Annotated in this window: 45 protein-coding genes and 1 tRNA gene (2 of these 46 running past the window's edge); 26 read left to right on the forward strand and 20 right to left on the reverse strand. The window is 51.0% G+C overall.

Annotated features, from left to right (window positions below):
• Both AC286M_RS34855 and hisC read right to left on the reverse strand, forming a co-directional pair.
• Positions 1-735, reverse strand: the 5' portion of a protein-coding gene (locus tag AC286M_RS34855; protein ID WP_488208768.1) for an amidohydrolase family protein. The gene continues 501 nt to the left of window position 1, outside the view; only the first 735 of its 1236 coding nucleotides appear in the window; it begins with the start codon at positions 733-735; its stop codon lies off the left edge, out of view.
• Positions 736-918: 183 nt separating this feature from the next.
• Positions 919-1989: a histidinol-phosphate transaminase gene (gene hisC, locus AC286M_RS34860; RefSeq protein ID WP_488208769.1), complete on the reverse strand. Its 1071-nt coding sequence runs from the start codon at positions 1987-1989 to the stop codon at positions 919-921.
• Positions 1990-2147: 158 nt separating this feature from the next.
• On the opposite strand from hisC, the gene mutL reads away from it, so the two are divergent.
• Positions 2148-4046, forward strand: coding sequence for a DNA mismatch repair endonuclease MutL (gene mutL, locus AC286M_RS34865; protein WP_488208770.1), 1899 nt, complete (start codon positions 2148-2150; stop codon positions 4044-4046).
• Between the two features lie 9 nt (positions 4047-4055).
• On the opposite strand, the gene AC286M_RS34870 is transcribed toward mutL, so the two are convergent.
• The gene (locus AC286M_RS34870) at positions 4056-4421 is read right to left on the reverse strand and encodes a YcbK family protein (RefSeq protein WP_488208771.1); all 366 of its coding nucleotides are present in this window, start codon (positions 4419-4421) and stop codon (positions 4056-4058) included.
• Between the two features lie 54 nt (positions 4422-4475).
• Between AC286M_RS34870 and AC286M_RS34875 the strand changes: the two genes are divergently transcribed.
• Entirely contained in the window at positions 4476-6206 is a 1731-nt protein-coding gene (locus AC286M_RS34875) for a glycoside hydrolase family 13 protein (protein WP_488208772.1), read from the forward strand.
• Between the two features lie 410 nt (positions 6207-6616).
• Here AC286M_RS34875 and AC286M_RS34880 read toward each other — a convergent pair whose 3' ends face one another.
• On the reverse strand, positions 6617-7387 hold the full coding sequence (locus AC286M_RS34880; RefSeq protein ID WP_488208773.1) for a 4'-phosphopantetheinyl transferase family protein: 771 nt from the start codon (positions 7385-7387) through the stop codon (positions 6617-6619).
• 285 nt (positions 7388-7672) lie between these two features.
• On the opposite strand from AC286M_RS34880, the gene pruA reads away from it, so the two are divergent.
• Positions 7673-10660: an L-glutamate gamma-semialdehyde dehydrogenase gene (gene pruA / locus AC286M_RS34885; protein ID WP_488208774.1), complete on the forward strand. Its 2988-nt coding sequence runs from the start codon at positions 7673-7675 to the stop codon at positions 10658-10660.
• A gap of 355 nt (positions 10661-11015) precedes the next feature.
• Complete coding sequence (locus AC286M_RS34890) at positions 11016-12689, forward strand: GMC oxidoreductase (RefSeq protein ID WP_488208775.1); 1674 nt, start codon at positions 11016-11018, stop codon at positions 12687-12689.
• A 97-nt stretch (positions 12690-12786) separates the two neighbouring features.
• On the opposite strand, the gene AC286M_RS34895 is transcribed toward AC286M_RS34890, so the two are convergent.
• Positions 12787-13998 carry a hypothetical protein gene (locus AC286M_RS34895; protein WP_488208776.1) on the reverse strand — a complete coding sequence of 404 codons (1212 nt, stop codon included), beginning with the start codon at positions 13996-13998 and terminating at the stop codon, positions 12787-12789.
• Between the two features lie 246 nt (positions 13999-14244).
• Between AC286M_RS34895 and AC286M_RS34900 the strand changes: the two genes are divergently transcribed.
• The 9 genes from AC286M_RS34900 (at position 14245) to AC286M_RS34940 (ending at position 25589) form a co-directional block, all read left to right on the forward strand.
• Entirely contained in the window at positions 14245-14799 is a 555-nt protein-coding gene (locus tag AC286M_RS34900; RefSeq protein WP_488208777.1) for a cyclic nucleotide-binding domain-containing protein, read from the forward strand.
• Between the two features lie 610 nt (positions 14800-15409).
• On the forward strand, positions 15410-16732 hold the full coding sequence (locus AC286M_RS34905) for an ABC transporter substrate-binding protein (protein ID WP_488208778.1): 1323 nt from the start codon (positions 15410-15412) through the stop codon (positions 16730-16732).
• A gap of 35 nt (positions 16733-16767) precedes the next feature.
• Positions 16768-17676, forward strand: a complete 909-nt coding sequence (locus AC286M_RS34910) for a carbohydrate ABC transporter permease (protein ID WP_488208779.1) — start codon at positions 16768-16770, stop codon at positions 17674-17676.
• Positions 17677-17678: 2 nt separating this feature from the next.
• Positions 17679-18566: a carbohydrate ABC transporter permease gene (locus AC286M_RS34915; protein ID WP_488208780.1), complete on the forward strand. Its 888-nt coding sequence runs from the start codon at positions 17679-17681 to the stop codon at positions 18564-18566.
• A gap of 136 nt (positions 18567-18702) precedes the next feature.
• Positions 18703-19797, forward strand: coding sequence for an ABC transporter ATP-binding protein (locus AC286M_RS34920; RefSeq protein ID WP_488208781.1), 1095 nt, complete (start codon positions 18703-18705; stop codon positions 19795-19797).
• 355 nt (positions 19798-20152) lie between these two features.
• On the forward strand, positions 20153-21280 hold the full coding sequence (gene hetZ, locus AC286M_RS34925; RefSeq protein ID WP_488208782.1) for a heterocyst differentiation protein HetZ: 1128 nt from the start codon (positions 20153-20155) through the stop codon (positions 21278-21280).
• A gap of 166 nt (positions 21281-21446) precedes the next feature.
• Positions 21447-22346 carry a hypothetical protein gene (locus AC286M_RS34930; RefSeq protein ID WP_488208783.1) on the forward strand — a complete coding sequence of 300 codons (900 nt, stop codon included), beginning with the start codon at positions 21447-21449 and terminating at the stop codon, positions 22344-22346.
• 178 nt (positions 22347-22524) lie between these two features.
• Complete coding sequence (locus AC286M_RS34935) at positions 22525-24825, forward strand: transglutaminase TgpA family protein (RefSeq protein ID WP_488208784.1); 2301 nt, start codon at positions 22525-22527, stop codon at positions 24823-24825.
• A 167-nt stretch (positions 24826-24992) separates the two neighbouring features.
• Positions 24993-25589, forward strand: a complete 597-nt coding sequence (locus AC286M_RS34940; protein WP_488208785.1) for a sulfite oxidase-like oxidoreductase — start codon at positions 24993-24995, stop codon at positions 25587-25589.
• Between the two features lie 117 nt (positions 25590-25706).
• On the opposite strand, the gene AC286M_RS34945 is transcribed toward AC286M_RS34940, so the two are convergent.
• Positions 25707-26891 (reverse strand): septal ring lytic transglycosylase RlpA family protein, encoded by a 1185-nt coding sequence (locus AC286M_RS34945; protein WP_488208786.1) that lies wholly within the window; start codon positions 26889-26891, stop codon positions 25707-25709.
• A 545-nt stretch (positions 26892-27436) separates the two neighbouring features.
• Here AC286M_RS34945 and AC286M_RS34950 point away from each other — a divergent pair.
• Complete coding sequence (locus AC286M_RS34950; protein WP_488208787.1) at positions 27437-28372, forward strand: M28 family peptidase; 936 nt, start codon at positions 27437-27439, stop codon at positions 28370-28372.
• Between the two features lie 61 nt (positions 28373-28433).
• On the opposite strand, the gene AC286M_RS34955 is transcribed toward AC286M_RS34950, so the two are convergent.
• A tRNA-Ser gene (locus tag AC286M_RS34955) sits at positions 28434-28520 on the reverse strand.
• A gap of 201 nt (positions 28521-28721) precedes the next feature.
• Here AC286M_RS34955 and AC286M_RS34960 point away from each other — a divergent pair.
• The 3 genes from AC286M_RS34960 (at position 28722) to AC286M_RS34970 (ending at position 31108) form a co-directional block, all read left to right on the forward strand.
• Positions 28722-29108: a 2Fe-2S iron-sulfur cluster-binding protein gene (locus tag AC286M_RS34960; RefSeq protein ID WP_488208788.1), complete on the forward strand. Its 387-nt coding sequence runs from the start codon at positions 28722-28724 to the stop codon at positions 29106-29108.
• Between the two features lie 130 nt (positions 29109-29238).
• A complete protein-coding gene (locus AC286M_RS34965; protein ID WP_488208789.1) occupies positions 29239-30063 on the forward strand; it encodes an inositol monophosphatase family protein in 825 nt (274 codons plus the stop codon).
• Positions 30064-30211: 148 nt separating this feature from the next.
• Entirely contained in the window at positions 30212-31108 is an 897-nt protein-coding gene (locus AC286M_RS34970) for an alpha/beta fold hydrolase (protein ID WP_488208790.1), read from the forward strand.
• Here the strand turns inward: AC286M_RS34970 and AC286M_RS34975 are convergent.
• From AC286M_RS34975 to AC286M_RS35010, 8 genes are all read right to left on the reverse strand, one after another.
• The gene (locus tag AC286M_RS34975) at positions 31105-32367 is read right to left on the reverse strand and encodes an aromatic ring-hydroxylating oxygenase subunit alpha (protein WP_488208882.1); all 1263 of its coding nucleotides are present in this window, start codon (positions 32365-32367) and stop codon (positions 31105-31107) included. The two genes, AC286M_RS34970 and AC286M_RS34975, sit on opposite strands and share 4 nt — an antisense overlap.
• A gap of 29 nt (positions 32368-32396) precedes the next feature.
• On the reverse strand, positions 32397-33614 hold the full coding sequence (locus tag AC286M_RS34980) for an IS256 family transposase (protein WP_488202914.1): 1218 nt from the start codon (positions 33612-33614) through the stop codon (positions 32397-32399).
• Positions 33615-33958: 344 nt separating this feature from the next.
• Positions 33959-34732: an ABC transporter ATP-binding protein gene (locus AC286M_RS34985; protein WP_488208791.1), complete on the reverse strand. Its 774-nt coding sequence runs from the start codon at positions 34730-34732 to the stop codon at positions 33959-33961.
• A 151-nt stretch (positions 34733-34883) separates the two neighbouring features.
• Positions 34884-35723, reverse strand: a complete 840-nt coding sequence (locus tag AC286M_RS34990) for an ABC transporter permease (protein ID WP_488208792.1) — start codon at positions 35721-35723, stop codon at positions 34884-34886.
• A 177-nt stretch (positions 35724-35900) separates the two neighbouring features.
• On the reverse strand, positions 35901-36947 hold the full coding sequence (locus AC286M_RS34995; protein ID WP_488208793.1) for an ABC transporter substrate-binding protein: 1047 nt from the start codon (positions 36945-36947) through the stop codon (positions 35901-35903).
• A 111-nt stretch (positions 36948-37058) separates the two neighbouring features.
• On the reverse strand, positions 37059-37751 hold the full coding sequence (gene hypB, locus AC286M_RS35000; RefSeq protein WP_488208794.1) for a hydrogenase nickel incorporation protein HypB: 693 nt from the start codon (positions 37749-37751) through the stop codon (positions 37059-37061).
• Between the two features lie 83 nt (positions 37752-37834).
• A complete protein-coding gene (gene hypA, locus AC286M_RS35005; RefSeq protein ID WP_488208795.1) occupies positions 37835-38203 on the reverse strand; it encodes a hydrogenase maturation nickel metallochaperone HypA in 369 nt (122 codons plus the stop codon).
• A 10-nt stretch (positions 38204-38213) separates the two neighbouring features.
• Complete coding sequence (locus AC286M_RS35010) at positions 38214-39389, reverse strand: agmatinase family protein (RefSeq protein ID WP_488208796.1); 1176 nt, start codon at positions 39387-39389, stop codon at positions 38214-38216.
• Positions 39390-40274: 885 nt separating this feature from the next.
• Between AC286M_RS35010 and AC286M_RS35015 the strand changes: the two genes are divergently transcribed.
• Both AC286M_RS35015 and AC286M_RS35020 read left to right on the forward strand, forming a co-directional pair.
• A complete protein-coding gene (locus tag AC286M_RS35015; RefSeq protein ID WP_488208797.1) occupies positions 40275-40682 on the forward strand; it encodes an Npun_F0494 family protein in 408 nt (135 codons plus the stop codon).
• A gap of 27 nt (positions 40683-40709) precedes the next feature.
• Positions 40710-41468 carry a sterol desaturase family protein gene (locus tag AC286M_RS35020; RefSeq protein ID WP_488208798.1) on the forward strand — a complete coding sequence of 253 codons (759 nt, stop codon included), beginning with the start codon at positions 40710-40712 and terminating at the stop codon, positions 41466-41468.
• A gap of 18 nt (positions 41469-41486) precedes the next feature.
• Here AC286M_RS35020 and AC286M_RS35025 read toward each other — a convergent pair whose 3' ends face one another.
• Positions 41487-43160, reverse strand: coding sequence for a hypothetical protein (locus tag AC286M_RS35025; RefSeq protein ID WP_488208799.1), 1674 nt, complete (start codon positions 43158-43160; stop codon positions 41487-41489).
• Positions 43161-43459: 299 nt separating this feature from the next.
• Positions 43460-45352, reverse strand: a complete 1893-nt coding sequence (locus AC286M_RS35030; protein WP_488208800.1) for a mechanosensitive ion channel family protein — start codon at positions 45350-45352, stop codon at positions 43460-43462.
• A 326-nt stretch (positions 45353-45678) separates the two neighbouring features.
• On the opposite strand from AC286M_RS35030, the gene AC286M_RS35035 reads away from it, so the two are divergent.
• The 3 genes from AC286M_RS35035 (at position 45679) to AC286M_RS35045 (ending at position 47858) form a co-directional block, all read left to right on the forward strand.
• Positions 45679-46488, forward strand: a complete 810-nt coding sequence (locus AC286M_RS35035; RefSeq protein ID WP_488208801.1) for an NYN domain-containing protein — start codon at positions 45679-45681, stop codon at positions 46486-46488.
• Positions 46489-46578: 90 nt separating this feature from the next.
• Entirely contained in the window at positions 46579-47052 is a 474-nt protein-coding gene (locus AC286M_RS35040) for a DUF29 domain-containing protein (protein ID WP_488208802.1), read from the forward strand.
• Positions 47053-47096: 44 nt separating this feature from the next.
• Positions 47097-47858, forward strand: coding sequence for a class I SAM-dependent methyltransferase (locus AC286M_RS35045; RefSeq protein WP_488208803.1), 762 nt, complete (start codon positions 47097-47099; stop codon positions 47856-47858).
• 146 nt (positions 47859-48004) lie between these two features.
• Here AC286M_RS35045 and AC286M_RS35050 read toward each other — a convergent pair whose 3' ends face one another.
• From AC286M_RS35050 to AC286M_RS35060, 3 genes are all read right to left on the reverse strand, one after another.
• A complete protein-coding gene (locus AC286M_RS35050) occupies positions 48005-48382 on the reverse strand; it encodes a hypothetical protein (protein ID WP_488208804.1) in 378 nt (125 codons plus the stop codon).
• 341 nt (positions 48383-48723) lie between these two features.
• The gene (locus AC286M_RS35055) at positions 48724-49239 is read right to left on the reverse strand and encodes an HPF/RaiA family ribosome-associated protein (RefSeq protein ID WP_488208805.1); all 516 of its coding nucleotides are present in this window, start codon (positions 49237-49239) and stop codon (positions 48724-48726) included.
• Positions 49240-49284: 45 nt separating this feature from the next.
• The gene (locus tag AC286M_RS35060; RefSeq protein ID WP_488208806.1) at positions 49285-50406 is read right to left on the reverse strand and encodes a DJ-1/PfpI/YhbO family deglycase/protease; all 1122 of its coding nucleotides are present in this window, start codon (positions 50404-50406) and stop codon (positions 49285-49287) included.
• A gap of 316 nt (positions 50407-50722) precedes the next feature.
• On the opposite strand from AC286M_RS35060, the gene AC286M_RS35065 reads away from it, so the two are divergent.
• From AC286M_RS35065 to AC286M_RS35080, 4 genes are all read left to right on the forward strand, one after another.
• Positions 50723-52615, forward strand: a complete 1893-nt coding sequence (locus AC286M_RS35065) for an eCIS core domain-containing protein (RefSeq protein ID WP_488208807.1) — start codon at positions 50723-50725, stop codon at positions 52613-52615.
• A gap of 146 nt (positions 52616-52761) precedes the next feature.
• Entirely contained in the window at positions 52762-53235 is a 474-nt protein-coding gene (locus tag AC286M_RS35070) for a cupin domain-containing protein (protein WP_488208808.1), read from the forward strand.
• A gap of 908 nt (positions 53236-54143) precedes the next feature.
• Positions 54144-56906, forward strand: a complete 2763-nt coding sequence (locus tag AC286M_RS35075; RefSeq protein ID WP_488208809.1) for a bifunctional acetate--CoA ligase family protein/GNAT family N-acetyltransferase — start codon at positions 54144-54146, stop codon at positions 56904-56906.
• Between the two features lie 25 nt (positions 56907-56931).
• A protein-coding gene (locus tag AC286M_RS35080; protein ID WP_488208810.1) for an ABC transporter permease crosses the window boundary here: on the forward strand, positions 56932-57671 show its 5' portion. Its footprint extends 409 nt past the window's final position; the window shows 740 of its 1149 coding nt (coding positions 1-740); its start codon is at positions 56932-56934; its stop codon lies off the right edge, out of view.

Raw genomic sequence — 57671 nt, forward strand, 5'->3', positions numbered from 1 at the left:
TGCCAATCGCGTCATATGACCGAGACAAACCCGTCCCTGCCAGCCCCGCCGCAGCGTTTCCTCAATGACAACCGACACCAGCATCGGGTCATCGTTATCTAAAAAATCGAGATGGAAATCAACATCACAGTCAACATCCTGCGCAATATCAAAAATCGTTCGAATGTTGCCGACCGGATCCGGATCAACATAGGGCGCTGAGCCAACCAAATCCGCGCCCATTGATAGTGCCTGTCTCAATAAATCTTCCGTTCCTGGTTGATTAGAAATCCCTTCTTGCGCAAAGGCTGCAATCTGGAGCGTGATGCCCCAGTCGTATTTCTGCTGCAGCGGCAGCAGAGTTTCCATTGCCATCAGCCCAATCACCGGGTCAACCTCGACATGGCTCCGCATGGCCGTGACGCCAAATGAGATCGCAGCCTCCAAAATTCGGCAAGCCCGCTGGTGAATATCTGCGGGGGTGAACTGCTGCTTCAGGCGCAGCGTCTGCTCGAGCGCTTCAGCAAACGTTCCTTCCTGAGCGGGATACTGGCTCAGCAGCAGTGCCTTGTCGAGGTGAATATGACTATCAACTAAACCCGGAATCACCAGCTTATTCTGAGCATCAACTAGCTGCGCTGCCGAAGCGCTAATCTGCGGCGCAACGTCAACAATGCGGCCATCCGCGATCGCAATCTCCTGCGGTTCGTCATAGTCAACTGCGATCGCACGGGTGATTTTTAGATCCAGATCCATCGTTTCCTAAATCGTTTCCTAATTGGTACAGGTCACACACATTCTTTGACTCAAGAATACAGCGGCTCTATCAACGGCAGAACTACTTTAGGATACAGAGGAACTGATTCTAACCATGAAAAAAATCAATCGCAACAGTAATCAGGCTCAATACTAAATGCTCTCTGGGATATTCAATGTTCTCTAGGTCAAAAACTGCCGCAGCAGTGCCAACAGCCGCTGGTTTTGTTCGTCCGTGCCAACCGTAATGCGCAATTTATCATCTAAACCCGGCTGTTTGAAGTAGCGCACTAGCAGTCCTTGATCTTTCAAAAACTGCTGAATCTCTGCCGCATTCCCAGCGGGAGGACGGGCCAGCAAAAAGTTGGTTTGAGACGGCAGGACATCAAAGCCCAGTGCTTGCAATGCATCAAACAGCTCAGCCCGCGATACTTTTACCTGCTCCGCACAGGCATTTTTATACTCCTGATCGCGCATAGCTGCCGAACCGACTAGAGTTGCGATCGCATCAATGTTGTAGCTGTCTTTGACTTTGAATAATCCACTCAGCAAGCTGGGCTGGGCCATGCCAAATCCTAATCGCAGGCCTGCGAGCGAGTAGCCCTTTGACAAAGTGCGAATCGCGATCACATTATCGAACTCACGAATCAGCGGCAGCGCCGTCTCATCAGCAAAATCAACATAGGCTTCATCAATGACCAGCACACCAGATAGATTCGCCGCCAATCGCCGCAGTTGCTCATTGGGCACCACGTGTCCTGACGGACTATTCGGCGTCGCAATGAACGTAACGGCGGCATCTTCAGCGATTAGGGCATCAATTGGCAGTTCAAATCCGTCGCCATAGGGAATCTCAACCGCTTGAGCAGGCTGGATTTCGGCCAGTGTGCGATACAGCACATAGGTGGGCATCGGATAGGCTACCGTTCGGTTACCCTCCGCACAGGCGCGAATCACCACATTCAAAATTTCGTCGCTGCCGTTGCCAACAATGACCCAGTCCGAGGGCACACCTAGAGCTTCCTGCACCGCCTGCCGAAACGCATTGGCATAGGGATCGGGATAGCGCCGCAGCCATTCGCTATCCAAATGATGCAGCACGTCCAGCGCTTTAGGCGAGGGCGGATAAGGATTCTCGTTGGTGTTGAGTTTGATGATTGATGTGCCCGGTTTGGGCTGTTCACCGGGCACATAGCCCGTCATGGCAGCCACATTGGGACGAAAGATAGCAGGTTTCGGCTTGGCAGCGGTCATAGATCGTACGTTAGGCGAGTAGGAGCAGCGGTCTTGAAGAAAACCAAGACTACTATTTTAGATCGATGGTAGGGGCAGATTGCGATCGCAGTCCTGAAAACTCACTGGAGAGCCCATTGCCTTACGACAGAATCGGGCCGCTTGCGTAGACTGGGAATATGTCTACCATTCGCCCTTTACCTCAAGATGTCGTTGCGCTGATTGCTGCCGGAGAAGTGATTGATTCGCTGGCGGCAGTGGTGCGGGAATTAGTCGAAAATGCGCTAGATGCCCAGGCAACTCGCTTGACGATTTCGCTGTGGCCAGAACAGTGGCGAATTCAGGTTGCCGATAACGGCAGCGGCATGGATTTAGAGAATTTAAGTCAGGCAGCGGCGGCGCATAGCACCAGCAAAATTCGCGATCGCACCGATCTGAATCGAGTCAGCAGCCTTGGATTTCGGGGAGAAGCACTGCACAGCTTGGCGCAGCTATCGGATTTGGCCATTTGCAGCCGCTGTGGAGAGCAGGAGGGCTGGGCGGTTACGTACAATCAGCAGGGCCAGGTAACAGCAGTAGAAACAGTTGCGATCGCACCTGGAACAGTGGTGACGGTTGCGAATCTATTTGGCTCATGGGCGGCGCGGCGCGATGCCCTGCCATCAATAGCGCAGCAGATGCGGGCGGTGCAGCAAACCATTCAGCAGATGGCGCTGTGTCATCCACATGTAACCTGGCAGGTTCACTTACGCGATCGCAGTTGGCTCAATATTTGGCCGAGCGAGAGTGCATTACAGATTTTGCCGCAGTTGATTCGAGGCGTGCAGCCGAGTGATCTACGCGATGCAGTGGTGAAGGTGCCAGCCCAAAGCCCAGCCCAAAGTCCAGCCCAGAACCCTGTCGAGCATCTTGTTGAGAATTATGTTGAGCATCATGACGCAGACAATGTAACGTTCTCGCCCAAGAGCGAAATCGAAACCGAAACTGAAACTGAAACTGAAATCGACACAACCGCAGCGATCGATGAAATTAATGAAATTAACGAAATTAGTGAAATCTATGCTCTGCTGGGTTTGCCCGACCGCTGCCATCGTCACCGCCCCGACTGGATTCGGATTGCGCTCAACGGTCGGCCAGTGCAGGCTCCGGAACTAGAACAAGCCATTTATCGGGCGTTCCGGCGCACGCTGCCCCGCGATCGCTATCCAGTCTGCTTTCTGCATTTACAGCTGCCGCCGGAGCAAATCGACTGGAATCGGCATCCGGCCAAAACTGAGATTTACCTCCATCAGCTGCCGTTTTGGCAGGAGCAAGTGACCCAGGCAATTGACCACATCCTTCAGCTCAATGCCGACAGTTTGGCGGAAACATACAGTATGCAGCGGGTCAATCAACTGCTAAAAACAGCGGAGCTAGACGGGGTGTATGGAACGCGCCGTACGGTGAGTCAATCCACCAGCGAAATAGCGGATGTGTTGACTCACACGGATGGCACGGATAACACGCACATCGATGAAGACCGCTCTCCAGCTAAATTTTCAGAGCTAACTGCGATCGCACAAGTCCACAACACCTACATTCTGGCAGAGCATCCCAGCGGCATTTGGCTAATTGAACAGCACATTGCCCATGAGCGAGTGCTATATGAACAATTGTGCGATCGCTGGCAGATCGTCCCGCTGGAACCGCCCGTTATTCTGCCGCAGTTAGAGCAAGCACAGGTAGAGCAGCTACAGCGAATTGGGCTGGAGGTAGACCCATTTGGCGAGCAGCTCTGGGCCGTCCGCACCGCTCCTGAACGGCTGGCCCAACGAGAAGACTGTGCCGAAGCGCTAATTGAGCTCAGTTTGGGTGGAGACTTGGACGCAGCACTGGTAGCAACAGCCTGTCGCACAGCGATTCGCAACGGCATGGCACTGAATTCAGCAGAGCTGCAAACGCTGCTCGAGCAGTGGCAGCAGACCCAGAATCCGCGCACATGTCCCCACGGTCGCCCAATCGCGCTTCAGCTAGAAGAGTCGAGCCTATCGCGGTTCTTCCGCCGCCACTGGGTGATTGGCAAAAGCCACGGTATTTAATCTGGCGACTTACCACAAATCAACCACTGGGCCACCGGGATAGCGCCAGCGCACAGGGCCACCAGGCCGTAAATCGAGATGCACAAATCCGTTGCCGACCGCTAAGCCACCCTGCCGATGGTAGTTCTTCAGCTTCATGAATGTATCCACTACAGGCTCACCATCGATGTAAAAATCAATCGCGTCCCCGGCCATATGCCGCGATCGCGATGCACCACCAACAGCACGATTAGTAATCGGATCGCGGTAAGCTGAGTTAACCTTGATGGGCCGATCACCCAGATAGGAGCGAACTTCATCCATATACTTGCAGAGTTTGACGATCCGCTGCGTGATCACTGTTTCGACCGGAATCCGCTGACCATTCTTGGTCATCTCCCCCCAGGTAAGTAGTAAATATTTTTGATCGAAATTAATTCAATCTCCGTTATGACTATTCATCCCGCATCCGCAACATCCGCGTCAGAGACTTACCAATGGTGGCAATCAGGCGTGATTTATCAGATTTATCCGCTGACGTTTGCAGATGGCAACGGCGACGGGATTGGAGATCTACAGGGTATTATTCAGCGCCTGGATTACCTCAATGACGGCAATCCCAATAGTCAGACCGCGCTGGGAGTTGATGCGATTTGGCTGTCGCCGATTAATCAGTCGCCGATGCACGACAACGGCTATGACGTGAGCGGCTATCGAGATATTTGTCCGACATTTGGCACCCTGGATGAATTTGATCAGTTGCTACAGCAGGCGCATCAGCGCGGGATCAAAGTCATCCTGGATCTGGTGGTTAATCACACCTCGAATCAGCATCCCTGGTTCTTGGAGTCCCGCTCCAGCCGCGACAATTCCAAAGCTGACTGGTATCTGTGGCAGGATGCCTACGAAAGCCGCGATTTACCCAACAACTGGCTGTCCTACTTCGGCGGTACGGGCTGGACGCACTGTGAGGAGCGCGATCAGTTCTATTTCCACACCTTCAATCAGAATCAGCCCGATCTCAACTGGCGCAATCCAGATGTCCGAGCTGCCATTTACGATATTGTGCGCTTCTGGCTCGATCGGGGCGTCGATGGCTTTCGGCTTGATGCGTCAAGTGCCTACAGCAAAGATGAATACTTCCGCGACAATCCGCTCAAGTATGGGGCCAGCGATAAGAATAAGTACAATAATTTTCATCATCTGTACGACAAAAACTTGCCCGAGAATCACCAAATCATGCGGGAGTTCCGGGCCGTTATCGATGAATATGAGGATCGGGTTTTAATTGGCGAAACGTTTATTGATAATCGCCTCTACGACTCGGTGATCTTTTACGGAGCCAACAATGATGAGCTGCACCTGCCGCTGACGTTTGAGTTTCCCTTCAGTCCCTGGTATCCCGGCTATTTGCAGCGAGAAATTGAAAAGAAAGAACTGGTGACGCCAGAGGGCGCATGGCCCGCTTACTTCTTAGACAATCACGATATTCCGCGCCATCTCTCGCGCTGGATTGAGTGCAGTTTGTGTGTTGACTCAGTTGCGATCGCAAAGGCAGCGGCAACGCTCTTATTGACGGTACGCGGCACGCCCCTTCTTTACTACGGCCAGGAACTGGGCATGGTGGACAACACCATGATTCCACCGGACAAAATTAAAGATAAAGCCATCGTCCTGAGTGAAACGGAAGAAACGCCGCCACCGCGCGATGGCTCACGAACGCCGATGCAGTGGGATGATTCGGCTCAGGCAGGCTTCAGCTTTGGCCAGGACGTTGAGCCGTGGCTGCCCGTCCATGAAAATTACCCAACGATTAATGTCCAAACCGAGCTGCGCGATGATGCCTCAATTTTGAACTTTTATCGACGGCTGATTCAGATTCGACGCCAGAGCGAAGCTTTGCGCTGGGGAAAATGGCAAGCGCTAATCCATTATCCCCATGAGCACATGGCCTACTTGCGGATTGCCGAAACGGAAATGGTGCTGGTGCTGATCAACTTTTCCTACGAGAAGCCGTTGACGCTGGATATCCCTATCAATCGGGATGATTGGACAGTGTTATTGTCCACTGTCTACGACGCTGAAAAAACAATTAGCCTACCCGATACGCTGCAGTCCTTTGAAATTTCAATTCTGCACCAATCAAGACCCATATCCTCACTTGAAACCGCAAAGAGTTGAGTTTGCCGCCGCGATGCACGGGCAAACCCAACTCTTTGGAGTACTCTTTGAGAGTAATAAGTAGCTGCATATAAATAAACGCACCTACAAGATATGAGACTAAATACCTATTTTTAAGCTTGGCGAGGCGGTAATACCCAGCATAAAATTGGACACAAGACCATTGCGGCAACGGTCACAATTAATGAAATCCATAGGCCATCGACGAGATCGGGAGACATGGCGATTGTCCTCTCTAGGAATGAACGGTTTTTAGTGGAATATTGAATCCCTACAGTAACTTTCATAGGAATAAGTTACCTCTCCTGAAAGAATACCCATGCCGCAAAAAACTGTAATCAATGCAACAAATTTTCAGGAAATTTACGCAGTTTTTGGCTAAGTTTTGTAACGAATTCTTTGCAGCTTCATCAAACCGAATTCAGTTGCCATTGCCAATACTGAATAGATCGGGGTGGTGCGATCGCAACTACAGATGCCGCATAGTCAGCCTGAGGCCGAAAAAGCTGAACATACTGAAAATTCGCTATGTTTGGATTATGAGAAGTCATTAATACAAACGGTTGGGCAGATAAGCGCTGAACTTCAACATCTGAAAGGTCAGCCAGCCCTGTACCGACGGCTTTTAAGTAAGCTTCTTTGCAGACCCACAGTTCAAAAAACGCCGTTTTTTGTTGCTGCACAGGCAATGACTTGAGCCACTGCTGCTCGGCGCGTGAGAAGAAGCGTTCCGCCAGTTTGATCGCCTCAATGTCGCGCACCCCTTCTATATCAATGCCAACCTGCAAATCCGGTGAGATCGCACACAGTAGCCACTGATGGGAGTGCGATACGTTGAAGGAGAAGGTGGCCAATTGAGCGGGTAAACCAGCCGCAGCAATCGACGGCTTGCCTCGATCGCTGTAGGCAAACTGGATGGTTTCGGGCGCTTGAGCCAGATACTGGCTCAGAATGTGGCGCACAATGCCCCGTCCACAGACAAAGCGGTTGCGATCGCGCTCAAACCGAAATCGATTGGCCCGGTCTTTTTCATCAGCGGCTAGCCAGTTCCAAAATGTGGACTGATATAAATTAGCGTCGTCTAAATTAGCTCGCCAAATATGTAGCGTTTGAGTCTGTCGTTCCGACCAAAGATTGATATCTACGGTTTGCCATTGAATCGGCACATCGGGTGCGTACATATTCCTAATGTCAACTAAATGTCAACAACCTGCAACGATTTACAGCAGCTTGATCCCCGAACAGAGGAAAATAGAGAGAGACGAATTTGAATTGCGATCGCAACAGCAACGGTACATCGTTTACCTCAACAATTGCTGCCCTTCCGAATAACCAAAAACGAATAAAACCGCACGGGTAGTTCTGAAACGGCAATGATATTGGCTGGTGTAAGTACCGTCCGAAATCCATTGTCCATGTACCCCTATCAACGCACAAACACGAACGGAACAAGAGGAAGATCAACCGTGGTGCTACAAGTTTCTGATACGGCTTACGAAGCTCAAACCCAAGCTATTGCTAAAGATTTACTCTCCGCCACCCGAGAGAAACGATCGTTTTTGTCCCAGGTGCGCGACCAAATGCGCTGGGATGACAAGCTGTTGGATATTGCAATGGCCCATGACGGGCTGCGGGTACAGCTTTTTCGCTTTATCGACACCCTGCCCTCGCTGCACAGCAACGCCGAGATTGCTCGCCATTTACAGGAATATATGGGCGCGGAAGCCGTTGAGCTGCCCGGCATGCTGAAGGGACTGCTCAACTTTGCTGACCCCAACTCACCTCCGGCTGCGATCGCAGCTACGACGTTTAAAAAAGCGGTTGAAACCCTGGCGCACAAGTATATCGCCGGGGAATCCATCCCACAGGTAATTAAAACGATTGAGCGGCTCCGTAAAGAGAAAATGGCCTTCACCGTTGACCTGCTGGGCGAAGCGGTGATCACGGAAGCAGAGGCGCACTCTTATCGGCAGCGCTACATGGATCTGATGGAGCAGTTGGTATCGGCCTCTAAATCCTGGTCTACCGTGCCTCAAATCGACCAGGCCGACGGTGAGCCAGTGCCGCAGGTACAGGTTTCGGTCAAGCTCACGGCCTTCTATTCCCAATTTGATCCGCTGGATGCCGAAGGCAGTCGTGAAGTCGTCAGCGATCGCATTCGCACCCTACTGCGTCATGCCCAGGAAGTCGGGGCAGCAGTGCATTTCGATATGGAGCAGTATCGCTACAAGACTCTGACGCTGGCAATTTTGAAAGATATCTTGCTGGAGCCGGAATTCCGCGATCGCACCGACATTGGTGTGACGCTGCAAGCCTATCTGCGCGACAGCTACCACGACTTGAAAGACCTGATCGAATGGGCCAAACAGCGCGGCAAACCCGTCACCGTCCGTCTGGTCAAGGGCGCGTACTGGGATCAGGAAACGATTCACGCCTCCCAGGAAGACTGGCCGCTGCCCGTCTACAGCGAAAAATCATCCACCGATGTGAACTATGAGCGGATGACTCGCCTGCTGCTGGAGAATAACGAGTATCTCTATGCCGCCATCGCCAGCCACAATGTGCGATCGCAGGCTTATGCAATTGCGATCGCGCGGGAGCTGAAAATTCCTCCCCGCCGGATTGAGCTACAGGTGCTCTATGGCATGGCCGATAAGCTGGCCAGAGCACTGGTGCAGCAGGGTTTTCGGGTGCGGGTCTACTGCCCCTACGGTGAGCTGATTCCCGGCATGGCCTACCTGATTCGGCGTCTACTGGAGAACACCGCCAACAGCTCCTTCCTGCGCCAAAGTGTGGAAGAACGCTCCGCCGAGGAGCTAATCGCGCCACCCGTCATGGCAGAAATTGATCAGGCCGACACTGCGCCCTATCCAGACGTGCCCGTGCCGTTTGAGAACGCTCGCAATACCGATTTTGCCGTTACCGAGCAGCGAACTAAGTTCTTCCAAGCCTTAAAAACCGTGCGCCAGCAGCTCGGCCAAACCTATCTGCCGCTGGTCAATGGCGAACGAGTCGAAACTGAGAGCCAAATCGATTCCGTCAATCCCGCTCGCCCCAGCGAAGTTGTCGGTCACATTGGCTTATTGAGTGTCGAACAGGCAGAAACTGCGATCGCAGCCGCCAAAGCCGCATTCCCAGCCTGGAAAGCCACGCCAGCAACAGAACGAGCCAATATCCTCCGCAAAGCCGCCGATTTACTGGAACAGCGGCGGGCAGAACTCTGCGCCTGGATGGCATTTGAAGTCGGTAAAACCCTCAGCCAGTCTGATCCGGAAGTCTCCGAAGCGATTGATTTCTGTCGCTACTACGCCGACCAGATGGAGAAGCTTGACAACGGCTACAACCACGATCTGCCCGGTGAAACGAACCAGTATCGCTATCAACCGCGCGGCGTGTCCGTCGTCATTTCGCCCTGGAATTTCCCACTGGCCATTCCGATGGGAATGACCGTTGCATCGCTGGTTACGGGCAACTGCACGCTGCTAAAACCTGCTGAAACCTCGTCGGTGATTGCGGCCAAAATCACGGAAATCCTAGTCGATGCAGGCATTCCCAAGGGCGTCTTCCAGTATGTCCCCGGCAAAGGCTCCACCGTCGGCGCTCACATGGTCAAGCATCCCGACGTGCATATGATCACCTTCACCGGATCGCGGGAAGTTGGTTGCCGCATCTACGCCGATGCCGCGATTGTGCAGCCGGGACAAAAGCACCTGAAGCGGGTCGTCGCCGAAATGGGCGGCAAAAATGCCGTGATTGTGGACGAAAGTGCCGACCTGGATCAGGCCGTGCAGGGCGTGGTCTACTCCGCCTTTGGCTACAGCGGTCAGAAATGCTCGGCTTGCTCCCGCGTAATTGTGCTAGCACCCATTTATGACAACTTTGTTCATCGCCTAGTGGAAGCCGCGCGATCGCTAAATGTCGGTGCGCCGGATGAACCCGCAACCGGGGTCGGCCCCGTAATTGATGCCGCCGCTCAAGCTCGGATAAAGGAATACATCGAGCAGGGCAAAGCAGAAGCGACGCTGGCTCTGTCTGCCGATGCGCCAGATACAGGCTACTTCGTGCCGCCGACCATCTTTACTGACGTGGCCCCGGATGCCGTGATTGCCCAAGAAGAGATTTTTGGCCCAGTCTTAGCAGTCATTAAAGCTCAAACCTTTGACGAAGCAATGGCCATTGCCAACGGCACAGACTACGCGCTCACAGGTGGTTTGTACTCCCGCACCCCGTCGCATATTGACCGCGCCTACGCAGAATTTGAAGTCGGCAACCTCTATATCAACCGAGGCATCACGGGCGCAATCGTCTCGCGGCAAGCCTTCGGTGGTTTCAAGATGTCGGGAGTTGGCTCCAAGGCAGGTGGCCCCGACTATCTGCTCCAGTTCCTCGAACCGCGCAGCGTCACCGAAAACGTCCAGCGTCAAGGCTTTGCCCCGATTGAAGGCTGGAGTTAACTAGGAGCAGGAGCTAAATAGAGTACTCAAGAGTCCCTTGTGTTGCGCTGTTGCAGCACAAGGGATTTTCTCATTTTGCGATCGCAATCAACCCCTAACCTGTCCAACCGCTTCATCCGTACTTAATTCTTTTCCCCAGATTTATCCCGATTAAATATAGATTCTGTAAATCAAAAACACAACCAAGGTACATCTACGGATAGATGCGGTTATCGTGCGATATACAGATGCAGATTGGCCCGCTTTTGGATGAGTGGCTTATGTGAATGTATGCAAAAGCACAACTCACAAGGGGGACTGCTTGATCTCGTCAATTCATGACTTAGATATCTGACGAAATTACTGGGAAATTAACATGAGTGTCAGCGATTTAAGAGACTTTGAACATAATGCAGTCATCGAAACCGATATCTGCATTATTGGTTCTGGGCCAGCCGGATTATCGATTGCCAAAGAGTTTGCTGGCTCGAACATTCAAGTCTGGGTTATCGAAAGCGGTGGCTATACCGAAGAACCAGACACTCAAGCCCTCTACGACATTGAAAGCGTCGGCGTTCCCCGCATGCCCCAGGAGCGAGTCCGCAATCGCATCTTGGGCGGCAGTACCCATACCTGGTTTGGTCGCTGCGCTCCATTTAACGAAATGGACTTCCAGCGACGCGATTGGGTACCTTACTCTGGCTGGCCGATTGAGCTAGAGAGCTTAACGCCATACTTAGAACGAGCAGGCAAAAACTTAGGTTTAGGCCCCAGCTACTACGATCAACGGCTTGAGCAGGCATTAAATGCCTCTGCCTCAGCACCTAAGTTTGATTCCAGCTTATTGAGCAACCAGTTTTGGCAGTACAGCAAAGTTTCTAATACCAACCGAGAGCCTGTGCGCTTTGGGCCAAATTTCTTCCCCAAGCTAAAGGATGTGCCCAATATTCATGTGCTGATGCACGCCAACGTGACGCACATTAACACCAATCAGCAGGGCACCAAAGTTGAGTCCGTCGATGTCAGCACGCTAGAGCATAAGCAGGCTCGGATTCAGGCAAACGTCGTCATCCTCTGCTGCGGTGGCGTAGAAAACGCTCGTCTATTGCTGGCCTCTAATCGGATTGTGCCGCAGGGCGTGGGCAACCAGAACGACACCGTTGGCCGTTTCCTAGCCGACCATCCCGGCACCGTACTGGGCACGTTTGCTCCCAAGCACTTCACCAAAATCAACAACTACTTCGGCAACTACTGGCTGTTTAACCAAACGGGCAAGCACTACTACAACCGAGGTATTGCCCTCAGTCCAGAGATCCAGAAGCGAGAAGGTTTGCTAAACTGCGCCGCTTACCTGAATCCCACCACCGCTGACGATGATCCGTGGGAAGCGATCAAGCGATTGCGCGATCGCATCAAGAAAGTCCGTCAGGTTTCAACCCCTATGCATCGGGACGTATTAGCGCTTTTGGCGCATCCCGATACGGTAGCACAGGGGCTGTATCAGCATCGCGTGGTGAAGCGCCCACCCGTCAGCCGGGCCAAAGAACTGGAAGTGTACTGTCTCACCGAGCAGCTACCCAATCCCGACAGTCGCGTCATGCTGTCTGAGCAGAAAGACGCGCTGGGAATGCCGCTATCTAAGATTGACTGGCGGATTAGCGACTTGGAAAAGCAGTCGGTGCGCCGTTTAGGCCAACTCATTCAGCAGGAATCGCAGCGGCTCAAGCTGCCACCGCTGATTTTAGAAGACTGGCTAGATTCTGACGAACCGTGGCGGCATCGCATGAAAGATCGCTCCCATCCCACCAGCACGACACGGATGTCCATCAATCCGAAGGAAGGCGTAGTTGATCCAAACTGTCAGGTGCATGGCGTCGATGGCTTGTTTGTCGCTGGCAGTTCGACCTTTCCCACCACGGGATATGCCAATCCAACGCTAATGATTATTTCCATGTCGATTCGGATTGCAGACTGGCTGAAGGCAACTCACTTCCGCTCATCACAAATCAGCCAAACGGCCTCTGCGCTTGAGCTAGAGACGGTTGCGTAATATTCCTACTCCATAAACAGCAAAGGGGGCAGTTGTGACTGCCCCCTTTGCTGTTTATGTTTACTGTTTATGTTTATGAGTCGTTTGCGTTTGCGATTTACCAACGCTTATCGTCTTGCTGTTTGCGTTCAATAAATGAATCCCAATCTTCCCAAGGTTCAGCATCTGGATTGGGTTCCGCCGACTGCGGACTCCCAGAATGGTGCTGACTTGCCTCCCCCTGCGGATGGACTGGATCAGGCGGAACTTGATCGCGCCATTGAGGATTTTCAGGGCTGTAGCGATCGCGGTTATCGTCTACATAATCTGGCTCGCTGTAGCCAGGGTCACTGGCATAGCTATCATTTTGGTAATCATCACTGTAGCCACTATCATATGGATCACCATAATCGTCTGGTGTTTCAGCCTCTGGATATTGGGGCGGCGTGAGGACTCGGTAATCGGCGTCATAAACGGTTTGCGGATCAATCGTCTCCGGTTCGTCATCGTCGCTGCGATCGTAGATATTATCGACATGACCACCCGCATCCCCAGCTTTACGATAGCTGTAGGAATAGGCGGAACCGGAACGATAGGTTTCTTCTGGTTCCTGAGCGACCTCGTAGTTTGGTGGCTCATAGGTACGGGGTTCGTAGTCGCGCGGCGGAGGCGTATAGGTTGAGTTGCGATCGCGCTCTAAATCCTCTAATTCATCAAACTCATCTCGCGGTGGCTGAGGCCGATGCAAATTTTCATAGCCTTCCCAGTCTTCCCACTCTTCCAAACCGCGATCGCGTTCGTCCCAGTCCATATACTGGCGGCGCGAAAACTGTCCCCAGTTCGACATCCAATCTGAGATCTTCCGTCCAGCTTGGTTGACGGGATTGGCTGCTTTAGACCGAGTACTGGCCTGGTCTGTCCCGTAATTCGCCCTGTAATCCGGTTCGTAGGCTGACTGATAGTCCGAGCGATAGCCCGAGGCGTAGGCTGAATCGGAACGCGGCGTGGCCGAAGCCGAAAAGCCGTAATTCGTGTCATAAGACTGACGATTAGTGGATCGATCGCGTGGTTCATCCTGGGGCGGCACGCTGAAACCAGCAGGGCGGCGTCGCCAACCCTCACGGGAGGGAGGACGAGTCGTGAGTAGCGCGATCAGGATTGTGACTAAACTGCCCAGTGCGATCGCACATAGCAACCAAAACGCCAGCGGCAGCGCCTGAGTTTGTCCCCCCAAAAAGACGAGCGGTAGGGAGGGCGACAGGTTCTGTATGGTGAGCACGACCAGTGCCACCAAGACGACAACGAGTAGAATGAGACGCTTCCAAGCCATGACGTGATCTTAGCGAATGGGATTGAGAATTATTATGTTGATTTTGGTGTCATTTTCCACGGTGTTGGACAAAATCATCCATTAGCGTATCTTTAGAGGGCATCTATGAAGTTGAGGAATGTTTAAGATCGGTAGTAGTTCAGTAGTGGTGAGGTGGTTTTCAAACTTATTACCTACACATCACTACCGTTAATTACAATCAACAACATCCATTTCGCCCAAAATTCGCCAAAGAGTTGAGCTGACATGCAACAAGTCCTTTATATCCTGGGAGAACTCATCGATGACGACGTGGATTGGATTTTGGAAGTGGGTCAGCGTCAAGAACTGCCGGCTGGAGAAATTTTGATTCAAGAAGGCGTCCCCGCAACCGCCTTGTTTTTAGTCCTAGAAGGGACACTCGGTGTCACGGTCACTGGCGTTAAACACGAATTGGCTCGCTTGGTCACAGGTGACATCGTGGGCGAAATGTCGTTCATTGATTCGCGACCGCCCTCTGCTACCGTTAAAACGCTAACCCCCTGCTTGCTGCTGACGCTGCCCCGTGAAAAGCTAGCCGAGCGACTCAATCTCGATACGGGCTTTGCTTCTCGCTTTTACCGAGCCCTGGCGGTCTTGCTCTCCAACCGCCTACGGGGAACGGTGCGGGTGATGGGCAGGCGGGTCAGTCAGCCCGACGATACAGAATTCCACGATCAAATGCAGGAAGAAGATTTATCGCAGGATATGTCTGAGAATGTTGCGATCGCAAAAGTGCGATTTGACTGGTTGCTCCGTCGCCTCAAAACCGGCCAAATCTAGTTCGCCTAATTTCAAGAACCCAAAGCGATGATTTTGCTTTTCTGCAAGATTCAAGCAAGACCACTAAAATGCCGCTATGTGAACAAACGCAACGCCATGTTACAGCTTTGTTTCAGAGCGATAGGGCGTAAGCTGTTAATCTCTGTCGAAAGGTAGAACTTCATCTTGCGTTGGATGTATTTTGGGGCTGTACTCCATCGTCAAAGAGATAGAATGTGGCTGGAATGGCAGTTGTCACCAATATAATTTTTCGCAATCTTGTTCGTAATTTTTGCTTGTAGTTTTGCGATCTTGTAATTGATGCAATCGACTGCTAATCGTCAACCGATTAACAGCAGATCGACAATAAAATTAACTGAAATTTGCTGCGATCGCAGTGCGATCGCGCATCAATTGCATTGAGCCAAAGCTTAGCCTAAACATTAAGTCAGCCTTAATTTTCATCGCTTTCAGAGCATGAAATGGCTCAATGGCTGGGGGTTAATCCACTTATATTCACGTGATTAATCCACATTCAAACACTACAGCTCGCACGAAACAGATTGCTAAAGGTTGCCAAGCTAAAGCGAGCCATTCGTGCTCTAGCTCCCATTGAACTCAATTGAATAATATGCGCGATACCCCATCGGCTTCTGAACGAAGTCACATCGTTAATCAGTTGGGACAATTTTTCCGTTCCCGGCTGCGATTCATAACATTAGGATTTGTCGTCTTTTTTAGTATCTTATTTTTTGGAATTTCAGTCCTCTCCCAGCAGCCTGTGCGTCTGACCGTGCTGATGCAGGCGCTCGAAGGCGCACAGTGGCAGGGCATCATTGAAGAATTTGAGGCGCAAAATCCAGATATTCAACTAGATATTGTTGAAGGGCCAAATGCTACTAACCTGATTGAAGACCTGTATACATCTTCGTTTTTGCTGGGTGACTCTCCCTACGATTTGGTCTACATGGATATTGTCTGGGTGCCGAAATTTGCAGCAGCAGGCTGGCTCCAGGATCTATCAGACCAAGTTTCACCCGAAGAACTAGATGATTTTCTAGAAGGCGATGTCAACGGCGGACGCTACGAGGGCGGCCTCTACCGAATGCCTTTCCGCTCCGACGCTGGTATGCTCTACTACCGTGAGGATCTGCTCACACAGGCCGGGCTAGAACCCCCCGAAACAGCGCAGGAACTGGTTGAAGTCTCAAAACAGCTACAGGAATCTGTTGATGCAGATTGGGGCTACGTTTGGCAGGGTCGGCAGTATGAAGGACTGTCGGCCATGTTTGTTGAAGTGCTGGAAGGCTTTGGTGGCTATTGGGTTGACCCCGACACCCGCGAAGTTGGGCTAGATCAGCAAGCCGCCATAGATGCGATCGCATTTTTAAAAAACACGATTGACGAAGGCGTCTCACCACCGGGTGTCACCACCTATCAGGAAGAGGAAGCCCGTCGTTTATTCCAAAGCGGCGAGTCCATCTTTATGCGGAACTGGCCCTATGTGTGGCAGCTCGCCAATTCAGATGACTCCCCCGTACAAGGCAAAATCGCCATTAAGCCCATGATCCATGCCCAGGGCTTCGACAGTGCCGCCTGTCAGGGTGGCTGGGGCATTGGCATTTCTCGCACTACCCCTCATCCAGAGGAAGCGTGGCGAGCCATTGAATTTTTCACCAGCCCGGAGATCCAAAAACAGTTCATCTTAAATAACGGTTACGTGCCCAGTCGGCGTTCTCTCTTTACCGACCCCGACGTAGTGGCGCAGTACGAATTTATGCCGGATCTGCTAGAGGTGGTGCAAAACTCAGTCTTGCGGCCACCGATTGCCCAGTATGCCCAGGTTTCTGATATTTTGCAGCGCTACCTCAGCGCCGCGCTAACCGAACGGATGTCGCCAGAAGATGCGATGAATGCCGCCGCGCGGGAAACGCGCCAAGTGCTCGGCACATAAATCTAGGGACGTAAATTGAGATTTGAATTGAACCCATGTTGAACTTAGATACCGTTGAAAAACGAGAGCGGTTCACGGGTTGGCTCCTGTTAATCCCAGCGCTGATTCTGCTCGCGCTGGTTTTCGCCTACCCCATTGGCCGCGCCTTCGTGCTCAGTTTATTCACCGAAAACCTGGGCACTAACCTACAGCCCGAATTTTCTGGATTGAACAACTACGTCCGGATGGCGGGCGATGGTCGGTTCTGGGCCAGTATCTGGAACACGACCGTCTTTACCTTTTTTGCCATTGTGCTGGAGTTAACCCTCGGCATGGCGATCGCACTGGTGCTGAATCGCGCCTTTCGCGGTCGGGGCGCAGTACGAACGATTGCCATTTTGCCTTGGGCGCTGCCCACCGCGCTGATCGCCCTCACCTGGACGTGGATTTTTAACGACCAGTTCGGCGTTTGGAATGACATTTTGCTGCGGCTAGGCATTATCGATCAGTCCATTAACTGGCTGGGCAATCCCACACTGGCGCTGATGGCTACGATTGCGGCAGACATCTGGAAGACCACGTCGTTTGTGGCGATTTTGCTGCTGGCGGGTCTGCAATCCATTTCAGAAGATTTGTACGAAGCTCATGCCATCGACGGAGCCTCCCCCTGGCAAAGCTTTCGCCAGATCACCTTACCGCTCCTGATGCCGCAGATTTTGATTGCCACCCTGTTCCGCTTCGCCCAGTCCTTCGGCATCTTCGACCTGATTCAAGTGATGACTGGAGGTGGGCCAGCCGGGGCAACCGAAATGGTTTCGCTCTACATCTATGCCACCGTCATGCGCTATCTCGACTTTGGCTATGGTGCAGCGTTGGTGGTTGTGACCTTTTTAGTCCTGATCATTGCAGTTGCGATCGCAGCTTGGCTGATTTCCAAAGTTCGTAAGCAGGCCGCAGGAGTATAACCATGACAACCACAACACCCCCAACCAACACTGCGCCAGCCCACGATCGGCCCAAAGTGACGATCAAGGGCGTGCTGCTGACAATCTGCGTCATCTTAGTTATCGTGTTCAGCCTCGCGCCTGTCCTGTGGCAGTTGCTGACCTCGTTTAAGACCAACGACGCGATTTCGGCAGTTCCCAACGTCTATTTTCCCGGCCCCGATCAGCTCACGCTGGATCACTATCTGGATCTGTTTCGGCGGCGGCCCTTCCACCTGTACATGTTTAACAGTGCGCTGGTGTCGATTATTTCCACCCTGTTATGCCTGGCACTGGGTGCGCCTGCTGCCTATGCCCTGGCGCGGCTCAAACTACAAGGGGAACGGGTCATTGTCACGCTGGTGCTCGTCGTGACGCTATTCCCCTACATCCTGCTGTTTTTGGGCCTGCTGGAAATTGTGCAAGCACTGGGATTGGCCAACAACTATCTGGCGCTGATCATTCCCTACACCGCCATCAACCTGCCGCTGACCATTTTGGTGATGCGCAGTTTCTTTCAGCAGCTGCCAAAAGATCTAGAAGATGCGGCCAAAGTCGATGGCTACAGCATTTGGCAAACCCTGACGCAAATCGTGCTGCCCATGACGCTGCCAGCCCTAGTCACGACGGGTATTCTGACATTTATCTTTGCCTGGAATGAGTTTATTTTTGCGCTCACCTTCATGACGGCAGAAACCAAGAAAACCATTCCGGTGGCAGCAGCTCAAATCGGCGGCTCCTCAGTTTTTGAAATTCCCTATGGCCCAATTGCAGCTGCAACAGTGCTGGGTACGTTGCCCCTGGTGCTGCTGGTGCTGTTCTTCCAGCGCAAGATTGTCCAGGGTCTGACCTCCGGCGCGGTTAAGGGTTAAAAGCTGAAAACGTTCTTCCACAGTCCTAGAGCACGATCCGAGGGAGCAGGGGAGCAACGATCTCTGATCTTTCAAACTGGTCTTTCAAACTGGAAGCGGCTACAGATATTTACGCTGAAACTACGTTAAAACCACTATGTCTAAACTTGAAATCAAAAACCTCAACAAAACCTATGGCCCTGGCATTGTGCCAGTTAAAAATATTTCCCTATCGGTCGATGAAGGCGAATTCCTGACGCTGCTGGGGCCATCCGGCTGTGGTAAATCCACCACGCTGCGCCTGATCGCCGGACTAGAACAGCCCACCCGTGGTGACATCTTTATCGGCGGCAAACGGGTGACATCCGTGCAAGCGGGCGATCGCAACATCGCGATGGTGTTCCAGAGCTATGCGCTCTATCCCCACATGACTGTCTATGACAACATGGCCTCCGGCTTGAAGCTGCGCAAGATGCCCAGTGATGAGATTAAACGTCGGGTTCGCGAGGCCTCTCAGCTCTTAGGTCTAGAAAATCTATTCGACCGTAAGCCCAGCAACCTGTCCGGTGGTCAGCGCCAGCGGGTCGCTCTGGGTCGGGCACTGGTGCGCAACCCAGATGTGTTTCTGCTAGATGAACCGCTGAGTAACCTAGACGCACTGCTGCGGGAACAGGTGCGGGCTGACCTGAAGCAGCTCTTCGAAACCCAGCAAGCGCCAGTGGTTTACGTCACCCACGACCAGGTGGAAGCGATGACGCTTTCCAGTAAAGTGGCCGTTTTGTACGAAGGTGATGTGCAGCAGCTCGACCCACCCGAACGGATTTATACTCATCCGGCTAATCGCTTTGTGGCAGGCTTTATTGGCAGTCCACAAATGAATATCTGGAACCTGCCGATTGATGGCGGCAAGGCCATGCTGGGCAAGTTTGGCTTTCCCGTGCCCGATGCCGTCCGTTCTGCGCCGGAGGTGCTGCTGGGAATTCGCCCAGAACATATCCGGCTGGCTAGTCCTGATGATGCCTATACTGTGCGCGGCAAGGTTTTTCTGGTTGAAAATCTGGGCATGAGCAATTTGCTCAGTGTCCATGTAGAAGATTCCAATTACACCATTCGAGCATTATTGCCAGCGGAGCATCGGTGGGGTGGTGAAGAGGTGGCACTTGCGATCGCACCTCGGATGATTCACTGGTTCGACAGCAACACCGAAGCTCGCATTCCTGAAACGGAGAAAGAACACGCCGTCGTATCCTAATCAAACAAGCAGTGAAAGACTGACTAAGTCAGTCTTTCACTGCTTGTTTCGGCGCAGGGTTTAGAGATCTAGGTTTTATTACGCCCAGGTATTAATAGTCGGTAGCAAATTCCGGATAAAAGCTGTAATTGACGCAGATAACACCTAAATGGGTTCCAAACTCAAAAAAATTTAGATTCACTAAACATACTTAATCCATCTATAAAGTTGTAGTTAAGAACCCGCAGAACCACTGTAGTCATTCGGTTCAGCCTCCAGTAGGATAAGCAATAGATCAAGGGGTGCTATTGCTTCATCAGAAAAGATTATGTAGACCATCAGGGCGATTGCCTTCCTACTGAACGTGGAAGCTATTTTGCAAACACTCCTTAATGAATTACAGCAAGCGACGGGCGCTTCTGAGCAAAGCTGTCAGGCTGTTGCTCAGCGGCTTTATGCCGAGGTGCAACGCGTTTGTACTGAAAGCCATCGCATTCAAACATCTGGCGATATCGAATCTTGGGCGCGATCGCTCATTCGTCATCGTCGCGATCAGTGCCTCAAGTATTATAAATTGGGTTCCCGGCAAGGGCGTGTTGAGCTGCACAGTACGCTCAGCGCCATTGTCTATCGCTATATGTCACCGCCCCAAGTGCGGTCGAGCTATCAAGCTCGCTTGACGATCATTGAAGATTTTCTACAAGGATTCTACCTGGAAACCTTGAATGCGTTTCGGCGTGAGAATCAGATGCCGGACGATTATTGTCCTCGCACGCTGCTAGAGCTGAGTGAGTACATGGCGTTTAGCGAACGCTATGGCAAGCGGCGGATTCCGTTACCGGGTCGCCGCAGCCAGCAGATCATTATCTTACGCGCCAAAACGTTTTCTAAGCAGCAGCCACCGGAACTGTCAATTGATTTAGAACAAGCCACCGAAGCAGGCACAGATGACGACCAGCCGCGCAGTGCAGCTTCAGCACAGCGAGTTCGGGAGCAGATTGTCGCGCAGGCACCCGAGCCAGCCGGAAACGCCCTGCGCGATCGCGTGATTCAAGAACTTGTGGACTACTTGCGAGAGCGCAATCAGGAAGACTGTGCCGCCTATTTTGAACTGCGGCTGCAAGACCAATCAGCTCAGGAAATTGAACAAGCTCTAAATCTGAATCCGCGTCAGCGAGACTATTTGCAGCAGCGGTTTAAGTACCACTTGACTCGCTTCGCCCTGTCTCACCATTGGGAACTAGTGCATCAGTGGCTTGAAGCGGATTTAGAGCGCAACCTAGGATTAACGCCTGAAGAATGGCGACAGTTTCAGGCGGAACTGCAAGAACCACAACAGCAATTGCTGGCCTTAAAATTATCTGGGTTAGAAGATGCTGAAATTTTACGGGAGCTTGGTTGTACTGCAACCCAGCTTCAGCGACAATGGTCGAAACTTCTAGAGCAAGCTTGGGACATTAGAAATTGCTCAATGTCCGGAGCAGGGATATTAGGTGATGAATAGAGACTCAGAAGCAGCAGAGAGTTTACTTCGGTGGCTCTTACAGTCCCCTCACGATTATCCAGATAGGTCATCAGGGGCAGATGCCGACAGGGATAGTGAATCCTTGTTCGCTGAGGAGGCTGAGCTGCCGTCACACGAATCATGGGATCCACTGGATTCAGAAGATTTGAGTGATCATTTACCGTCTCGTTTGGGATTTCACATTCCAGATGAAGGCGCGGAATCCTCATCACTTGCGTCGGGAGAAAACTTTACAGTGAAACATCATGTGTATGCCCTGCTCAAACGTCGTTTGAGAATTGAAATTGCACGAAAGCCCCCCTTATTTCCTTGGGAAAAAGAAATTCAAGACTATCCGCTAGACTATGCAGACTGCGTAGAAGCAGAAGCGGTTCCTGCCATCTTTTGGGAGACCCAACTGCGGGAATTTCAGTGGCCAGTGGCGCTACCAGCTTCGGTCATGGCAATTTTGATTGAGCGGGCGCAAGCGGCAATCCAAACCTCTATGAAGTCTGGTCTAAAACTGGTTCAGGTGGTTGAAACCCTGTTTCCAGATGAGCTGCCTACCCTCAACCATTTAGCTGGTGCGGTGCTAATGTCTCCTAATCGGTCTGGACTATCCAGCCTCTCAGCGACAGAACTACCCTCCAGCTACGAGGATGCGGCTCCGGTACAGCAGATGGTATTGTCCCTGCTCGCCGCTCGCGATTTGTTGGACACGCTCACGTTCAAACTCTCGCCAGAACAGCCCCTGCTGGAGCGGCAGTGGCACACCTCAGTGGGTGAGATCAAGCTGCAGCTGCAGTACAGTCCTCAGCAACTGACAGTAGACGCTGAACTGCCTACAGGTGGGCGAATCTGCTTGGTCAATAGCGCTAATGATGTGCGCGATCGCAACTTCGACTCTGCGGTTCTGGCCAAACAGCGAGAGGATGCGGGTACACTAAACTTAGTCCTTACTGCCCCCCCAAATCCATCCCTGCACTACTTTGATTTGATTCTGTCGTCGTCTGATCCATCACCGATTCGGTTTGCGATTCAGATTGGCCCAGATGAAACCCTATAGAAACGTTTTTAGTTTTCTGTAAAAGTCTCGTGATGCGGGACTTTTACAGAAAGCCTGCCTAGGTGCGGCCTAGATGTGGCTAGATTACTAAATTGCCAGATTGAAGAAGGTGTCACGGTTGGATGTTTGGGGGTAGGTCGTAAGCGATCGCAGTTCTTGAACCTGTACTTCAACCACTATGCCAGTTGCGGATCGTTCCACCCGTTCAGACGCCAAGCGTAGTTCATTGCAACAAGCTCTAGATGACCTACAGCAGCGGCTTCAGCCTACTGAACCGACTCAGACTGAAGACTCCATCACGCTGCGAGTGCTGGTGCAACTGCTCGTTATCGTCGGGATTCTGTCCATTACTGTGGCTTCGGCTGGCGTCACTAGTACTTCACTGCTCAACTTGCTGGCCATTCCGTTCAGCGCCATTGGTGCCGTGTGGAGCTGGTATCGTCGCCATCAGCGCAATGTGATTGTCAAATTCTGCATTGCCATTGGCATGCTGCTAGCACTCGGGCTGTTTTTTATGCGCCTATGGGCCGAACCGGGTGACACGCGTATTCTATTGGCCGAACTGCTGATCCATCTTCAGGTTCTACACAGCTTTGATTTGCCGCGCCGGAAGGATTTAGGCTACTCGATCACGATTGGTCTCATTCTCCTCGGCGTAGCCGCGACGATTAGCCAAACTTTTACCTTTGCCCCACTGCTGCTTATCTTTTTAGCGATCGCACTGCCGGTTCTGGTACTGGACTATCGATCGCGCATTAATTTACTGAAGCAGGGCTGGCAACCGCTGAAAACAAATCTATCTATTCGCCGCCTGCTTATCATGCTGGCGATTACGCTGGGGCTGGGACTGCTGATTTTCGCATTCTTGCCACGCCTACCCGGATATCAGCTCGAAACCTATCCAGTTAGCTCCACAATTGACTTCAAGGGCAGTTTTGATGGTCGTGGCATTAATAATCCGGGCTATGTTCAAGAGGGAGGAGAAGGCAGCGGGTCTGGCGGCCTTAATTCGTCTAGATTAGAAGGCCCCGGTGTAGCAGATTCTCGCTTTTACTATGGGTTTAATCAGCGGGTCAACCTGAATCTGCGCGGTGAGCTAAAGCCTGAGATTCTAATGCGAGTGCGATCGCAGGCCGCTGGCTTCTGGCGAGTGCTGGCGATGGATCGCTATACAGGCCAGGGCTGGGAAATTTCGCGGAATGACAATACGTTTAAGCTGGATCGCTCCAGATGGTCTTATCGCTTTACAGTGCCACAAAAGTCCTCCATCCTACCGACCCAGGATGTCGTTCAGACCTACACAATGGTGACGGACTTTGTGAATCTGATTCCGGCCCTCTATGAGCCAGAGCATCTTTATTTTCCGACCGAGCAGATTGCAGTCGATGCGGAAGGTGGCTTGAGATCACCTCTGATTCTGACGCCAGGCTTAACCTATACGGTTATTTCCGAGGTGCCAATTCGCGATCGCACCGCACTGGGTCAGGCAAGTACCGACTATTCTGAATCTATCCGCAACCACTATCTGCAAATTCCGGCTGACATTCGCGATCGCATCCGCCAGAAAGCACTGGATTTGCTGGCTGAATCTGAACAGCCCATCACTAAACCCTATGAGCAAGCGCTTTACCTAGCCCAAGCCCTCAAACAGCAGTACGAAATTCAGCCTGACATGCCGTTTTTGGAGACAGATGAAGATTTAGTTGAAGCGTTTTTATTCAAATACAACGGTGGTTATCCGGATCATTTTTCCACCGTGCTCACCGTCATGCTGCGCTCGCTTGGCATCCCCGCCCGGTTAGTCATGGGCTTCGCGCCCGGTGAGTTCAATCCCTTCACAGGCTACTACGTGGTGCGAAACACCGACGCGTACGCCATGACAGAGGTATATTTCCCTCAATTAGGCTGGTTTGCTTTCGACCCCATTCCGGGGCATGAAGTGGTTCCTGTTTCCATTGAAGATCGGGAAACGTTCAGCACGCTGCAACAGATCTGGAGCTGGGTCGCAGGCTGGTTGCCCTCGCCAGTTGCAGGCTTTTTAGGGGCCATCTTCAGCACGATTGGTAACATACTGACCTGGTTCATTCAGCTCTTTTCCAACGGCTGGGTCGGCATCCTCACTGGCCTCGGCATTACCACGCTACTGGGGCTAGCTGGTTGGCTGCTGTGGGGACTCTGGCAGGACTGGCGCGATCGCAGATGGCTAGCCAAACTACCACCGATGGAGCGTCTGTATCAGCAAATGGTGCGATCGCTGACTCACATTGGCTATCCCAAATCTCCCATTCAAACGCCGCTGGAATATGCCCAAAAAGCCCATACCCACGTCAACACCGAACGCGCCAACATCATTGAAGAAATCTCCCAAGCCTATGTCCAGTGGCGCTACGGCGGCTACAACCCTGATTTGAACCACTTGCAGGAACGATTAAAATTACTGCGTCGCCGCTCGTCGGCCAAGTCCAAACAGCCCTCATAGATGCTGTATAGTTCTGTTGCTGTTGTATGCTTGCATCTCAAAGTTGCAAGCATACAACAGCCAAAAAGCAGATAACGTTGCGATCGCAATTGAGCTCACTCCAAAGCTAGTCGTCAAGTTTGCTAGGATTGGCTACATTCAGGCATAGTCGCTATAGTTTTCCAGCAATGAAATTCTTCACCAAACCTGAACCCGACCAGCGCGATCGCGTTCCCCCCGGCCAGCATCTCGCCAAGGGATTTCCCGTCTTAACCTACGGTCAGACACCGGAGATTTCATTTGAAGCTTGGGAATTCAAAATTTGGGGGCTGGTAGACGAGCGAACATTTACCTGGCAAGACTTCCTTGACCTGCCGCAGAGTGACTTCACTGCTGACTTTCACTGCGTTACCACCTGGTCCAAACTGGATGTGAAATGGACAGGAGTCAAAGTCACTGACTTCATGCAAGCGATTCAAGTTGACCCCAAAGCTACTCACATTCAGCAGCACTGCTACGGCGGATACACCACCAATTTGACACTGGATGATTTTGTGCGGGAAGAAAACTTCTTTGCCCATACGCTGTTTGGCGAACCGCTGCCGCCAGAGCATGGTGGCCCTATGCGAACGGTCATTCCCCACCTATACGCATGGAAAAGCGCCAAGTGGATCAACGGCATTGAATTTTTAGACCACGAAGAACTCGGCTTCTGGGAGCGCAATGGCTATCACCGACGCGGCGAACCTTGGGCGGAAGAGCGCTATAGTAGCCGATTCTTCTAGCGTATCTGTCGCTAGTTATGGCTACTTGACGACTACTTGAATAGTGGCATCAGAGTCGATGGGCGTTGCCTACCGACTCTGATTTTCTTTCCTATCTCCTTATTAGCCGCCGTTGCATTACTCTGCGGCTGCAATGTTAACCGGAGCATCCATGATGATAGCTTTGAAGGGAATGACACCGGACTTTTCGCTGCCTAAACATTGAGCCGCTCGATGAGACAGGTCCAGGTTGCGATTCTCGATGTAAGGCCCTCGATCGTTAATGCGGACAATTAAGGACTTATTGTTTTCGAGATTGGTGACTTTTAAGTAGGTGTCAAATGGCAAAGAAGGATGGGCGGCAGTCAGCTCCCCTTTGTCAAATATTTCTCCGGTTGCTGTGAGCCGACCATGAAACCAGGGGCCATACCAAGAGGCGCGACCTTCTATCTGCCGTGATGTTTCTTGGAGGTCATACATGTCTGCCTGTATTTGAGCAACATCCAGTGGTGCACCGTGAAAGATCTTGCGCAGGTGGTTGAGCCAGTCAATCGCTAACAGCGTATTGTCATTGCTAAAGGCTTGAGCTAATTCATCGGTGACAACGAGCAGTGGTTCCCCATCTAGCGCATCCTTGATATAGATAGCGGGCTGATCCTGAAACAAGCGCAGCTGAAATCGTTCTGGCTCAAGCGACGTACTCTCTGCCAAGACGGTACGCAGTTTTTGAGCAACCGCTTCAGCCTGCTCTGCATCCATCAGATTGAGTGCGACTTGCTTTCCGACCCAGACCTGGAATAGCTGTGAGTTCTGAGGCAACGTGGAACGATGGGCACACGTAACATGCTCTGACTGTTCTGTAAGAGCGGGTGCTGATGCTGTAGCGACGGTCGATGATTTTGATGCCTTGACGATGATTGGGGTGTAAAGCGTATGAGGCTTGAAGCGTTCTGCAGATCTCGTGCGGTTGGCTGGCGAGGTTGCGGATGAAGCAGATTTGTTGTCAGTTGTCGTATCCGCTGCTGATTTTTTACTAAATAAATCTTGATTGGCCGACCGGGGTTGCGATTGATGGATCACACTAGATGAAGCGGATTTCTCAACAGAATCAGGCCTCGTTTTAGCTGAGTCAATAAGGTGTGCTCCGGCTGAGTGGAGCCAAGTTTCAGAGTGTTTGGCTAGCTGATCAGGCTGAAACTGTACGTCCCTGCCTGTAATCAGTTCAGTTTGTTCCGTAGCAAGTTCAACAACAGCGGATAGGGTATCCCAATGGGAGGGAGAATGAGCCGGACGGGGATCGACGTCGGCTGGTGCAGCAGACATTGTCTGGACTGATGCTGATGTAGCTTTGCTTGATGTCGTTTTAACTGAGGAAACGGTGTGCGCTAGTACAGCAGGAATGGAAGTTGAAAGATCAGCAATAAAACTAGCCGTTTTTGCCTGTTCATTATTTGCCTGTTCATTAAAAGTTGAGGTTAAAGAGCCCCTGGATGTATCAAGCTGATACGGCTTGATTCCGGAGTCACTTTCGATCGATGCAACCAAAACAAGCTCAAAAAAGCTCATTTTAATAACCCTGTAGTGAACAACTAATCCGAAGTCATTTCGTATAGTGGTTTAGTATAACGGACTGGGGATCATCGCAAATCCCTTGTCTGGTGGATGATCCCCGTTAAGAAACGACGGTTAATCTACCTATGGGGCAGTTGCCATGAAGATAGTTTTCTGGAGGTGTGAGTGATTCATCCCTTACGGGGTAGGGGTTACACCCATCATGCCTGGGTGCCAACTTATGTGTTTTTACGGAAAAGAGTAGGCTGGCTTGTGTGAAATTCATGTAAAGATTACCCTTCTTATTAAAATTTCTTATGAAAGAAATTGATCCACTCTCAATTCGGCATCGTTTAGCTGCGCATTTGGCTGAAATTGTGCGCGATCGCAATCCTTATTTGAACCAGGGGGATCACTTTTGGGTGCAGCGTTACATCCGGCAGCAGTTTGAGCAATTGGGTACCGTTACGACCCATGAATTCGACGTGCGGGGACGGACTCACACCAACTGGATCGTGAATTTGCCGTTTCAGCCTGTGTCGAACCGTGACCAAAATCAGAATGAAACCCGTGCTTACGCGCACTCCCCTGCCGCACCCAGCAAGCGGCAGAATCGCCCCATTCTAATTGGCGCTCATTACGATACAGTGCCGGGTTCGCCAGGTGCCGACGATAATGCTAGCGGCGTAGCGGTTTTGTTCGAATTGGGTCGCTTGCTGACGGAATTTCCGAGTAACTGGCCAGTTCGGCTAGTTGCGTTCGACATGGAGGAATATGGGTTATCGGGCAGCCGGGCCTATGCTACCCACCTCAAACGGCAGCGGCAAAAACTACGGCTCATGCTGGGTCTAGAAATGCTGGGCTACCGCAGTTCAGAGTCCGGTTCTCAGTCCTACCCGCTTTATTCACCTGGCCTGCAATTGTTCTATCCTGACCAGGGCGATTTTATTGGTTTAATTGGCAATCTGCGCGCCATTCCCGATCTGCGCCATTTGAGCAGAGCAATGCGGCAGGCTAAAGCTCAGTGCTACTGGCTACCTGTACCGCTCTTAGGTTGGGCAGTACCGGATACCCGCCGCAGCGACCATTCGCCCTTCTGGGATCGCGGCGATCGGGCCATCATGGTGACCGACACGGCAAACTTGCGAAATCCCAACTACCACAAGCCCAGCGATACACTGGACACGCTCGATTTAGATTTCCTTACTCAAAATTGCCTAGGACTATTTGAAGGAATTCGTACGTTGCCTTAATTCAACTTTGTCTTTAAGAATAAGAAAGAGGGCTGTGCATGCACAGCCCTCTTTCATTCAACGGAGAGGGAGGGATTCGAACCCTCGTTAGAGTTACCCCTAAACAGCATTTCCAGTGCTGCGCCTTCAACCACTCGGCCACCTCTCCAGGGGGTATTTAATTGTCGCGTTTGACACGCGAACTTTATCCTAGCAAACTCTGGTACCCGTGAAAATGGGCAACCGTAACTTATTTCATTATTTTGCCCAGAAATTTACGCTGGAAATTGTTGCGATCGCACCAAACCCCACAACTTTTGCGTAAGATCAAAGCTGACCTGACCGTTATCTGTGTTGGTATTCAGCCTCAATGACTTTATCTAAACCTGCAACCTGCACCCACACCATCCGCATTCGTCATCGTCAACGCGGCGAAGAATATACGGTGCAAGTCCCCGAAGATCGCTACATTCTACAAACTGCTGAGAACCAAGGAGCCAATCTGCCCTTTTCCTGCCGCAATGGAGCCTGCACAAGCTGTGCTGTGCGCGTTATTTCAGGTGAACTAGAACAGCCAGAAGCCATGGGGCTATCTCCTGACTTGCGTCGTCAGGGCTATGCGCTGCTGTGCGTCAGCTATCCCCGCTCTGACTTGGTCGTTGAAACCCAAGACGAAGATGAAGTGTACGAACTCCAGTTTGGTCGCTACTTCGGTAAGGGCAAAGTCCGCTTCGGCTTACCGTTAGAGGACGATTAAACATGCACATTCAATCAGTTTGATGACAGTTCGATGAGCGGCGCTCACCCTACGGGATTTGAAGCGCATCGTTGGGAAAGAAATCGGGTTCAACTATGATGGCTAAGGCGATCAGTTGAACCCAAGATTTATGTCTGAGCAATATAGCCCTACTGAACTGCAACTTTTTCTCGATATTGCCACTGAAGCCGCGCTGGCGGGTGGTGCTGTACTTGAAACCTACTGGGGCAACCTGGATACGGTCGAAGAGAAAGGGCGTTCAGGCGATCTGGTCACGATTGCCGATAAAGAAGCTGAAGCTGCCGTTTTGTCGGTCATTCAGCGCCATTTCCCTGAGCACGCCATCCTGGCGGAAGAGTCAGGCAAACTGGGTGACCAAGCCGCACCGCTGCTCTGGGCGATTGATCCCCTCGACGGCACCACAAACTATGCCCACCAATATCCCTTTTCCTCTACATCCGTTGGCTTATTAATTAATGGAGTGCCTGCGGTGGGAGCCATTTACGACCCGTTCCACCGCGAGCTGTTTCGGGCCGCCAAAGGACTCGGCGCAACCCGCAACCGCCGCTCCATTCAGGTATCGCAAACAGCAGATCTAAAAGATAGCCTGCTGGTAACTGGATTTGCCTACGATCGGCGGGAAACGAACGACAATAACTACGCTGAGTTTTGCCGCTTTACCCATCTGACGCAGGGTGTGCGGCGGGGCGGTTCGGCCTCGATTGACTTGGCCTATGTGGCCTGCGGTCGGCTGGATGGCTACTGGGAGCGAGGTCTGTCGCCGTGGGATTTGGCGGCAGGGGTTGTGATTGTGGAAGAAGCGAGTGGTCAAGTGACGGCGTATGATGGCAGTCCCTTTGATATTCAATCGGGACGCATTTTGGCTTCTAACGGTCATTTGCACCCAGCCATGCAGGATGTCTTACAGCAGGTACAACCACTAGAGCGATTTTGATTGATTCATCCCAGCCCACGCCCAATCAATTGATTGAGATGTTCAATTTTTGATGGAAATCGGCTATTTGACAGCCAACATCGCCCTACAACGCTCCATCTTGTTTCACAATGTAAAGAACTGGGCCTGTAGAGATTGTTTGGAACGAATGGCGCGCTTTACTCCGACTCTGACTGAAAATCTGACCGAATCGACCTCGATTGCCATGATGAAAAACATGGTGCGATCGCAGATTCCCACTCCGCTTTCGGAGCAACCGATCGAAACGGCCTACGTCAAGCAGGGCCAGTCGGACACGCCAATTGTGCTAATTGCGGGGTTTGACAGTTCGCTGCTGGAGTTTCGGCGATTGCTGCCGCTGTTGGCGACGGAGGCGGAAACTTGGGCGGTGGACATTCTGGGCTTTGGCTTTACCGATCGGCCTGCGGATGTCGAGTATTCGCCGGAGGCCATTAAGCTCCATCTGCATGCGTTTTGGCAAACGTTAATCAAGCGTCCGATAGTACTGGTAGGGGCATCAATGGGCGGAGCGGCGGCAATTGATTTTGCGCTGACCTATCCCGAATGCGTGGCGCAACTGGTGCTGCTGGATAGTGCAGGCTTTGCGGCTGGGCCGGCGATGGGTAAGCTGATGTTCCCACCACTGGATCGCTGGGCGACCAATTTCTTAGCCAGTGCCTGGGTGCGGCAAAAGATTAGCGAGAATGCCTACTGCGATCGCGCTTTTGCCACGGAAGATGCCCGCATCTGTGCGGCACTGCATTTGGAGCATCCCAACTGGGCCAAGGCGCTGATTTCGTTTACCAAGAGCGGCGGCTACAACTTCCTCAGCGACAAAATTGCCCGAATTTCTCAAGACACGCTGATTATTTGGGGAGAACGCGATCGCATCCTCGGCACGAAAGACGCCCACAAGTTTGAGAAGACGGTGGCCAATAGCAAACTGGTCTGGATTCCCAACTGTGGCCATGTGCCGCATCTGGAGAAGCCTCAAGAGACGGCTCAGCCAATTCTAGAGTTTCAGCGGCAGGGATTGACGGTTTAAGTTGCGCTGCTTGTTTGGTTACTGTGATGGTGGATCAGGGGCAAGGGAGAATACGCTTTGTTGGCAGATCCAGCGGCATTCAAGAATTTATCGATGATTTCCTGCTGATGCAGAATCCGTGCCTCTAGGGGATGAACGGGGCCAGGTGTGTAGACGCCGCTGGCATAACCCCGCTGCACCTGTTCGGTGATGGCCATGTCTTCAGCCATGAAGGTTTCGAACTCGTCTAGAAGCTGATCGACGGGTGAACTGAGAGCAGGGATGCCATAGACTTCCAGGTGAATGGTGCAGGTGTTCACCGTGACTGGATCAATTCGTATCCAAGCCAGGATGCCGTTTGGGAGTGCCAGCAGGTGCAGATTGGGGAAGATGCCGAAGGTGAAAAAGCCGAGACGGTTGCGATCGCACAAGTACTCCAACGTTGAATTCTCGGCTCGCCAGCGGGGTGTCGTCGGCGTGTATAGATAATTCACGAAGCGGTCAAACTGATGTTCGTACTGCTTCACTGGGCCTTGGATTCTATGCAGCGTGTGGCGATGGGTCACGGCAACGTGATAGTCGCACAGGGTGTTGTCGTGATAGACCTTCCAGTTGCAGGCGACGGTGTAAGTTTTGCGAATGAGGGGTTGAGTGTCGGCGGTGCGATAGCCCTGAATGGTTTCTGGTATGGGTGATAAGAACTCGGCCAGAGGCGGTGCGTCGGCATCAAAGCTGATGAAGGCAAAATCGGCCCAGGTTTCCAGTCGAACGGTGTGAAGGGAATAGTCGGCTAAGCAAAAGTCTGCTGGAAACTGCTGCTGCGCGGCGGTGCCAATCAGTTCGCCGTCTAGGGAGTAAACCCAGGCGTGATAAGGGCAGACGAGGTGCTTGGCCGGTTGGGGAGTGCTGGACTGGCAGAAGGCGGCAGCGCGGTGCGGGCAGACGTTGTGGTAGGCACGCAGATCGCCGGATTGGGTTCTGACCAACAGGATGCTGCGGTTGGCAATGTCGATCTTTTGAACGGTGCCGGGGGTGAGGTGCTGGCTGTCGCCGATGTAGAGCCAGGTGCGATGGAAGATGTGGGTTTGTTCGAGGGGTGGGATGGTGGGGGAGGTGTAGAGGTGGGGGGAAGGAGGAAGGTTGGCATTGGGAAGTGGTGTTGGGGAGGGTTTAGTTGGGAGATGTTGGTTGGAAGATGTTAGTTGGGTGTTAGAGGTTGGTTCTGAGGGGACTAGCCCCCTCAGACTCCCCCACTGGTGCGTTCCGACGCCCCAGGGTATGTCAAATAGATTGTGTCAAAGGTAAAAACTCAAGTTGGAAAGCGATCGCTGAATTCAATCGCGAAGCGGTTGAGAGCGGGTTTCCAGTCGCGAATGGGCATGGTCCACTTTTTGGCAATATTTTGAATTGCCAAGTAGATAACTTTTAGGGCAGATTCATCGGTTGGAAAAGCTCGGTGGTTTTTAATCACCTTTCTAAGAGTCATATTCATCGATTCAATCGCATTGGTCGTATAGATTGCTTTACGAATCTCCGGTGAAAAAGCAAAGAAGGGAATAATCCGCTGCCAATGATGAAGCCAAGACCTGCTAATGGTTGGATATTGCTGGTCCCACTGCTCGGCAAACTCAACTAAGCGCTGCTCTGCTTCAGTCTCAGTGCTGGCCGTGTAAATCAGCTTGAGGTCTGCTGCAACCGCCTTACGGTCTTTGTAGGACACATAGCGGAGTGAATTTCGTACCATGTGAACAATGCACAACTGCACCTGGGTTTGAGCAAAGACCGCTTCAATGGCATCGGGAAAGCCAGTGAGGCCATCACAGCAAGCGATGAAGATGTCTTTGAGACCCCTATTTTGCAGCTCTGTGAGCACTTGAAGCCAAAATTTGGCAGACTCGTTCTGGGTCATCCACATCCCCAAGAGTTCTTTGGTGCCAGACAAGTTAACCCCAAGCGCCAAGTGAATCGCTTTGTTGATCACCCGCCCGTCTTGTCTGACTTTGACCACGATGGCATCAAAATAGACGATGGGATAAACCGGGTCGAGCGCGCGATTTTGCCAAATTTTACGCTCCGTTTCAACCGCATCCGTGACGTTCGAGATCAGCCCGGCTGAGACCTCAACGCCATACAGGTCTTGCAGTTGAGCCTGAATGTCACGGGTACTCATGCCCCTGGCATAGAGGGACAAGATCTTGTCATCAAAGCCCTCGAAGCGGGTCTGCCCCTTCTTGACGATGATGGGTTCAAACTCACTGTTGCGGTCACGGGGAACATTGATTTGAGCTTCTCCAAACTCCCCTTTGATGGTCTTCTTGCTGTGGCCGTTGCGGCGGTTACGAGTTGGCTTGACGTCGCTTTCAGGCTCCGCCTGTTGCTCGTCCAGATGGGTTTTCATTTCCGCATTCAAGCAGCGTTCCACCAAAGCCGCCGTGAGCTGCTTAAGAATCCCTCCATCCCCCAGCAGGTCTTCGGGATTCTGATAGCCTTTAAGCAATTCATCCAGGAGTTCAGGTCGAAAAGTCATAGTACGAGTCTCTTAGGTTCAATAGTTCATTAGATCTCATCTCTGACCTTTGACACAATCTAATTTACAATCCCACGCCCCAGGCCCCCCCGGACGAGTTGATCGGTGGGTCGTGTTACAGCGCTTCGCTTTGCTGGAGTGATCGGGCGTTACCTGTGAAGGCTTGTGAGGTTTGGCGTTCCGCCAAGCCCAATAATCCCAACAGGTATCTATTGCGACTCAACAAGTTAGCTTTTTTGGAGGGGGTCTGGGGGACGCAACCGTCCTCCAGCGGGGGCGTGGGGGCAAGCCGCCCCCACAAACGGGGTTTTCGCGACAACTCAACTATCGATCGCAAACAATCCCTAACCCTTCACTTTGGCAACTTCCCTTCCCCTCAGCAAATCCATAATTTCCTCCCGATACGTATGAAACTTCGATAATCGCTTAACGTGATAAGTGCGATCGCACGGTAAATCTATCTCCAACTCTTGCTGCACCGTCCCCGGACGAGCCGACAGCACATAGATCCGCTGAGAAAGAAACACCGCTTCTTCGACATCGTGGGTAATCATTAAAATGCTGGTGCCTGTTTGTCGCCAGAGGTCGAGCAAAAACTCCTGCATGGATTCTTTAGTTTGTACATCCAATGCCCCGAAGGGTTCATCCATCAGCAAAATTTTGGGCTGGCAGGCCAGAGCACGTGCGATCGCAACTCGCTGTTTCATGCCGCCAGAAAGTTCTTTGGGTAGAGAACCGGCAAATTGAGTCAGGCCGACGACATTGAGATAGTAGGAGGCGCGTTGGCGACGTTCGGCTTTATCGATGCCTTGCAGTTTGAGGCCAAATTCGACGTTTTTCTGGACGGTCATCCAGGGATAAAGGGTGTAGCTTTGGAACACCATGCCTCGGTCGGCTCCTGGGCCAATTACGGGTTGGCCATCGACGATGATTTCGCCGGAGGTAGGCTGATCGAGTCCGGCCACCAAGCGTAGCAGGGTGGATTTACCGGAGCCGGATGCGCCAACAACGCAGACAAATTCGCCCGTTTCCACATGAAGGTTAATGTCCTTCAGCGCTACTAGGGTGCCGTTATGAACGGGAAACTGCTTATAGAGGTGGTTAATTTCGAGGTGCATAATCGATTCAAAATACTAAACAAAATAGGAGCGGAATTTATATCAATTCGGTGAGTCTCGTAGGTTGGATTTCGCGTTGCTCAACCCAACATTTTCAGGGCTTGTTGGGTTTCGTTATCACTCAACCCAACCTACAAAATTGATGACTAGCTCAAAATGCCCATTTACAGGTAAATTTCAAGAGCTGACGAAAGAAGAGATCTAGGCCAAAACCAATCAGCCCCAGCACAATCAAGCAGGCAAAAATCTCATCGGTGTTGAGGAACTTCTGAGCGAGCACAATGCGCTTACCGAGGCCAACTTCGGCGGCGAGCAGTTCCGCTACGACCACCAGGTTCCAAGATGTGGCGATGTTGATCCGGAAGGCGTCAATGATGCTGGGCACCACGTATGGCGTAATCACTTGAAACAACACCTGAGACCGTCTGCCGCCGAGAGTGTAGGTGGATTCAATCAGGTCTTTGGGCACGAACTTGACCGCATCCATAATCATCAGGATGTTGAAAAACAATGTGCCAATAAAAATCAGCGCGATCTTGGGGGCTTCACCAATGCCCAGGTAGATGATCAGTAACGGAATAAACGCGGGCGCAGGCATGTAGCGCAGGATGCCGCTGATCGGTTCAAACAGCGATCGCACACTAGCAAAGGCTCCCATTGCAATGCCAATCGGTGTAGCGATGATGGCCGACAGCAAAAAGCCAATGCTGACACGGGAAAAGCTGGCACCAATGTCCTGTAGGAGAAATCCTCGTTCCCAAAGACCAACGAGGGCGGCAACGACATCAGCGGGACTGGGCAGAAAGACTGAATCAATTTCAGTCAAAGCGGTCAGTGCCCACCATGCGGTTAGCGGAATCGCAACGGACAACGTCATCAGTAGCCAACTCAGAGAGGTTGGGATACGTTCTGCAATCCGCCAAAAAACGGTGGGCTTGAGCTGTCCGGCAGGTACGCTCAAGGGTTCAGCAGGGCTAAAGTCAGGATTCATGCTTAAAAATTAAAAATAAGTGTGCGAGGAAGCTGGGTAGGGGCGAAATGCCTTTCGCCCTCAGACAGTGGAATCAATAGGCAATTAACATTTGAAAATAAAATATGGTGGGTATCGCCGGTAAATCTGGTAGGGGCGAATGGCCATTCGCCCCTACGTAACCTAAACGGGCATCACCTAACCTGCCTGCGTCGCGGCGTACGCTTCAACAAAACGGCTATCAAACAGGGTGGCCAAATCAGGTGCTTCGGGAATAAAACCAACGTCCACCATGAAATTGGCCATTTCTTGAGCAGCGTAGGGCATGTGCGTCATGTCATCGCCATCGCTAAAAGCCTCTAGGTTGTCCTCAAGTGTGAACATCCTGGTGCCTTCTTTCAGCATTTGCAGCTCTTCAATCGAGACATTGGCGCGGGCAGCCATGATTTCGTCGGCCCGTTCGGGATTCTCTTCCATAAAGGCGAGAATATCGAACCAGGTATTGACCATTGCTTGCGCTTGATCAGGCCTCTCGTCAACTAGCGTTTGAGTCAACACGAGTAGGTCAGGAATCGCTCCCGGATATTCTGCGGACGACAGCAATTCTTTGCTACCTTCTCGCTTCAGCGCCGTCAGCCAAAAGGGAGGAAACGCACCTACGGCATCCACTTGGCCAGCGGCAAAGGCGGCAGCAGCAGCGCCCGTTTCTAGATCAACAATTTCCACATCATCACGGGACATACCATTCTCTTCCAGGGCCAGCGTCAGCAAAAAATCATCGACGACGCCTGCTTCCACGGCCACTTTTTTGCCTGCCAAGTCCTGAATCGAATTGATGTCTTCCGTGACGATAATCTTGTCGTTGCCAGCGGAGTTGTCGTTCACCAAGACAACAACCTCGCCATTCACGGCGTCAGCGGCAAAGGAAATGGTGTCGTTCAGCGTTTGACAGTTGCCGTCAAGCTGACCAGCAGCCAAAGCTTCCATTGACGCCAGATAGCCGTCGAACCACTTCAGCTCCACATTGGCTCCGTTTTGCTCAAATAGCCCTTCCTCTTCCGCGATTGCCCACGGCCACCAGCCCGCCCAGTTGCTATACCCAATTACAATCGTTTCTCCGGCAGGAGCGGGAGCCACTGCATCGGGCGATTCGCTCGTCTCTTGGTTTCTGGGTGTACAGCCAACTGCGATCGCAGTTGCCAGCACAAACATGACGCAAAGCGAAAGGAGTCTGCGTAACTTCATCAACTTTCCTCAAAAACAAAACTTCAATCACAGAGAACACGCAACAGGTCACCCACAACAGCCAATCCACCTTTGAACCCAATCCAAAAATCGGCAATCCAAAATACAAAATCAAATCAAGGCAGGTTCAGTTTGGTGAACCAGGTGCGATCGCACCCAGTCGTACCAGCTATCTAACCCTTCGCCTGTTTTGGCGGAAACCGGGATAATCGCGCAGTGGGGATTCATCTGACGCACGTTGGCTTCAATTTGGGCCAAGTCCACGTCTAGGTAAGGCGCGAGATCAATTTTGGTGATCAGCAGACAGTTAGCTTCTTGGAACATCACCGGATATTTCAGCGGTTTGTCCTCTCCTTCTGTGACGCTCAGGAGTGCGACCTTGGCGTGTTCGCCCACTTCAAACTCTGCTGGGCACACAAGATTGCCCACGTTTTCCACCAGCACCAGGTCAAACTGATTGGGGTCGTACTGGTGACTGAGCTGATGAATGCCGCCCGCCACCATCTTGGAATCGAGATGGCAGGAGCGCCCGGTGTTGATCGCAATCACGGGTACACCATGCTGCCGGATGCGCTCGGCATCCAGCTCTGTGGTCATATCGCCTTCAATCACGGCAATCTTTAAATCAGCGCTCAGCTTAGCAATGGTGCGCTCTAGCAGTGCAGTTTTGCCTGCCCCTGGGCTGCTCATGACGTTGAAGCAGGTGATGCCCCACTCGTCGAAATGTTCGCGGTTGTGATCGGCTCCTTCCTGATTCGCGTGGAGCAGATTAATTCCCAGAGCGGCGTCTACGGTTTGATGCATAAGAATACAGCGTTAACGGTGTTGATTTCGGAAAATTGGACAAAATACGGTCTTGGTGAGGCTGAAATGGCTTAAGTGAGTGATTACGGCGAATAGCTCGCAGCAGTGGCATATTCCACCCGATCAATTTTCAGCTCACGGCCCGAACGGATATCTTCCATCGGGCTGCCGCAGTCGGGGCAAGCGTAGCGCAGGCCAATTTCGGGCTGATACTCCTGCTGGCAGGGATGACAATAGGCAATCAGTGGCACATCTTGAATCACTAATTCGGCTCCGTCTAAAAACGTGCCGCGCGTTTGGGCATCAAAGGCAAACTGGAGACCAGCGGGTTCCACGCAGGTAAACTGCCCCACGACCAGATGCACCTTCGCAATGGGCTGCTGCTCCGCTTGCGACTCCCACCAGTCGCGCAGGGTGATAATCAGCGCTTTGGTCATATCAACTTCATGCATGGGTCACCTCCTACTGCCACGGTTCATCGACAACTTGCGCTTCCTCATGGATGTAGTCAGGTTTGCCGTTGCGCGGTAGCTGACCGGACAGCACCAAATGCGCCATCGTGTCGCAAATCACGCGGGTCGCCATTAGCGAGGTCATGTCGCTGACATCGTAGGGTGGGGACACTTCTACGACTTCGAGGCCGCAAACAGGAGCTTTTTGCACAATTTTGCCCAGTAGATACAGTGCCTCGCGCGGCAGCAGGCCACCGGGTTCTGGCCAGCCCGTCCCAGGGACGAATCCGGCATCAATACAGTCAATATCGAAGCTAATCCACACGCAGTCTGTACCATCTAGCGCTCGCTCTAAGGCAAAATCTACGGCGGCATCTAGCCCCATTTCTGTAATATCGGTGACGGTCAGGATATTGGTGCTGCGCTCTCGGCAGACTTTCACGCCTGGGCGAGGCACTTGCCAGCCACCAATCCCGAGCTGTACTAGGTTCTTTGCAGGCGCATTGGCCATGTTGGTCGCATGGAACCAGGGACAGGTGTGCATCCGCTCGTCCAAGTCCGTTTCCTGTGTATCCACGTGGCGATCAAAGTGGATAATGCCAATTTTCTTGTCGCCTAGGTGACGGCAAACGCCCCGCACCGTGGGGAAACCGATGGAGTGGTCGCCGCCCAGAATGATGGGGAATGCGCCGGAGCTGAAAATATGGGAAATGCCTTTGGAAATTTGGTCGAACGACTTTTCGTTGTTGGCCGGAATGGTGAAGATATCGCCCACGTCGCACAGGGTAATTTGCTCCCGCAGATCCACGCCTAGCTCAAAGTTGTAGGGCGTATACAAGGCTGAAATCCGCCGAATGCCCTGCGGCCCAAACCGCGTACCGGGTCGGTAGGTGGTACCTGAATCGTGGGGCACCCCCACAATCGCGACATCGTACTCGCCCACCTGCCGCACGTCTTCCAGATAGGGCGCTTTCAAAAAGGTGTTGATGCCCGCAAAGTGCGGCAGTTCGCCCCGTGAAAAAGTGGAAATTGTGCGATCGCGGATGCTCTCAGCCGCTTCCAGACCATACTCTAAGCCTTTGGACACTTCCTGCTGCCAGCCCGTCATCGGCAGCTGGGTTTCTTTTTGTAAGGCTCGTTGAGCTTCGGTATCCCCTGGATTTTGAAACAATGATTCGTCAGTCATGAACTCAGGCACCTAAATAAATTGGGTCGAATCTGTTATAGGTCAATGCCAGCAATAGCGAGCGAAAATTTTGCCCCAGATTCCCATTCAATCAACAAAAATTAGCTACAAAAAAACCGGGGAAACGCAAACAAAGCTGCTAACCTTGCTGCTGTTTCTCCCGGGCTTTTGTCCCGCCGTGTGACCAAGCATGTTTTCCATCTAATAGCACTTAAATGGTGTTATGACTTGGCTGCCCCTCTTGAACCAGACGCGATGGCTATATCTTGCAAATCCGTTAATCAGACCAAGCGATAGTCTTGGATTTCATAACTGGAACTTGCATGAGACATGGCTAAAGCCGGAACCCTAGAAGCAATTTTGGATGAATTAAAGAGTTTGAGTTGTCTAGTCCAAGGAATACCAATCCGCCGCTGAGGCAGGGGTAGCTTCTGATACAAAAAGCGGAAATAGTTCAGCTCAAACGCTTGATGTGGACAGAAACAGCCAGTTTTTCGGCACTCGCCATCTTTCGTTACAATAGTTAATTAAGCAAAACTTTAAGTATTTAGGATGCGTTAGGCGCTAACGGTACTTGTTTAGCATGGCACTTTGTACAGATCCCCCTTAAATCCCCCTTAAAAAGGGGGAACTTTGAGGCAGCTCGTGAATTAGCCCCCTTTTTAAGGGTAGGGCTGATTCTCTAAAAAAAGAAAATGCTCGTAAGTCCTATTTCCTCGTTCAACCCGTTTTGGCAAAGAACCATAAATTGGGAGTTACAGAATTATTATTCTGCTAGAGAATCAGCCCTACTTTTTAAGGGGGCGGCGACAGCGGGGGATCGTACAGCTACGCTAAACAAGTACCGCTAACGCATCAATTCCCAATTCGTTACAGTTGCCTACGATGTCTTCGACTCCTCAAACCATTCAGTACCCACCCTCTACGTTGGCTCGTGCTGAGCGAGCGGTGCGCTGTAGCCCGTTTCGACCTCAGCTTTTTGCAACAATTCAGTGGCAAAGCGTGGAGCTACGTGCGATCGCATCTGAGCGAGGTGTCCGCAATGGCTACACCACTCGCGCTTTGCCCGAACTAGTGGCCGAAAATGAACTGCTATGGCTGATTCAAGTTGGCCTGCTGCGGCGCGAAGTTGATGGTCAGGGCTTAACCGACAGCTTCCGGCTCACTCCCCTGGGACGGCAGCTGGTGCGGCGTTGGGAACAGCAAGGGGACAAGTCTCTATCGGCTTCCTGGCTTGACCAGCTATTAAATTGGCTGAATCGCTGGTTTCGGCGGCCTAGTTGGTTGTCATAGTAAAGGAGTAGTCTCGCTCCTTGAACTTTGCTAATTACGTTTGTTGCGTTTATTGGACTGCTGGGCTTCACGGTGATCAATCCGCGATCGCAACTTCGCTTACGGCAAAAATCGCGTGAAAGCTGGATTCTGGATATCAGTGGTTTGTGGGTACAGGGGCTAATTATTCCTTGGCTACAAATTGTGCTGGTGATGCGGCTGTATGGCTGGTTGATGCCGTCGGCTCAAGCGACGCTATCGCTGCATCCTGTGCTGGCGTTTTTGCTCAGTTTTGTGGCGGTGGACTATTTATATTACTGGAATCATCGGTTGCTGCATTTGCGATCGCTCTGGTTCATTCATCGGGTTCACCACACGGTGACGGATATGGATGTGCTGGGTACGTCACGTAATACGCTGTGGAGCAGCTTTTTCATTGTGTATTTGTGGGTACATGCGCTGTTTATTTTCTGGCTGGCTGACCCAACTTGGTACGTGATCGGCGTTGGCCTGTCGAATGCGCTGGATTTATGGCGACACAGTGAGGCGCATTTGCCGAATTGGATCAGTCGCTGGTTATCGCCGTTGCTGATTTTGCCGATTGACCATGCGACACATCACCATCGAGACTTTTGTGGGACGAACTTTGGGGCAAACTTGAAAGTTTGGGATTGGTTGCATAGGACGGCTTGTGAGGAAATACGTTCGGCTTTGCCGCCGCATAGAGAATTGCAGGTTCCTCTAGCAGATAGCTTAGGTATACCGTTGAAGATCGGCTTAATACGCCAGCTTCTACTACCGCTATAGCGTTGAGCGGTCAACCCATCAACTATTTTGAATTCTGGCTTTAGCCGGCTTCAACTTTACAGCCAGTTCACTCAACATGCCCAGAATGCAAGTCCAAGCCAATACATAACAAGGAAACAAATAACGCCAGAATGGAAAAGAATCAGGAATTAAATTACCAAATGCATATACCACACTAAATAATGCAGGGATCGTCCATTCAATACGACGAGCAACCAGCCCAATTAATACTGTCAAAATTGAGACTATATAGAAAAAGTAGTGCCTGAAAGTAAAATTGGTAATTGGAAAAGCTAGCATCCAATTTATGACTTTTCCGTATGCTTCTTGAGCCAGCGGGATTTTGCTATCTAAGCCAATATTTAAATCTACCATTCTGGGCATCGGGGGATGATCGGTGGTACCTCCCCAGTCTTGGTACATGACCCTTGACTTTTGTAGTACATGGGCGGAATTACAGGCTTTATGCCTTGCATATGCAATTGGATATTGGAACATCATGTCTATAGTCTTGTGCATAATAAAGCGAGACTCTTCTAGAACTAGCTGTTCCTTATCCGCCAACCTAATATTTCTGGCCCAAATCATGGGAAACACGCAATTAAAACCATCACCCATAAAAAGGTCAAACGTTCCATTGCCAAACCTTTCATCAATCGACTGTCGTTCGGCTTCCAATTCAGCCTCACTGATAATGGATTTGGCATTATGAATAGTTCCGACATACTGACTAAGGAAGACCTGACCTGCTGGTGATTCTCCAGTTACATTAGGACTGATCTCAACTAGTTTGCCTGGAACAATTAGAAGAATAAGCATTAACGGCAGTGCCTTTAACGCCCGGGAAACTTTATTCTGCCTCCATGCAAAATAGAACAGATATCCAATAGGAATCGGAATCAATACAACCGCTTCGCGACGAAAACAAATCGCAATTGAAAGACAAATGATCGACAACAAAAACGACGATTGACTATTAAGTCGAAACGCACGAATTAGACAAGCCGCTGATAGCATCACAAATGACGCCATAGACGTATTTGAAATTGCCGCATTTGAGTACAGCCAGATCTGCGGAATCAGAGCAATAACAACCGTACTGATAAAAAACAATTTGGGCTTTTGGATAATTTGCCACAGCAAATAGAAGGTAGAACTCCAGAAAGCAAACCCTTGAAGACTACTGAATAAGCTTTGATTTTTGACAATGAACTGCGTCAAGTGCATGATCATTGCCAAGAACGGAGGATGCCAGGCATTATATTTGTTAATCAGTGCCTGTTCCCAGGCCATGCTCGCATCATAGGACACAATTCCTGGATAGAAAACGAGCATCAAGAAAACGCTTAGCGTCATAGAAGCTGAGAAAATATAAATTGGCAAAATCGGCAACGCATATTTTCTGTAGTCTATTCTGTCGCTATACAGCAATAAGTAGGCACTGAGACCAAGACTGACTAAAACCGCCCATTCTAATAAACAGAAAATAACCGCCATCAGCACAGCCAAAAACAGAGGCAGTTGGAACGTAAACGAAATAAACAAGCCAGGGTCAGAGAACGTACTTAGCCAGATAGGGAAACTGAGTACTCCTAAAACGGCTGCAGTTAAACTTACCCATTTAGTAACTTTCTGGTGTTCTGTAAACAAAAAATACAGGTTATTTAGAGTAGCTGAATCTTTTATTTTCATTTGAGCAATCAATAATTTATAAAGTCAGCTGTCTTAATTGCTTGAAATACACGGATATTAATGTTTTATCGAGCACTAGCTAGTTACTGATTGGCTTGAAGAGATATAACTTGCGCTTGTTTTCCAAGCCTATGTATCAGGCCTAAATTCCATGCCAGCTTTGTGCCAACAGTATTCGGGCCATGTTTGGCGATGTAATCTCTTTCATACAGCAGATTCATACAGCAAAAAAATGTTTGCTCAAGAGTGAGTTGGGATTAGTTGGAAGTATATCAAAGTTTAAGAAGTAACAGCCCTTCTTATCTTTCCTCGCCATCATTACCATCATTGGTGACATCGTCCTCATTGGGTGACAGCGTGGCTGTGCGAGGTGGACGATTGCCGTTGTGGGTATCAGCTTGGGAGGAGTGGTGACCGTCTTGTTGGTCAACATCGCGATCGCGGTTTTGCCCAAATCGTCCGCCTTGAATTTGCATGGGTAGCGTGTCCACGCCGTGGAACCACAGATCTTGCTGAGGAATGGGAATCTGAATATTGGCTTTGTCGAAGGCAAGCTTGAGGCGGCGGCGATATTCGCGAGCAACGTCCCACTGCTTCATCGGTTGAGTTTTAATCCACAGGCGAATGATGACGCCGTTTTGGCCGAAGTCATCAACACCGAGCATATTGGGTTCTTCCAAAAACAGCGGTTGCCAGTCGGGTTCATGCCGCATATCTTCAGCGACTCGATGCATGATCGATTGTGCTTGTTCTAAATCGGAGTGATAGGCGACTGGGATTTGCAGGTCTACCCGTGACCAGTTGTTGGTCAGGTTGGCCACTGCGCCAATTTGGCTGGTAGGGACAGAAATTAGTCGTCCGGCGGTATCGCGGAGCTTGGTGACGCGCAGGTTGAAGTCTTCGACGACGCCAGCAAGGCCGTGGTTATCTTCCAGCACCACAACGTCACCAATGGCGTATTGGTCTTCCAGGATGATAAAAATGCCGTTGACTGCGCCGCGAATCAGATTCTGGAAGATGAGTGAAATGGCGACGCTCAATAAGCTAAAGCTGGTGAGTAAGACGGCTAAGTCAATACCGGCAACGGCTAGAGCAATCAGAACGCCAATCACAATCCAGGCAAAAACAGCAATATTTTTCAGGACGCTGGATACGGTGGAAACCCTAAGTTCAGTCCGCCGATTATGCTGAGGCGCAATGTTAATGCCCATCATGAAGCGATTAATTAACACAAAGCTGAGCCGTGCGCCGACGTAGGCCACCACAATCACAATGATGGCCAATAGAGGAACCCGCAGTACAGCGATTACACTTTCCTGTAGTGCTCTCGTTTCAGGGAAAATGCCTAAAATCAGCACGACTGCACCAATGAACAGGATGACCTGTAGCAGCTGTAGGACGCGCCGCTGAATTTCATGCAGATTCTTGTGCTGCTCTTGCTCAACTTCGTCCGATTCACCCGGTTGAGTAAACCAGCCCAAAATCTGATTGGATAGCCAGGTTCGCTTCTGCAGCAGCCCCGCCAAGAGAATGAGCAATAGCGCTCCCACACCAATAACCGCTGATCGAGTGACCTGCTGAATCCGTGCATCTGACTGGCGGGCCTGCCGCGCCTCTTGTAAGACTTCTGGTAAGCGCTGTTCTAGCTCTCGGGCTAAGGCCCAGGGAGTCAGGCCGAGGAGTTCGGCATCCTGCTGATTGAGCGTGGTCAGATAAGTCCCGTTGACATAAATGCTGGGTAGCTCTTGCTCCCCTGTCGCCTCAATCGTTACGTCCAAGTCTGCACTGTCTTGGCTGACATATTCGTTGCGAATCTGCTCCAGATTGGTTTCAACTTGGTTAACCCGTCGGGACAGCGCCGCCTGAGGGGCCGTCACCTGAAACACCCGTTCTCCATCGAGAGTGATCCAGCCCGCTGCATTTTCTGTACTGGCGCTATCGCCCCCGCCAGCCGATAAGTTCGGTAGCGAAATTTGCTGGAGCACTGGCGGCTGCGATGCAGGTGCAAGCTGGGCTTGAGCAGGCTGAGCCCAAAACGTGCCCAGCAGACTGCTGAGGCCCAAGCTGATGACGCAGAGCAGACCACAAAGCCAGCGCCACCACAATCGTTGGGATAATGGTCGGCATAATGGTCGGGATAGAAGATGCGATCGCAAATCTACACCCCTTGCCACAGTTTTACGCTGCCGCATATTCGGTTTTCTTGGCGGTGATTGGGATGAATAAGGCACAACTAAATCTTTGATGACGACTCAAAAACGTTTGAATTACAGTCCGCAGATTAAGCAAATCTACTCATCCATTCATCATTCGCAAGTGAGAGACTCCAATGCTATAAGGTAGACTGCCAAAACCCTTTGTGTGCTTGAAAATACGGGGATCAGACCTGTTTCTCAGACGCTTTTCAGACAAACTACTTTGTCTCTAGGAACAACTGCTATACAATCCATGCAGCAATGGATTGAGCACACAACTTGCACCCCAAAGTGGGTCAATCTCCTAAAGAGGACAACCCTTGGTGGATGACGAATCTCGCACTCGGATCAATCGCCTAGCCGTCTTGATTGATGCCGACAATGCTAGAGCTGATTTAGTAGAGCCGCTGCTGAAAGAAGTGGCCAAATACGGCACGGCTAATGTCAAGCGCATCTACGGCGACTGGACGCGATCGCACTTAGCCAGTTGGAAGGAAAAGCTGAATCAGCATGCGATTCAGCCGATCCAGCAGTTTGCCTATACAACGGGCAAAAACGCTACCGACAGCGCCCTGATCATCGACGCGATGGATTTGCTCTACACCGAGAACTTCGATGGCTTTTGCATTGTTTCCAGCGACAGCGACTTTACTCGGTTGGCCTCCCGTTTGCGAGAAGCCGGGCTGGCCGTGTACGGCTTTGGCGAACAAAAAACGCCGGAAGCCTTTGTGAAAGCCTGCGATCGCTTTATCTATACCGAAATTCTAGAAGACACCGATGATGAAGTTGCGGATGAAGTCGCTGGTGATGAAATCACTTCGGGACAACCCACACCCGTCAAATCCGTTAAGCAAAAATCTAATAAACGTAGCGGTTCAACCCTGCGCCGCGATCGCAAGTTAGTGAAACTCCTGATCGACGCTTACGAAGCCACTGCCGAAGAAGACGGTTGGGCCAACCTGGGACCGCTCGGCTCTCAGCTCAACAAACTTTCATCCTCATTTGACGCCCGCAACTACGGCTACAAAAAACTCGGTGAACTGGTGCGCGCCATTGGCCTATTCGACGTGCAGGAAATTCGGCGCGGCAACGCCGTCAAAGGCATCCGCGTCTGCCTCAAATCTGAACATTAAATTCCCCTTGCTTCCCTGCTCCCGCTCTCAACTCATCAATCTACGTCATGATGAGGGAATAGAAATCTCAAACCTAAGGAGAATTCGCTCATGCAACCTGAAGTCAATGTAAAATCAGCATCGTTGTATGACACCGACTTCCAACTCTGGATTGAGCAAACGGTAGAGCAGTTACGAGATCGCAACTTTAGCCAGCTTGATCTAGAAAATTTAATTGAGGAGATCGAAAGCTTGGGTAGAAGTGATAAACGCGCGATTTCCAGCTACTTAATGCGACTCTGTGAACATATTCTCAAGCTGAAATACTGGGAATCTGAGCGAGAAAGATATTTTCGAGGCTGGGTATCAGAGATCAACAATTTTCGCTTAGAAATTGATTTGATCCTGAAAGACAGTCCCAGCTTAAAATCATTCCTCAATGGCAACTTTTTCGCCGCTTACCGAAAGGGTAGACGAAATTTTCTTAACACTTCGCTGCTAGCGGCTGATTTAATTCCCGAAGAACCAGACTTTACGCTCGAACAAGCACTTGACGAAGATTGGCTGCCCTGGCAGCCCCAATAGTTTCCGTTACACTGCATGAGAGACTTCATGGGTTATATCGATCAATGTCCTCAATCGGTCGTCAAATCATCACGCTTGTAGGTGCGATCGCACTTTGCCTCAGCCTCTGTGCCTGCAATGCTCTCCCCTTTACGCAAACCTTCAGCGGCACCTTTGATCCCGCCCAGCCCTATCGGACCACCTCGCCCAGTTCGGACGGCATTGGCAAAGTTTACCTGGGGCGCGAAATTGCTCAGGTGATGGGCTATCGGGGCGCTTACTGGCTAGAGCGCATGGGCCGCAGCTTGGAGGAACGGCCCCAACTGGCCATCCAAGCACTTGATCTGGAACCCGATAATGTCGTGGCCGATATTGGCGCAGGCACAGGCTACTTTACGTTTCGCATGAGTCCCCTGGTGCCAGAGGGTCAGGTACTGGCGGTAGACGTACAGCCGGAAATGCTGGAACTGATCCGCGATCGCATCTCCGAAAAAGCGGTCACGAACGTGGAACCCGTTCAGGGCGCTATTGACAATCCTCATCTGCCTGAAAACAGCGTTGATCTGGCCTTGATGGTGGATGCCTACCACGAGTTTGAATATCCCTACGAAATGATGACGAACTTGGTCAAAGCGCTGAAGCCCGGTGGCCGAGTCGTTTTGGCCGAATACAAAGGCGAAAACCCATTTATCCAAATCAAGCGACTGCACAAAATGACCGAGCAGCAAGTGCGCCGCGAAATGGAAGTTGTTGGCCTACACTGGCTCAAAACCTACGATGAGCTACCGCAGCAGCATCTTCTATTCTTCGAAAAGCCTGCAGTCTAACCAAATTCTAGGGCTGTTCAGGTTTGGATTGAGGGTTGAGGAGTCGCGCAAAGCACGACTCCTCAACCCTCGGAACTATTAAAACAAAGCTGACAGACTACTAGGCATAAGAATTTACGTGAGTTTATACACGACCAAAAGCGAGGTCAAAAGCTTTGGTCAAACCGAACTATCTCACTACGAGTAATATCGACCTCGATATCAGCCCGATATCCTGGTTCAAAATAGCCGCCACTGCCAATGATCACAGCAGGAGCGTTTGTGGTCATCGACACGGCAACATTTAAGTCGGTCTCACTGTCGGGATAGACTTCAACGACCCGCTGTTCACCAGGGGACAGATCTATCAGCACGTAGGATGCACCACGCACGCTGACCGTTACAGTCGGAAGTGCAACAGTATCGACATTACTTACCACAACCTTTGCGCCGTAGTTATCCCAGGTGACATAGGTAATTGCGATCGCAACTGCCAAACATAAGATCGCGCCAATGATAACTTTTCCCCAACGCGGCAACTTCATGGTGTTCTGTTTTACGACAGTTCAGCTCTAATTTAACTGGGTCTATTGGCAGTTTTCACGGTGCGCTGAATACGAAAATCCCTTTCCCGCTTTGAGAAGGGATTTTGGAGCGTTATACGAAGTCCAGTTAAAACCCGATAATTTATTGTTGGCAAAAGGCAGGCTAAGCCTGCCTTTTGCCAACAATAGTTCAGGTTCCTGTCCTGTACACGGACTTGATATTACTTCGGATCGTAAGACCAACCTTGAGGCACATCCATTCCGTCTGGATTGGTGCGATCTTCGGCAGGACGAACACCAGACTTATCGATTAAACGTACCGTACTTGCCTGCGGCCCTTCTCAACCTTCCGTCACAAAAAACTGGACACCCGAACCGACTCGTAGCCGATCGAAGTCGCTATGTAAGACGCTATTGCGGTGGAAATACACGTCTTGGCCTTCTGGAGTCTTCAAAAAGCCATAATCTTCGGCGGGAAACAGCTTGGTGACGATACCGCCAACAGCTTGTTCTGGATGGCTCTTAACGTGATTTTGCTGCTTCTCGGTCAGCGTTTGTAATTGGCGGCGAGCCGCATCGAAAGCCTCCCGAATCACCGACTCCAATGTGTCGTACTGCACACCTTCACTGGGATTCTTATCCACTGCTAATTCGTGACCGGGCGGAACCATCAAATCCAGTCGCACTCGATAGGGCGAACCGTGGCTGGGATGGGTATGAGCACGTTCAACCGCGACGTGGCAACTGATAATGTGATCGCAAACTTCTTCGAGTTTTTCCATTTTGCTGCGAATCAAACTATCGATCGCACTGCTTTTTTCAACGTCTCGATAAGTGATATCTAATGGTACTTGCATAAATTTAGTTTTCGTCTCGTAGCTACAATATTAGAAAATCCCGATTTATCCGACTGAAATCGTCGTTGGCAGCGGTGGCTGCACGTTGCGACCCAGTCGCGCCCGATAGAGATCGCCAACCCGTTCTTCAAACCGCACTAGATTGTGGGCAATGCGATCGAGAATATTGCTCGTTTTCGGATCTGTAAGCTGAGCTGAGAATCGAGTCGCATCAACTACCCCTGTTTGCAGATCGCCTAAGGCTCGCCGCAGTAAATCGATTTTGTCGTTGCTGGACTGAAGCCAATTTTGCAAAGTTGCAAATGCTTCACTGCCAACCGCTTGCCAACTTACCTGCTCGCCCATCTGGCGCAGGCGGATTTCTAAAGACTCAACGTGCTGCTCCTTAGCTGCGATCGCATTTGCAAAAACATACTGCATTTCCGGATCATTGGAATCCGCTAGCTTCTCCACATACTGCCGAAAAGCTGCCAGCGTATAGCGCTCACCCACTAGAGCCGTATTAATCACGTTGATAATATCTTGCTTTGTAGAACCGCCCCAATGTTCGCCCAACTGCCACCATTCATAGTCTTCAGTTGCCGCATCGGGCAGCGTTTCACCGTCAATCGTTAGCCCTAAATAGCTGAGTAGGGTAGTCGTAAACAGCGGCAAATCGCCGGGACGACGAGCGGTAATCAGGTTTTCGTCCACAACAACAGGCTCGTCAACATAGGTCGCACCCGCATTTTGAATGTCTTTGCGAATGGAGCGAAATCCCGTAGCTTGCTTTCCGCGCAGTTGATCGGCTTCGATCAGCACCTGCGGCCCATGACAAACGGCAGCGATTAATTTACCCTGAGCCATACCGTCAATCACCATCTGCACAGCGCGATCGTCCATCCGAATGTGATCGGGAGCCTGACCACCCGGAATAAAGATGGCATCAAAATCATCGGAGAGCACTTCCGTTGTAGTGGCATCCGGCTGGATTATGACGGTATTGCGCTCGCCTTTGTACTGCTCGTTCATCCGACTACCGAGCACCACAACCTCAGCGTTTGCCCGCTTCAGCGCGGTATAGGGCACCTGAAATTCTGAGTCTTCGAAACCGTTTTCCACCAGAATGGCAACCCGTTTCGTCGCTGAGTCATTCATCGTTGAGCTGTTATCCGTCGAAACTGTCATACATTCCTCCCGCTCCTGCATCGGCATCAGCAACTGCGATCACAGTTACTAGCTTTTGGCTACAAACCTGATTGGGTCTACTGTTCAGAGCAACCGCTATTGTTTTAATCTTAGAAATTCTTTAATCTAGCTAGCCTCACTCAATCGTCCGAACTGCTCTCACTCATCCGGCAGATATTGCAGGCAGAGCCAGCAGTGAGAGCAATTGAAACGATGCTGGAATCTAGACAAACGTCTAATAATAATTTCTTCAGTTGACGTATAACACTGGACGAATCGGGAGATTCGCTTCAGTCCATATTCGGTAGGCTTCATCATGGCAAAACAGCAACACGTCAGCAGATCAGCTCACGATGTTTCGGCTGTTCCATCAGCGAAACTGCTACAGACGCGCCCGTTTCACAATGAGCATGAGACAGAAAAGCCGCAATCGTCTCCAGCCGAGGCTCAAACTCAATCTGTAACAGGTGGCTGGGATCTGACCCCAAAAATTCTGTCGGCAACCAGTCCATCAACGCCTTCACCAACGCCAGTAGTTGGCCTACCGCTACAGGCAAAGTTAACCATTGGCGAACCGAATGATAAATATGAGCAAGAAGCCGATCGGGTTGCCCATGATGTTGTCCAACGAATTAATGCACCAGATACGGCTTTATCTCAAGATGCTGAGGATGAAACATCGACGGTTAATTCAGCTCAGCAGGTTCAACGTCAAATAGCACCTCCCTCCATGACAAGTGGATTTGACCTAACAACCAAGTGGTTATCCCACTCAAGCCCACCACCTTCAACTTCTGGTCAGCCACTTCAAGCTAAACTAACGCCTCGTGAAGCGACGATTCAGCGGGAAACGCAGGAAGAGGATGACGAACTACAGATGAAACCGCTACTGCAACGAAAATCGGTAAGCAGTGGCGCGGCTTCCAGTGAACTAGAGTCAAGCATCAATCGTGCCCGTAGTGGAGGGCAATCACTCGATGCTAGTCTGCAACAGTCAATGGGACAGGCAATGGGAGCCGATTTCAGTGGCGTGAAGGTGCATACGGATTCCACCGCAGACAGCTTAAATCAATCCATTCAAGCCAAAGCATTCACCACAGGAAAAGATGTATTTTTCAGAAGCGGGGAATATAGCCCTGGCACAAAAAGTGGTCAAGAATTAATTGCCCATGAATTAACACATGTTGTGCAGCAGAATGACAGTGTTGTATCACGGAAAAATGATACTGCATCGGCTGGAATACAAGCAGTTCAACCTGTAGGAAAATCAAAAAGAAAAATCCAATCAGGTCGTGGGAATATTGGGAAACAGTTAATCCAAAGGCAAATGGAGAGAAGTGCTAAGCCTGTAACTTATGAGAAATTAATGGCAGCAATGGGAGTCAAGACAGCACAGTATTCAGGCTCAACATTACCCCCCAAAGATTACGTTGTGCCCAACTATCAAATAAACACGCAACAGATCAACGAAAATAGTTTCACAGCAACATTGAAGCACACCGAGAAAGCGGATGAGGGTACTAACACTTCGTTATATCTGACAAACGGTACTTACAAAACTGGTTACAAATTCAACACAGATCTCTATGAAGCACAAGCAGAAATCACGAAGCAGTCAATAGCTGAGATTGAAGCGGCGGTTGAGCAAGGCAAATATCAAGGGAATGCCGAGGCGGATATAGAAGAATTGCAGAAGACTCTCGAATACAGTACAGCAGGTTATATGGAAGTAAAAAGGAATGGAGAAAAAGGGCCAACTGTATGGTTCATTATGTCAGAGCAGATTGCGGCCATTAATAAAGCTGCGGAAGAAGAACATTGTCAAGATTTCATTTATTCCTACAATAAGACTCTGAAAGCTATTGATGATGTGCTACAAGCAATGGACGCTGGGAAAATTCAAGGAAAAGGAGAAACGGAAAAATCAGCTATTGAGGAATTGGAACAGGAATACTTGAAGCGAGTTCCAGATCACTTGAAGGGATTAGGAATGGATCGAGGAAAATGGGCTAAAGAGTTTGATGCCTGGTGCGAAAAGAGCAAAAAAAGAGATTTTACAGGAGGTCATTCCTACCACGAATTTAGATTGAAATTTAAGCGAAAAGGCTCTGACTGGTGGTACGGTGACTGGGTTGAGTTAGAGTACATACTTGGAGAGCATGCCCACGAAATAGGAAATATAAGCTCTGAAGCTCTCTATACATCTTAAACGGTACGTGTCCAAACTGGTTCAACGTAGGCATTTTTAAGAGATCAGTGCTAAGACTGTATATATAGTCACCTGATCTCAAAGTGGCTGGTTACACGAGTCACTCTTCAGATCCGACGCGGCGCTACATGTGGAGGATCAACGTCATGAGTTTAACGAAGCACATTCAAATCTCGGCTTTGCACTGCATTGAACCCGCTCAGGGAATCGAAATTTGTCCTGTTGATCAGGCTCTAGGGATCACCGAGTATCAAATGCCCTCCAGCCATGAAACGAATTTGGTTTACATTGCTCCTGGTGTAATTGAAGACCTGTTCGTGCATCACTTTCAAACCGATCAGCTTTTGGTAGTCAAAGGTCACGTAGTTTTAGCGGTACTGCAAAACGGAGCGTACCAGTATATTTTGATGCGCGATCGCAATCCGCAGGTGATCAAAATTCCGCCTGGGATTCCCCACGGTGCAATTCACTTGGGCACTGAACCTTGTGTAGCGATCAACTCCGTCATTCGGCACGGCCCACCCTACGCACGGGATTATCGTCCAGTGCCCCAGCGATTACCCTACGACCTAGAAAAAGTGCGATCGCTGTTTGCTGAGGTTGAAACAACGTCAATTTAAAGATTGTTGAAGTAAGGTTTAACTTAACAAAGGAAGCTTTGCTGAAAACAAGGCTTCCTTTGTTCTCACAAAAAGCCCCCAGATCAGATCATCTATTTCTTCGAATACAGCCATCAATTAATCTCACTGTTTGCCAAGCATCTTGTAAAACAAGCATCATTTCAGCAATGCTTAGCTAACAACAAACAGATTAAACTGCTATCAGTCGAACACGTTGTTAGTTAAACTAAAAGCATAAATAATTTCAAGATTAACGCATTACAACAATTCAAAAATCGCTATATTGCATTAATTAAAATATTTATTGTCTAAATTTTGAAAACCAGATATATACGAAACAGTTATTTTCCACTGTTACTCATCCTAAACCCTCCACTGGCTCATGAGTTTCGGCAAAATAAGGTCAGTTAAGCAATGGTCGTGTTGCTTAATCTGGTAAAGGATTATTGAGATACTGATTACTATAAAAATCATTGGGAACGATAGGCTTATCAGTAACTCAAACAATTCATTTTGTGCCTCATTTAACAATAAATTGCAATTTGAGCACTGATAAATTGAATAGTGTGCTTGGTTTTACGGAGTGCGATCGCAAAATTGCGAATTAGCACACATAATCTATGATTGTGCAATTTGTTATGGAAAGGATAAGAAATGACCAAGTTACGCTCTGCTGACAAATAGCTGGCAAAATGATTAAGCTCATACACTACAAATTAAATTATTCCTAGAATTTTAAGAGTAGACATTGATTACAGCTTTAGATGTATATGTGCTGCGATCGCGTGGACTGATCCTTCTATCTCGGCGAATTCATCACACTGAATAAAATTTCAGATCAAAAACTGAATTTAATCAGATTTGCGTAAAAAATTTAATTTTCCCCTGACGAGTTGGCAATAGCCACTATGACTCAAGTACTTTCTTTCTCCTCCTACGATCCCGCCCATGATGTCTTGGGCTACCGACGTCAACCACTCGATGCCGTCTTTTCGCCACGTAATGTGGCGGTGATTGGTGCTAGTGAAAAACAGGGGAGCGTTGGCCGCACTCTGTTGTGGAATCTGATTAGCAGTCCCTTTGGCGGCGCGGTTTTTCCAGTCAATCCCAAGCGATCCAGCGTATTGGGGATCAAAGCTTATTCATCGATTGCTGAAGTGCCAGAAACCGTTGATTTGGCCGTCATTGCCACACCTGCATCAACGGTACCCAGCGTGATGCAGGAATGCGTCGATGCGGGTGTGAAAGGTGCAATCGTCATTTCCGCCGGTTTCAAGGAAATTGGCCCCGAAGGAATTGCCCTAGAACAGCAGGTCTTGCAGATTGCTCGACAGGGCAACCTGCGGCTGATTGGGCCAAACTGCCTGGGGGTGATGAATCCCCACAGCGGCTTAAACGCAACATTCGCCAGCGCGATGGCCAATCCCGGCAACGTCGGCTTCATCAGCCAGAGCGGCGCACTCTGTACCTCAATCCTGGACTGGAGCTTCCGTGAGAATGTTGGCTTCAGCGCCTTCGTGTCGATCGGCTCCATGCTGGACGTGAGCTGGGGCGATTTAATTGACTACCTGGGCAACGATCCCCACACCGACAGCATCGTGATTTACATGGAGTCAATTGGCGATGCCCGGTCGTTCCTTTCAGCCGCCCGCGAGGTGGCGCTGACCAAGCCGATTATCGTAATCAAAGCGGGTCGCACCGAAGCCGCTGCTGCTGCCGCTGCTTCTCACACTGGCGCTCTATCGAGTAGCGATGACGTGTTGGACTGTGCCTTCCGGCGCTGCGGGGTCTTGCGCGTAGACACCATTGATGACCTGTTTAACATGGCCGAAATTTTGGCCAAGCAACCGCGATCGCAGGGCCGCAAACTGACGATTCTGACCAATGCGGGTGGCCCCGGTGTACTGGCGACTGATGCCCTAATTCGCCACGACGGTGAACTGGCTGAGCTGTCTGAAGACACAATTACCAAGCTCAATGCTGTGCTGCCAGCCCACTGGAGCCACGGCAATCCGGTTGACATCTTGGGAGATGCCGATCCCGAGCGCTATGCCAAAGCAGTCGAAATTGCCCTGCATGATCCCAATAGTGACGGCTTGCTGGCAATTTTGACGCCGCAGGCCATGACCGATCCCACCCAAACAGCCGAAAAACTCAGGTCGGTTCTGGCCGAAAGCAAAAAGCCGATTTTGGCTAGCTGGATGGGCGGTGAAAGCGTGCTGGAAGGGGAAGCACTGCTGAATCAGGCGAATCTCTTCACCTTCCCCTATCCGGACACGGCGGCGCAGGTGTTCACACTGATGTGGCGCTACAGCTACAACTTAAAGGGACTATACGAAACGCCAACGCTGCCGAGCAATGGCTCTGCGGCTCAGCGTTTTAATGCCCAGAAAGTGATTGAATCCGTGCGGCAGTCGGGCCGTACTTTATTGACGGAACATGAATCCAAACAGGTCTTGTCGGCCTATGGGATTCCCACCGTGCAGACCCTGATTGCCAGCTCCGTCGAAGAAGCGGTGCGCTGCGCCGACGAAATTGGCTATCCGGTTGTGCTCAAACTCTGGTCAGAAACGATTACCCACAAAACCGACGTGGGCGGCGTACAGCTAAATCTAAAATCCGCTAATTCCGTCCAACAGGCGTATCAAACCATTCAGGCCACCGTCACCGAACGGGCTGGAGTCGAGCAGTTCCAGGGCGTGACCGTGCAGCCAATGGTGTCGCTCGACGGCTATGAGCTGATCCTGGGCAGCTATGTCGATGCCCAGTTTGGCCCAGTTGTCCTGTTTGGCTTGGGCGGCGAACTGGTGGAGGTATTCCGCGATCGCGCTTTGGCATTGCCACCACTCAACACCACCCTGGCTCGCCGGATGATGGAGCAAACCCGCATCTTTAAAGCGCTGCAAGGGGTGCGAGGCCGAGAATCCGCTGATCTAGACGCCCTAGAGCAACTGCTGGTGCAGTTCAGCCAACTGGTGATTGAGCAGCCCTGGATTAAAGAAATCGACATTAACCCGCTATTGGTGCGACACGGTAGCGCAGGTGCGATCGCACTCGATGCTCGCGTCATTCTGCACGATTTGGATACCACTCAGGCGGAACTGCCCAAGCCCGCTATCCGCGCCTATCCCACCCAGTACATCAGCCAGTGGCAGCTCAAAGATGGCACCCCCGTGACCATTCGCCCGATTCGGCCAGAGGATGAACCACTAATTGTCGAGTTTCATCACACCCTGTCTGAAGAAAGCGTTTACCTGCGCTATGCCCACATGATGAAGCTGAGCCAGCGAATCGCCCACGACCGTCTCACCCGCATTTGCTTCATTGACTATGACCGGGAACTAGCGCTAGTGGTGGAACATATCGATCCCGAAACGGGCCAGCCCAAAATCCTGGGCGTCGGTCGGCTCAGCCACATGACCAATCAGAATGAGGCTGAACTGTCGATGCTGGTTAGCGATCGCTATCAGCGGCAGGGAATTGGCACTCAACTGATGAAGCACCTAGTTGAAATCGGACGGCAGGAAAAATTCGAGCGGATTGTCGCCTATATGCTGCCCGAGAATCGACCCATGCAGCAACTCTGCATCAATGCCAATTTCGAAATCAATCGCAGTGCCGTCGATGAAACGGTTGAAGCCAGTTTAGATCTCCCTGTGTATACTCAGTGAGTAATACCCCTATTCAACACAGCTCATGAACTGGTGGACTCGGCTCAAGAAAAATACCCTTGCTCGTATAGGAGCAATCATTCTTCTCATCCTTTACATATTGGTGATTGGAGCCGACTTTTTTGCGCCCTATGATCCCTATGTGTCCCAGGTGAATGGTTCGCTCCTGCCACCCACAGCTGTTTACTGGCGGCTTCAAGCAGGTCCAGACGAGGGCCAGTGGATTGGCCCCCACGTCTATCCCACCACGCAAGGCCCCGTATCTCTGGAAACGGGTCAGCGAGACGTCAATGTAGAGTTTGACCAGCCCTCCCCCATCCGGCTGTTTGTGCAAGGCGATGAGTATCGATTCCTCCAGTTAAAGCTGCCGCTGCCGACACAGTTTTCGCTTAAGTCGCCAAACTTCGAAGAGTTTGTGGTTCTACCCGGAATTCCCGGCAACATCCACCTGTTTGGCACAACCGGAGAAGGCAGGTTCAACGTCCTCGGCACCGATGAACAAGCACGCGATGAGCTGAGCCGCTTGATTCACGGTGGACGAGTGAGCTTATTTATCGGTCTAATTGGCGTCGCCATTTCATTCCCGTTGGGTATGCTGGTGGGCGGCATTTCCGGCTACTTTGGTGGCTTTGCCGACTCAATTTTGATGCGTCTGGTCGAAGTGATGATGACGATTCCCACCATTTATTTGCTAGTTGCTTTGGCGTTCGTCCTTCCACCGGGACTGACCAGTTCACAGCGCTTTTTGCTGATTGTGTTGATTAC

Source organism: Thainema salinarum CENA647, from assembly GCF_057732415.1.

Coding starts and splice junctions, on each gene's coding strand:
- AC286M_RS35015 (WP_488208797.1), top strand. CDS start 40,275: ATGTCTTCGACTCCTCAAACCATTCAGTACCCACCCTCTACGTTGGCT.
- AC286M_RS35060 (WP_488208806.1), bottom strand. CDS start 50,406: ATGACAGTTTCGACGGATAACAGCTCAACGATGAATGACTCAGCGACG.
- AC286M_RS35010 (WP_488208796.1), bottom strand. CDS start 39,389: ATGACTGACGAATCATTGTTTCAAAATCCAGGGGATACCGAAGCTCAA.
- AC286M_RS34960 (WP_488208788.1), top strand. CDS start 28,722: ATGACTTTATCTAAACCTGCAACCTGCACCCACACCATCCGCATTCGT.
- AC286M_RS34940 (WP_488208785.1), top strand. CDS start 24,993: ATGAAATTCTTCACCAAACCTGAACCCGACCAGCGCGATCGCGTTCCC.
- hypB (WP_488208794.1), bottom strand. CDS start 37,751: ATGCATCAAACCGTAGACGCCGCTCTGGGAATTAATCTGCTCCACGCG.
- AC286M_RS34880 (WP_488208773.1), bottom strand. CDS start 7,387: ATGTACGCACCCGATGTGCCGATTCAATGGCAAACCGTAGATATCAAT.
- AC286M_RS35055 (WP_488208805.1), bottom strand. CDS start 49,239: ATGCAAGTACCATTAGATATCACTTATCGAGACGTTGAAAAAAGCAGT.
- AC286M_RS35065 (WP_488208807.1), top strand. CDS start 50,723: ATGGCAAAACAGCAACACGTCAGCAGATCAGCTCACGATGTTTCGGCT.
- AC286M_RS34990 (WP_488208792.1), bottom strand. CDS start 35,723: ATGAATCCTGACTTTAGCCCTGCTGAACCCTTGAGCGTACCTGCCGGA.
- AC286M_RS34980 (WP_488202914.1), bottom strand. CDS start 33,614: ATGACTTTTCGACCTGAACTCCTGGATGAATTGCTTAAAGGCTATCAG.
- hisC (WP_488208769.1), bottom strand. CDS start 1,989: ATGACCGCTGCCAAGCCGAAACCTGCTATCTTTCGTCCCAATGTGGCT.
- AC286M_RS34995 (WP_488208793.1), bottom strand. CDS start 36,947: ATGAAGTTACGCAGACTCCTTTCGCTTTGCGTCATGTTTGTGCTGGCA.
- AC286M_RS34965 (WP_488208789.1), top strand. CDS start 29,239: ATGTCTGAGCAATATAGCCCTACTGAACTGCAACTTTTTCTCGATATT.
- AC286M_RS34935 (WP_488208784.1), top strand. CDS start 22,525: ATGCCAGTTGCGGATCGTTCCACCCGTTCAGACGCCAAGCGTAGTTCA.
- AC286M_RS34945 (WP_488208786.1), bottom strand. CDS start 26,891: ATGTCTGCTGCACCAGCCGACGTCGATCCCCGTCCGGCTCATTCTCCC.
- AC286M_RS34910 (WP_488208779.1), top strand. CDS start 16,768: ATGTTGAACTTAGATACCGTTGAAAAACGAGAGCGGTTCACGGGTTGG.
- AC286M_RS34970 (WP_488208790.1), top strand. CDS start 30,212: ATGGCGCGCTTTACTCCGACTCTGACTGAAAATCTGACCGAATCGACC.
- AC286M_RS35070 (WP_488208808.1), top strand. CDS start 52,762: ATGAGTTTAACGAAGCACATTCAAATCTCGGCTTTGCACTGCATTGAA.
- AC286M_RS34915 (WP_488208780.1), top strand. CDS start 17,679: ATGACAACCACAACACCCCCAACCAACACTGCGCCAGCCCACGATCGG.
- AC286M_RS34985 (WP_488208791.1), bottom strand. CDS start 34,732: ATGCACCTCGAAATTAACCACCTCTATAAGCAGTTTCCCGTTCATAAC.
- AC286M_RS35075 (WP_488208809.1), top strand. CDS start 54,144: ATGACTCAAGTACTTTCTTTCTCCTCCTACGATCCCGCCCATGATGTC.
- AC286M_RS34870 (WP_488208771.1), bottom strand. CDS start 4,421: ATGACCAAGAATGGTCAGCGGATTCCGGTCGAAACAGTGATCACGCAG.
- AC286M_RS34920 (WP_488208781.1), top strand. CDS start 18,703: ATGTCTAAACTTGAAATCAAAAACCTCAACAAAACCTATGGCCCTGGC.
- AC286M_RS35025 (WP_488208799.1), bottom strand. CDS start 43,160: ATGAAAATAAAAGATTCAGCTACTCTAAATAACCTGTATTTTTTGTTT.
- AC286M_RS34900 (WP_488208777.1), top strand. CDS start 14,245: ATGCAACAAGTCCTTTATATCCTGGGAGAACTCATCGATGACGACGTG.
- AC286M_RS34875 (WP_488208772.1), top strand. CDS start 4,476: ATGACTATTCATCCCGCATCCGCAACATCCGCGTCAGAGACTTACCAA.
- mutL (WP_488208770.1), top strand. CDS start 2,148: ATGTCTACCATTCGCCCTTTACCTCAAGATGTCGTTGCGCTGATTGCT.
- AC286M_RS35050 (WP_488208804.1), bottom strand. CDS start 48,382: ATGAAGTTGCCGCGTTGGGGAAAAGTTATCATTGGCGCGATCTTATGT.
- AC286M_RS34890 (WP_488208775.1), top strand. CDS start 11,016: ATGAGTGTCAGCGATTTAAGAGACTTTGAACATAATGCAGTCATCGAA.
- AC286M_RS34950 (WP_488208787.1), top strand. CDS start 27,437: ATGAAAGAAATTGATCCACTCTCAATTCGGCATCGTTTAGCTGCGCAT.
- hypA (WP_488208795.1), bottom strand. CDS start 38,203: ATGCATGAAGTTGATATGACCAAAGCGCTGATTATCACCCTGCGCGAC.
- AC286M_RS34905 (WP_488208778.1), top strand. CDS start 15,410: ATGCGCGATACCCCATCGGCTTCTGAACGAAGTCACATCGTTAATCAG.
- AC286M_RS35030 (WP_488208800.1), bottom strand. CDS start 45,352: ATGCGGCAGCGTAAAACTGTGGCAAGGGGTGTAGATTTGCGATCGCAT.
- AC286M_RS35040 (WP_488208802.1), top strand. CDS start 46,579: ATGCAACCTGAAGTCAATGTAAAATCAGCATCGTTGTATGACACCGAC.
- AC286M_RS34895 (WP_488208776.1), bottom strand. CDS start 13,998: ATGGCTTGGAAGCGTCTCATTCTACTCGTTGTCGTCTTGGTGGCACTG.
- AC286M_RS35045 (WP_488208803.1), top strand. CDS start 47,097: ATGTCCTCAATCGGTCGTCAAATCATCACGCTTGTAGGTGCGATCGCA.